Origin of the sequence: Paenibacillus sp. FSL R7-0297, assembly GCF_038009025.1 — a bacterium.
In the GTDB taxonomy this organism is placed as follows: Bacteria; Bacillota; Bacilli; order Paenibacillales; family Paenibacillaceae; genus Paenibacillus_AQ.
The window spans coordinates 4,781,148-4,838,818 of sequence record NZ_JBBPAQ010000001.1 but is presented as its reverse complement, the minus strand read 5'-3'; the positions used below and the strand labels follow the sequence as shown (position 1 = coordinate 4,838,818).

The 57,671-nt window shown below is 51.4% G+C and carries 40 protein-coding genes and 2 pseudogenes (2 of these 42 cut by a window edge); 33 read left to right on the top strand and 9 right to left on the bottom strand.

All coding sequences use genetic code 11. The features are described from left to right. Nucleotides 1–414, bottom strand: the 5' portion of a protein-coding gene (locus tag MKZ24_RS21095) for a hypothetical protein (RefSeq protein ID WP_042236498.1). It extends 348 nt beyond the left edge of the window; only the first 414 of its 762 coding nucleotides appear in the window; its start codon is at nt 412–414; the stop codon falls past the left edge of the window. A 535-nt stretch (nt 415–949) separates the two neighbouring features. Here MKZ24_RS21095 and MKZ24_RS21090 point away from each other — a divergent pair. Continuing rightward, nucleotides 950–2,608: a DUF6138 family protein gene (locus tag MKZ24_RS21090; protein ID WP_340786054.1), complete on the top strand. Its 1,659-nt coding sequence runs from the start codon at nt 950–952 to the stop codon at nt 2,606–2,608. 175 nt (nt 2,609–2,783) lie between these two features. Further along, the gene (locus MKZ24_RS21085) at nt 2,784–3,713 is read left to right on the top strand and encodes an NAD(P)/FAD-dependent oxidoreductase (protein ID WP_042236504.1); all 930 of its coding nucleotides are present in this window, start codon (nt 2,784–2,786) and stop codon (nt 3,711–3,713) included. Here the strand turns inward: MKZ24_RS21085 and MKZ24_RS21080 are convergent. Then, a complete protein-coding gene (locus MKZ24_RS21080; protein ID WP_042236506.1) occupies nt 3,697–4,476 on the bottom strand; it encodes an ankyrin repeat domain-containing protein in 780 nt (259 codons plus the stop codon). The two genes, MKZ24_RS21085 and MKZ24_RS21080, sit on opposite strands and share 17 nt — an antisense overlap. Nucleotides 4,477–4,633: 157 nt before the next feature. On the opposite strand from MKZ24_RS21080, the gene MKZ24_RS21075 reads away from it, so the two are divergent. Further along, on the top strand, nt 4,634–5,389 hold the full coding sequence (locus MKZ24_RS21075; RefSeq protein WP_042236508.1) for a TetR/AcrR family transcriptional regulator: 756 nt from the start codon (nt 4,634–4,636) through the stop codon (nt 5,387–5,389). Nucleotides 5,390–5,416: 27 nt separating this feature from the next. Beyond that, nucleotides 5,417–6,163 (top strand): type I methionyl aminopeptidase, encoded by a 747-nt coding sequence (gene map, locus MKZ24_RS21070; RefSeq protein WP_042236510.1) that lies wholly within the window; start codon nt 5,417–5,419, stop codon nt 6,161–6,163. A 45-nt stretch (nt 6,164–6,208) separates the two neighbouring features. Here the strand turns inward: map and MKZ24_RS21065 are convergent, their stop codons facing one another. Together MKZ24_RS21065 and MKZ24_RS21060 are read right to left on the bottom strand one after the other, a co-directional pair. Further along, entirely contained in the window at nt 6,209–7,495 is a 1,287-nt protein-coding gene (locus MKZ24_RS21065) for an MFS transporter (RefSeq protein WP_042236511.1), read from the bottom strand. Between the two features lie 31 nt (nt 7,496–7,526). Continuing rightward, entirely contained in the window at nt 7,527–9,749 is a 2,223-nt protein-coding gene (locus tag MKZ24_RS21060) for a B12-binding domain-containing radical SAM protein (protein WP_042236513.1), read from the bottom strand. Between the two features lie 611 nt (nt 9,750–10,360). Between MKZ24_RS21060 and MKZ24_RS21055 the strand changes: the two genes are divergently transcribed. Continuing rightward, the gene (locus MKZ24_RS21055) at nt 10,361–10,567 is read left to right on the top strand and encodes a hypothetical protein (RefSeq protein ID WP_156123153.1); all 207 of its coding nucleotides are present in this window, start codon (nt 10,361–10,363) and stop codon (nt 10,565–10,567) included. Nucleotides 10,568–10,637: 70 nt separating this feature from the next. Here MKZ24_RS21055 and MKZ24_RS21050 read toward each other — a convergent pair whose 3' ends face one another. Continuing rightward, nucleotides 10,638–11,549 carry a ketopantoate reductase family protein gene (locus MKZ24_RS21050; RefSeq protein ID WP_042236514.1) on the bottom strand — a complete coding sequence of 304 codons (912 nt, stop codon included), beginning with the start codon at nt 11,547–11,549 and terminating at the stop codon, nt 10,638–10,640. A gap of 147 nt (nt 11,550–11,696) precedes the next feature. Between MKZ24_RS21050 and MKZ24_RS21045 the strand changes: the two genes are divergently transcribed. After that, nucleotides 11,697–12,245 (top strand): TetR/AcrR family transcriptional regulator, encoded by a 549-nt coding sequence (locus MKZ24_RS21045; protein ID WP_042242550.1) that lies wholly within the window; start codon nt 11,697–11,699, stop codon nt 12,243–12,245. A 229-nt stretch (nt 12,246–12,474) separates the two neighbouring features. Here the strand turns inward: MKZ24_RS21045 and MKZ24_RS21040 are convergent, their stop codons facing one another. Further along, nucleotides 12,475–16,200, bottom strand: coding sequence for a glycoside hydrolase family 9 protein (locus MKZ24_RS21040; protein WP_340786037.1), 3,726 nt, complete (start codon nt 16,198–16,200; stop codon nt 12,475–12,477). 281 nt (nt 16,201–16,481) lie between these two features. On the opposite strand from MKZ24_RS21040, the gene MKZ24_RS21035 reads away from it, so the two are divergent. The 9 genes from MKZ24_RS21035 (at nt 16,482) to MKZ24_RS20995 (ending at nt 32,578) form a co-directional block, all read left to right on the top strand. Beyond that, the gene (locus tag MKZ24_RS21035; protein WP_340786035.1) at nt 16,482–18,134 is read left to right on the top strand and encodes a response regulator transcription factor; all 1,653 of its coding nucleotides are present in this window, start codon (nt 16,482–16,484) and stop codon (nt 18,132–18,134) included. Beyond that, entirely contained in the window at nt 18,022–19,854 is a 1,833-nt protein-coding gene (locus MKZ24_RS21030; RefSeq protein WP_340790198.1) for a sensor histidine kinase, read from the top strand. The genes MKZ24_RS21035 and MKZ24_RS21030 overlap by 113 nt, the downstream gene beginning before the upstream one ends. A 106-nt stretch (nt 19,855–19,960) precedes the next feature. After that, entirely contained in the window at nt 19,961–20,896 is a 936-nt protein-coding gene (locus MKZ24_RS21025) for an ABC transporter permease (protein ID WP_340786032.1), read from the top strand. 16 nt (nt 20,897–20,912) lie between these two features. Next, nucleotides 20,913–21,824: a carbohydrate ABC transporter permease gene (locus MKZ24_RS21020; RefSeq protein WP_042236530.1), complete on the top strand. Its 912-nt coding sequence runs from the start codon at nt 20,913–20,915 to the stop codon at nt 21,822–21,824. Nucleotides 21,825–21,901: 77 nt separating this feature from the next. Further along, the gene (locus MKZ24_RS21015; protein WP_340786027.1) at nt 21,902–23,473 is read left to right on the top strand and encodes an ABC transporter substrate-binding protein; all 1,572 of its coding nucleotides are present in this window, start codon (nt 21,902–21,904) and stop codon (nt 23,471–23,473) included. 84 nt (nt 23,474–23,557) lie between these two features. Further along, nucleotides 23,558–24,661 carry a glycoside hydrolase family 88 protein gene (locus MKZ24_RS21010; RefSeq protein WP_340786024.1) on the top strand — a complete coding sequence of 368 codons (1,104 nt, stop codon included), beginning with the start codon at nt 23,558–23,560 and terminating at the stop codon, nt 24,659–24,661. Between the two features lie 39 nt (nt 24,662–24,700). Continuing rightward, nucleotides 24,701–26,866 carry a GH92 family glycosyl hydrolase gene (locus MKZ24_RS21005; RefSeq protein ID WP_042236536.1) on the top strand — a complete coding sequence of 722 codons (2,166 nt, stop codon included), beginning with the start codon at nt 24,701–24,703 and terminating at the stop codon, nt 26,864–26,866. A 25-nt stretch (nt 26,867–26,891) separates the two neighbouring features. After that, nucleotides 26,892–29,150, top strand: coding sequence for a polysaccharide lyase 8 family protein (locus MKZ24_RS21000; protein WP_340786021.1), 2,259 nt, complete (start codon nt 26,892–26,894; stop codon nt 29,148–29,150). Between the two features lie 635 nt (nt 29,151–29,785). Continuing rightward, a complete protein-coding gene (locus MKZ24_RS20995) occupies nt 29,786–32,578 on the top strand; it encodes a polysaccharide lyase family 8 super-sandwich domain-containing protein (protein WP_340786019.1) in 2,793 nt (930 codons plus the stop codon). 212 nt (nt 32,579–32,790) lie between these two features. Here the strand turns inward: MKZ24_RS20995 and MKZ24_RS20990 are convergent, their stop codons facing one another. Beyond that, nucleotides 32,791–35,100 carry a helix-turn-helix domain-containing protein gene (locus tag MKZ24_RS20990; protein ID WP_340786016.1) on the bottom strand — a complete coding sequence of 770 codons (2,310 nt, stop codon included), beginning with the start codon at nt 35,098–35,100 and terminating at the stop codon, nt 32,791–32,793. A gap of 261 nt (nt 35,101–35,361) precedes the next feature. On the opposite strand from MKZ24_RS20990, the gene MKZ24_RS20985 reads away from it, so the two are divergent. The 7 genes from MKZ24_RS20985 (at nt 35,362) to MKZ24_RS20955 (ending at nt 47,452) form a co-directional block, all read left to right on the top strand. Further along, nucleotides 35,362–36,960: an extracellular solute-binding protein gene (locus tag MKZ24_RS20985; protein WP_340786013.1), complete on the top strand. Its 1,599-nt coding sequence runs from the start codon at nt 35,362–35,364 to the stop codon at nt 36,958–36,960. 86 nt (nt 36,961–37,046) lie between these two features. Next, nucleotides 37,047–38,018, top strand: coding sequence for an ABC transporter permease (locus tag MKZ24_RS20980; protein ID WP_081956538.1), 972 nt, complete (start codon nt 37,047–37,049; stop codon nt 38,016–38,018). After that, on the top strand, nt 38,012–38,866 hold the full coding sequence (locus MKZ24_RS20975) for a carbohydrate ABC transporter permease (protein WP_340786008.1): 855 nt from the start codon (nt 38,012–38,014) through the stop codon (nt 38,864–38,866). Before MKZ24_RS20980 ends, MKZ24_RS20975 begins: the two co-directional genes overlap by 7 nt. A 30-nt stretch (nt 38,867–38,896) precedes the next feature. After that, a complete protein-coding gene (locus MKZ24_RS20970; RefSeq protein ID WP_340786006.1) occupies nt 38,897–40,966 on the top strand; it encodes an MGH1-like glycoside hydrolase domain-containing protein in 2,070 nt (689 codons plus the stop codon). A gap of 23 nt (nt 40,967–40,989) precedes the next feature. Next, nucleotides 40,990–42,360 carry an FAD-dependent oxidoreductase gene (locus tag MKZ24_RS20965; RefSeq protein ID WP_042236546.1) on the top strand — a complete coding sequence of 457 codons (1,371 nt, stop codon included), beginning with the start codon at nt 40,990–40,992 and terminating at the stop codon, nt 42,358–42,360. A 27-nt stretch (nt 42,361–42,387) separates the two neighbouring features. Continuing rightward, nucleotides 42,388–46,113, top strand: coding sequence for a sugar-binding protein (locus MKZ24_RS20960; protein WP_340786003.1), 3,726 nt, complete (start codon nt 42,388–42,390; stop codon nt 46,111–46,113). 52 nt (nt 46,114–46,165) lie between these two features. Beyond that, nucleotides 46,166–47,452, top strand: a complete 1,287-nt coding sequence (locus MKZ24_RS20955) for a Gfo/Idh/MocA family oxidoreductase (protein ID WP_042236548.1) — start codon at nt 46,166–46,168, stop codon at nt 47,450–47,452. 75 nt (nt 47,453–47,527) lie between these two features. Here MKZ24_RS20955 and MKZ24_RS20950 read toward each other — a convergent pair whose 3' ends face one another. Then, nucleotides 47,528–48,067, bottom strand: a complete 540-nt coding sequence (locus MKZ24_RS20950) for a PadR family transcriptional regulator (protein ID WP_042236550.1) — start codon at nt 48,065–48,067, stop codon at nt 47,528–47,530. Continuing rightward, nucleotides 48,064–48,906, bottom strand: coding sequence for a sialate O-acetylesterase (locus MKZ24_RS20945; RefSeq protein ID WP_042236552.1), 843 nt, complete (start codon nt 48,904–48,906; stop codon nt 48,064–48,066). The genes MKZ24_RS20950 and MKZ24_RS20945 overlap by 4 nt, the downstream gene beginning before the upstream one ends. 833 nt (nt 48,907–49,739) lie before the next feature. Between MKZ24_RS20945 and MKZ24_RS20940 the strand changes: the two genes are divergently transcribed. The 11 genes and pseudogenes from MKZ24_RS20940 to MKZ24_RS20890 form a co-directional block, all read left to right on the top strand. Then, nucleotides 49,740–50,300 (top strand): glycerol-3-phosphate responsive antiterminator, encoded by a 561-nt coding sequence (locus tag MKZ24_RS20940; protein ID WP_340785998.1) that lies wholly within the window; start codon nt 49,740–49,742, stop codon nt 50,298–50,300. Between the two features lie 165 nt (nt 50,301–50,465). Further along, a complete protein-coding gene (locus tag MKZ24_RS20935) occupies nt 50,466–51,248 on the top strand; it encodes an HAD-IIA family hydrolase (protein WP_340785996.1) in 783 nt (260 codons plus the stop codon). 32 nt (nt 51,249–51,280) lie between these two features. Beyond that, entirely contained in the window at nt 51,281–52,024 is a 744-nt protein-coding gene (locus tag MKZ24_RS20930; protein WP_340785994.1) for a glycerophosphodiester phosphodiesterase, read from the top strand. Continuing rightward, on the top strand, nt 52,021–52,755 hold the full coding sequence (locus MKZ24_RS20925; RefSeq protein ID WP_340785993.1) for a glycerophosphodiester phosphodiesterase: 735 nt from the start codon (nt 52,021–52,023) through the stop codon (nt 52,753–52,755). Before MKZ24_RS20930 ends, MKZ24_RS20925 begins: the two co-directional genes overlap by 4 nt. A 46-nt stretch (nt 52,756–52,801) precedes the next feature. After that, nucleotides 52,802–53,893, top strand: coding sequence for an ABC transporter ATP-binding protein (locus tag MKZ24_RS20920; protein WP_340785991.1), 1,092 nt, complete (start codon nt 52,802–52,804; stop codon nt 53,891–53,893). After that, a complete protein-coding gene (locus MKZ24_RS20915) occupies nt 53,890–54,768 on the top strand; it encodes a carbohydrate ABC transporter permease (protein ID WP_340785989.1) in 879 nt (292 codons plus the stop codon). The genes MKZ24_RS20920 and MKZ24_RS20915 overlap by 4 nt, the downstream gene beginning before the upstream one ends. 12 nt (nt 54,769–54,780) lie before the next feature. Beyond that, a complete protein-coding gene (locus tag MKZ24_RS20910) occupies nt 54,781–55,608 on the top strand; it encodes a carbohydrate ABC transporter permease (RefSeq protein WP_042236561.1) in 828 nt (275 codons plus the stop codon). A gap of 66 nt (nt 55,609–55,674) precedes the next feature. After that, on the top strand, nt 55,675–56,985 hold the full coding sequence (locus MKZ24_RS20905) for an ABC transporter substrate-binding protein (RefSeq protein WP_042236563.1): 1,311 nt from the start codon (nt 55,675–55,677) through the stop codon (nt 56,983–56,985). Nucleotides 56,986–57,077: 92 nt separating this feature from the next. Then, nucleotides 57,078–57,224: pseudogene (locus MKZ24_RS20900) on the top strand (phosphonate ABC transporter substrate-binding protein); the annotation flags it as partial. A 1-nt stretch (nt 57,225) separates the two neighbouring features. Continuing rightward, nucleotides 57,226–57,351: pseudogene (locus tag MKZ24_RS20895) on the top strand (phosphonate ABC transporter, permease protein PhnE); the annotation flags it as partial. Between the two features lie 250 nt (nt 57,352–57,601). Next, on the top strand, nt 57,602–57,671 hold the beginning of the coding sequence (locus MKZ24_RS20890) for an IS110 family transposase (RefSeq protein WP_042234001.1). Its footprint extends 1,226 nt past the window's final position; only the first 70 of its 1,296 coding nucleotides appear in the window; its start codon is at nt 57,602–57,604; the stop codon falls past the right edge of the window.

Below are 57,671 nucleotides of genomic sequence, written 5' to 3'. Positions count from 1 at the left end.
ATACTCAGCTTCTACCCGTTTAATTGCACTGTCAAAATCATCATGGTTACTGATGTTGAAAATTTTCCAGGCACCTGATTCAAAAGTGGCATCGACCACCGCAACCTGAGTTCCCTCTAAATAAAGCGGGAATTTATAACCAGTCAATTCATGTGAAAGTGAATCTCCGTGGACATTCACTTGATAATAGGCAACTCCTTCTCCCAAAGTTGCTTCATGAAAGCTTGCTTTGTCGCTGCCGTGAAAGCTAGTCCTCTGGGCTTCAAGAGTATCAGCATAATACTCTGTATATTCCCTAGCGATCGCCCCTTTGATATCTGCCCCAGCTGTCTCCAGACTTGAATCTGCATACACAGCATTTCCCAATGTGAATAGAGCAAATAAAACAGTTAATATAATGGCGCGAATTTTCAAAAAAAAACCTCCTTAATGGATAGTGATTATTTTACAGTTAATTCACTTTTATATTGTTTACTGTATTGACCCAAGTATAGATAGAATTATTGTCCTGCCATACCGGATACGGCATGAATGCTAAGGCCAGAAGCGCCGTATACACTTGCTGTAAAAAGTGAAGCAGAGATAATCGAACAAAAAAATACTGAAAGCGATCTCAATTTTATTTTTTTCACTTTTCTCAAACCCTTCATAAGAATTGAGCTCTCGGCCGAAAGGGCTATAGATGATATTATCATAATTAACTTTATATGGAAGTATGGAAATTAAAGGTTTCACCTTGAAAATTACAGATATCCTTTTAATAAACAGGATCATTTCGGCCTAAGCCGCTAACGATTCCGGCATCAATTCATGATTGATCATCAGACAGATACCCCCAACCGATTTGAACGGTAAATCAAGATACGGTAATATTTAATGTACCTAATTTTTGAGTGGACATGAACAACTTCACTGCCGATATCGCAGTGTAAAGGAGCATGTAATAGACATGGATTATACGCTGGAAGCAATTCTTGAAGAAATGAAGATGGAAATAGACAAGTGGCTCATCTATATCAGTGATAAAGAAGCGGAGAAAATTGTAAAACGGACCACGCTGCAGGCAGGCATTCACGGGTATGCTCTCCTCGAATATACGGATGGCAGAGTGGATGTGACAGATAATTTGCTTGGTTTAAACGAACCGGGTAAAAGGAAGCAGACTACCCCTGAGCAGTTGACAGAGGTACAAGTGCGGGAGCAAATCATTCCTGAGCTTGCTTCGTATATGCAGAACAAATTAAATGCATTGCCGCCGGCAGTCCTGGATTACCGGTTCAGGTTTGACGGGAAATTCAAGGTGAACGAAGGTGTTGTCCATGTGCGCATTCTTGAATATGTAGATGAGGCGAAGAGGCAACAGCTTCTGGAACGCATCAGCCTCTATATCATAAATAAGCTCGAATCTGGCAAATATCCGACCAAGCCGCTAGAAACTTTTTTCCTGGCCCGGCATCTCCTGGATGAAGGACTGTATCCCGTCTTGGATTCCGGCAGAATCATCGCTGTGTATGACAAGATACAAGAGCTGAACAAGGGGAACAAGCAGCTGGCTGAGCATCGCAATACTATCACCGTAGCACTTAGGAACTGGGTAGAGGATCATTGGCTGCCGCGTTATTTCGAGAACACAGGAACCCAGTGGCAAACGGGATTTACGAAGAAGAAAGATGCTGTACTGGAAAATGCCGGGCAAGAAACGGTTGCGCTCGTGATTTATGCTGCAGTTTGCATCCTCAAATATGAGCCTTCCTACAGCAGAAGTGCGGGGCTTGCCTTCCTGCAATGTGCGCTCGAACTCGGCAGTGTCCAGGCTGCACGGCTAATTAATCATGGCAGCGGTGCCTTTGCTGAAGAGGTTACGAGATTACGCTATGATCAGGTGGAATGTAGCGCTAATGATGTATTTGCCGAGGTACGCATTCGTATTAATCAGGAGACAGAGGAGAGTTATGCGTTTGCGCTCCGGTTTCTGACGAATCTGCTGAAGTCGGGCTTTCCAAAAAGCTATCAGATCAAGCTAACCTCCTCAGTTAAGCACTGGCTGCCGCTCAAAGGACTCGCCAAAACGGGCACGCACCGTTTCTTTGCGAATGCGCTTGAATATCCGGAGTTATATCCATTGCTTGAAGAGTACGCCATAGCTGCGATGGAAACCTTCGAATGGTATACGGACACGGAAGGGGAGAAGTGCTGTATGCCGGGCAGCTATGCGGTCTTTGGACTGGGTCTCACAGATCAGGCCTATTTCCCGCTGGCCCTTCAATATATGGAGAAGGTAGATGTTGAACATCAGTCTGTCCAGAATAGATTCACAGCTGCGTTAATCGAACAATACGGCATTAACAGAGAGATGCTTCCCGTGCTGTTGCCGTGTATGCTGTACTGTACAGATTCATTAAAGCTGAAGATGACGCGAGAGTTGGAGAATGTAGGGCTGCTTAGACTGCTGCTCGATCAGGTACACGGCCTGCATTACTACCAGGTGGAACATCTTGTCTACCTGATCTGGGGCGGAAAGAGCAAGCTGCAGAAGCTTGCTGACAAAGCTGAGGGAGAGCAGAAGCAATACCTTGCCGGACTGATCCAAGCGGCCAATCGGAGCTGATGCCACCACTGAAAGCTACTATTAATTTAAAAATAATCATTGCAAAATAGTAATAAACCATCTATTGTGGATAAAGAAGCTCTTTGATATCTGTTTTATCGAATCAAACAAGAAGTCCCAGGCTTCTTGCGGTCTAATTATAGACATCTAGAATCTATGAAGGAGGTTATTCATTATGGAGAAACAATATGCTGATGTGGCAATTATCGGCGGCGGACCGGCTGGTCTGAATGCTGCTTTGGTGCTGGCAAGGGCAAAGAAAAAGGTAGTTGTAATTGATGAGGGGCGTCCACGCAATGCTGTAACTGGCGCGGTTCACGGGTTTATTACCCGCGATGGGATCCCTCCGGGGGAGTTCCGGAGAATTGCACAAGAAGAGATCCTGGCTTATCCTTCGGCATCATTCGTAGCGGATACAGTGATATCGATCGCAGGAACCAACGGTCAGTTTGAATTGAGCACGGTGGAAGGACAAATGATATCAAGCCAAAAAATATTATTTGCTGTCGGCATGAAGGATCAGCCGCTTTCTATTTCGGGTCTTAAGGATGTATACGGAAAAAGCGCCTTCGTCTGCCCGTATTGCGACGGCTGGGAATTAAGGGATCAGCCGCTTGTCGTCATCTCGAAGGGGACAGTCCTCATGCATTTCGCTCCGGTTATTTCCGGATGGACAAACCAGCTTACGGTTTGTACGAATGGTCCGGATGAATTGACGGAGGCTCAGCGCCAGGAGTTCCAGCACAATGATATTCCCTTGTACGACTCACCGATCCGGCACATCGACTCGAATGATGGCATCGTTCACCAGGTTGTGCTGGAAGACGGAACGGCGATTCCGTGCAGGGGAATCTTTTTCAAACCCGAGCTGGTGATGGGCTCTGATCTTCCGCGCTCTATCGGATGTGAATGTACGGAAACAGGAGTACTCGCCGTTAATGAATACGGAAAAACAAACATTCCGGGCATTTATAGCGCCGGGGATGCAGCATCCATGATGCATCAGGCTATAGCTTCGGCTTCGGCGGGCTCATTTGTGGCTGCAGTCATGAATAATGAGCTGAATACCGAGGCATGGATGAAAAACCTCAAAGAAGTCCGGTAGCAGATTTAGCACCCAGACCCTGCAGCCATTGTACCAACTCAGTAGCAGCATTGCGCTGAGCAGCGTCTAAGGGAGTGAGGCCGTCCCACACTGAAATCCAGTTAATATCAGCCTTACGGTCGAGCAGGTATTCGGCAGCATCTCGTTGTCCGCCGTGGCAAGCGCACCAGAAAGCGACGTTCACCTCGTCCGGAGGCGATGAGTGTCCCGCTCCCCAAGGGTATTGCTGTGAGAGCGGGTCTCCGGCAAAGTGAGCTTCCATAGCATCTACCAGACCCAACGCAGCTGCATGCCAAAGAGCAGCTTTGGCTCCACGCTCAATTAATCTATGTGCTGCCCGCCATTGCGCGAATGCCACTGCGTCGTCCAGCGGCGTTCCGCCGGCTATGACGGCACCGGAAGCCTCGATGTCAGCACCGGCATCGAGGAGGAGATCAAGTACTTCGACATCATCGCAGCTCGCAGCCCAATGAAGCGGGGTCTCGCTGTGCGGGCCAGTAAACGGGGCATTCACATCCGCACCGGCCTCTATCAGTGCTGCAACTGTAGCTGTATTGTTAGGGAAATGGCCGGGCCAATCAGTTGCAATATGCAGCATTGAACGCAATTCCCCGTTCCTTACCATTCTTGAGGCGGCTAACCCGGAATTCTCATCAAGCAGCAGTTTCAGCATCGGGATATCGCCGGTATGAATCGCTGTAATTACCGAAATACCCAGCGAATGGTCCTCTGGAATGTAAGCTATGTTCTTCTCATCACTCATGATTAGTATGCCTCCCGTTCATAGGTATATCGCAACGGACTCCTTCACTAATCATACTTCATATGTAGCCAACTTCAAAAAGATACTTGTTATTCCCGTGCCGATGTTTTATATTGACATATCAGCAGGTCAAAAACAAAAGAGGTGGATGGACGAGATGACTCCACGTACGAAGGAACAAAATGAGGATATCCGGCTGCGTCGGCTGGCACAGATCCGCAAAGCCGCAGCCGATGTGTTTTTGGATAAAGGGCCATTGCTGGAAATCCGCGATGTGGCCGCTCAGGCGGGACTCGGGTATGGTACGGTATATCACTATTACAGCAATAAAGGCGATTTGCTCAACGATCTGCTATGGGACGCGCTGGACCGGGCCGGGGGATGGATGGGTGCCCAGCGGGAGGCTCCGGGGAAAATCCCATTGGAGGTTCTACGCGATTCAACTTCAATGGAGGCAACGGCGGGTAGACATATGGGGTTGGCTGCTGTGACAGACACCATGAGCACGGGAGCCCCGGATTCCTTAAGCGGCAGCGGTGAAACGGCCGCAGCCGTAGAGTTTGAACCCGCCACCGCCAGCGTCCGGCTGCTACAGCTTTGGGCGGAGGACCACTCCGTATTCCTGCTTTATAAGCTGGCGGGGGAGGGCTTTACTTCGCTGCCTGAAGGGCGTTCATCCCTGCTCTTGAACGCTTTCTGCCAGGAGGTGCTCATGCCATTTGCTGCACTGCTGGAAACCGGGAGCGCGGTGGAGGGGGCTGCTGCTTCCGGCGGAAACGCAGCGGAATCACCGGGTAAGCTGCAGCGAGCGGAAATGCTACTGGCCGCCATGACTGGCTGCGCTTCACTTTCGCTTCGCCGTGGGAAGCTGCACGAGGAGGCCGGGGATATCATCCGGCTTCTGAAATTCTAGCATGGATAAGGAGCGAATAAATCAAAAATGATTATTCTAAAATCACCCCGAGAAATCGATGAGATGAAACAGGCGGGTCAAATCGTGGCGGATTGCTACCGCGAGGTGGCCAAACTGATCGAACCTGGGATTACCACCCAAGAAATCAATGACTTTGTAGCCAGGCACATCACCAGGCTGGGCGGCAAGCAGTTTACGAAAGGTTATAACGGGTTCCCCGCTGAAACCTGTATTTCGATTAACGATGTGGTGGCACACGGCATTCCTTCGAATCGGGCGGTTATGGATGGTGACTTGCTGAAGCTCGACATCGTCGCGGAATACGACGGATGGTTCGGCGATTCGTGTGTGAGCTATGCGGTGGGCAACGTCCGGCCGGAGGCGCAGCATTTAATGAAGGTGACGAAGGAATGTCTGGACCTGGGGATCGCCCAGGCGGTTCCCGGAGGCCGGCTCGGCGACATCACATCGGCGATTCAACAACACGCAGAAGCCAGCGGCTATTCCGTTGTGCGTGATCTGCTGGCTCACGGGATCGGGCGGAGCCTGCATGAAGAGCCGAGCTACGAGCATATCGGCATAGCCGGCAAAGGCATCCGGTTAAAGGAAGGCATGGTATTTACCATTGAACCCATGATCAACGAAGGTACGTACCGCATCACGATTGACGATGATGAGTGGACGGCAAGAACAGCAGACGGCAAGCTGTCGGCGCAATATGAGCATACGATCGCAATCACGGCGGACGGTCCGTTGATTCTAACTGCCCAATAAGTGTGGGGAAAATAACTGCTGAGTCCAGCCAGTAATTAATATTACTTATAGCGATTGACCGGTCTGAGGTGATGGGGACAACTGTGGAGCCTGGATGTCAAGGCTGCGCAGATGATGATTGGTGAGCCCGATGATCAGACAAACGGCAAACAAGGCAGCGGCAAGACCGAAGCATACCTCCACGCCGATTCTGTCGGCCAGAATACCTACTCCGCCATAGGTTAACGGGATGGAGATGTTAAAGGCCATGGAGCTGATGCTATTGACACGCCCCCGAAGCGGAGACGGAACCAGCAGCTGGAACAAGGTGCTCATCGGGATCACCGTGACTGTTACGCCAAAGCCCAGGATCAAGTTGCCGAAGCAAGCCGGCCAGAGAGCGGAAGATAAGGCGATCACACACATACCAAGGCCTTGAACTCCCAGGCCGCAGGAAAACCAGAGACCAATTCTCCGGGGAGACCTGCTGCCGACGAACAGACCGCCCAGAAGTAACCCCGCAGCTATAGCTGCATTGAAAATACCGAGCTCACTGGAACCGCCTTCTAGCAGCTCACCGACCAGCATGGGGGGGAGCACATTGCTTGGCCCTAAGGCAATATTGCTGAGCGTACCGAGAAGGATAAGCACGAGCATGGCCGTTTGTCCCCGCAGCCATTGCCAGCCCTCGCGGATTTCCGCGAAGATCGATAAGCCGGTGGAGGCGCGGGAATTCTTCCCGGCCTTGCCGCGTTGCTTAATTTGCTGAATCAGAGCAAGTGAGACGATAAAGGTTACCGCATCCACAATCACAGCCCCTGAATTCCCAATGGAGGCCACCAATATTCCACCCGCAACCGTTCCGAGAATACGGGTGATTTGCAGGGAAACGGACAACAGTGAATTGGCTGAGATGAGATAGGTTTTATCCGCGATGAGCTCAGGCAGAAAGGAGCTCTGCGAGGTAGCAAACAGGTTGCCCATAATCGATAAGCCGACTGTGATCAGATAGATATGCAGCAGCTGAAGCTGCCCGGTGAGCATGAGTACTGCAAGGATTCCGGTGAGCAGGGCCTGAGCGGCATCAGCGATCTGCATCAGAATCTTTTTGTTCAAGCGGTCTACCCAGGCGCCAATGAATAAACCGAATATCATTTCTGGCAGGAACTTGGCGACAATGACCAGCCCCACCTGGAGCGAGGAGCCGGTCATCGAGTACACGAGCCAGCTGATAGCCAGATTGTATAAGGAATCCCCGAAGACGGAGCTGGCACGGGCCAGCCATAGATAGCGGAAATCGGCATTATGTTTTAACAGGAGTCTGTAATTAGGTTTGCTGATTGCGGGGTTCAAGGAATAGCACACCTCCTTCATATAGCGATCTTCAAGCTTCTGCTGCCGGTAACCGTTTCAGCCGCAGAAGCCGGTTCGAGATACAGTGTTGCCATAGCTCAGTATGGAACTCATGCTGCGCCGATTGCTGCAGCAGCTCTGTCAAACTTAAGCCAGGCACGAAATTCCGCAAAAACTCGATCATGGGTACAGGAAACGGAAAAAGAGTGCCATCCCGCCGGACGAACAGCTGCTGCTCTTTGGGCTGCGGGTAATTGGAGCAATCCGGTGTCCATTGACTTAGAAGTTCAGTAATGTTTTGCGCGGTGACTGCCTTTCCATCGCATTCGGAGATGTCCAGGATCTTATCCAGGTTCTTTCTGTTAAAAAGCTTGTGGACCGGAAGGTAATAATGTCCCTCTAGAAGGTGTCCGTTTAATTCCAAAATTGAGTTCTCGTTAGCTGCCGTCTGGGTTGTCCCTCTGATGACCTGGAGGACCTTGTTCCCAAACCGGTCGTGATAGAACATCGAATGCGCAGTATCCACTCCCCCCACCCAGGGACGGTCAAACAGGTTGCTTCTGAGGGATGCTTTGGCCTCTGTCAGCTCCTTCGGTCCCCAACGGGAAGTGTTTGCAAGCAAGTGCGTTTGCTCACTGTAATATAGCCTCCAGGCGATATCTTCGCCCTCAAAAGGCCGGAGATCCTGAATGCCGAAGCGCTCCGGTTCTTTGGCTATAATGGCACCTTTGGTTAAGACGAACTGGCCAAGCCCGCCAAAAGTCCAGTGCCTGCTGTTATGCTGCAAAAAATCAACTGAACTCAGGGCATCGTCAACCGTTTCCGTAGGAAATCCGGTGAATCCCATAATTTGTACGCCGATGCGGGCTTCGCTGAACATTTGGATCGTTTCCTGAAGCCGGTCCACCTTGGTTCCTTTATTAATCAGATTCAATATCCGCTGGTTGCCGGATTCAAATCCGACCGAGATGGCGGTACATCCGCTTTGCTGAAGCAAAGCGCAGCGTTCAGGTGTCCAGTATTCCTCTAACCGGATCTCCGCTCCCCAGCGGATGTCAAGGCCTTCTTCCATAATCGCTGCCGCCAGCTTAAGCAGCAGGGCCGGAGATAACACGTCCACTGAGAAATAGATATATTTGTAGGTGACGGCGAGCGTCCTCAAATCTTCCATAATCTTATCCAGCGGGTATTGCCGCCAGGGACTGGTAGGCGAATCGGTATTTAAACCGTAATCACAAAAGGTGCACCGGTTCCAATAACATCCCCGCGAAGGAGAATAGTAAATGAACGGAAAGGGGGATAAGTATTTCTCCCAGGGCAGCTTGCTGTACTCCGGCACCGGAAAGGAGCAGATATCTTCGTATTTGATTTCCAGAACGGAGGCACCATGCACCGCCTGGTACCGGGGATGTAGTGCAATGTTCGGTGACGCAGGCAGCGGCTTATGGTGCTTCAATGCCTGGAGGATAGAGACCAGTGCACTTTCACCTTCGCCGATAATGCAGGCATCTGCAGAGTCAAATACAGCATAGAAATCGCTTTTGATCAAAATATATTTCCAGTAATCTGAGACGGCAGTCCCGCCAAATATAATCCGGATTTCCGGGCAGCTCTCCCGGATGTGCTGCGCCATGCTGAGCGCGAAAGGAAGCTGGGCGACATAGGTGATGCTGATCCCGACGAGAGAATAACCGCCAGTGATGATGCCGGGAATCAATTCGTTCCTGAAATAATCGGTGAAAGGTGCAGAGATCACTCCGGTAATTCGGGTATCGCGCATATCCATGGAGTTAAATACATTGAAAAATCCGCTAGTGGCTAAGCTGAACCCTCTGAATTGCCCCGGGAAGCCCTTTAGAGATAAGGCATCCATCCAGAGCATTACGGTCTCAACGGCGCTGGTATACAGCCTGTAGTCAAAGAATTCTGTTTCATCACGGAAAGTATGCAGCGCGGCTGGCAGCGCCCCGGCAAAATTCATGCCTTGTACTTTGAGCGCGTAATAAAGCTCCATCTGTTCAATGGGCGTAGGTTGTTCCAGTGCTTGAAGCTGCGCAGTCCGGTCATTTATATATTGCATTGTTCTTCCGATTTGCTCAGGCGTTACGGTATACAGCCAGGAGTCTATATTACTATCAATAATATCAATATCTTCAAAGCCGAATTGCCGCGCATAGCCCGCCAAGCAACATAGGCTGTGATAACCTGAAGTAGGATCGCTGACCGGAGGGTATATTAGCGCAGTTTTTACCATTCCAAAACCTCCATCATGAAGAGAATACCTCCTCATTGGAAGATTTAATGAGGAGGATGGGCTGCGGAGAGCTACTAGTGAATGTTATTGACGTTGTTCTGCCGTGTAACATCGTTATCAGATGCTTCGGTGACTTCCAAAATAGCTGCAAGCAGCTCTTTTTCTTCCTTTTTCATGTAAATTCACCTCCTTTAGCTAATTAAAGAGATTATATGCTATAAAATACCATCAGACCTATGAGTTAGCAGATTGACGATGAAATTAATTACAGATAAACTATTAAATTGGGTATTTCTGTGTAAAATCGCTCAAACCTAAATGAATACTCACTCTGCTGTTACGGGAAGAATGTATGCAAGAGAATGTCTGGAAGGAGTGAGCGCTTGATGAAAGTTGCAATCATCTTGAAAAGCATGGAATAGAACCCGTAATTTTTGAGAGCCGCAGTATGAATGGAGACCGGTTTGTGAATGCCGAAGTGCTATTCGTGGAAGACATAAGAATTAGCGCTGCCCATCACGGACCAATTCCAATTCACCGGTTATCCCCTAGGGGTATGTCGCTCCGGCAGGATCGGCAATACATTTTATGTCGGTAATTGCTTCGGGGCAATGATGCCGTTCATGGGCTTCGGGCATCATGCCTCCTGGATGATAGGAATTTATGCCGCCTGGGATTTATGCGGTTTGGGTAATTATGAGGAGCTTACCAAGCCGATCAGAGCGAGTTATGAGAACTCGATTGTTCTGCGCAGGACGATGGAGCATCTCTCGGATGAGACCCTGGATCTAATTATCCGTAATCTCGACAGCTGCTAGGGAATAAAATTGCTAACAAGCCCAAACCTTAATCCTTTAAAGATAGCAAGTTATCTGCTTCGTCCCTATATTAAGCTGAAGAGCTAACATTTTGGCTTAAGAGCTTCAATAAATCGTTCCTCAGCTGCACAATTTCCCTGTTTGCACTATCCGCGTAATCCGGAAGCAGCATATCCTTCACCATCTTACTCCGCAGCCATAGCATAAAGAAAAAATCTAATATCAGGTTTGGGCATAAAAGCACAAATTTAAATACAGATGGATGAATAGCAACACCAGCTTTTTGGATGGCCCTTAAATACGTTTTTAAGGTGACTGTTATTTGGTGTGCCGTTTGTCTGGTTCTGATTGTTTGTTCGTCAATGATCTTATGGTCAGAGTGTAAAACACTAAGCAGTGCAATGTCCGATACGGAATGTGTAATTAGATAAGCTCTCATATCCTTATTGATTGCGTAGGGAAGCTTTGCTGCTTTAAATAATTGTGCGAGGTTTTCTACACGTTCTGTCACTGCACCGTGTATTTCGCCAAACATAGTAGCTATCAGAATCTTTGGCGGGAACCGGGCATACAAAATCCCCTCTTTAATCTGTCCGCCAGCCCCGGGAAAAGCCGGTAAAAGTCTGTCTCCCACAATATCCAGCCACGAAGCAAATCCAATCGAATTATTAGTCATGGTAACAATATTTTTGCTTTGATTGTCTTTGAGTGCCAGCAACGCGGATTCGGCTTGATCGTAACGAACGGTTACCAAAATAAAATCATATACATCATCATTCTCAAGCATATCGATGACTTTTACCTGTACCGCTTTAACAGCACCTTTCTCATTATATTGCAGGCCTTTCTCTTTCAAGGCTATAAACCGGCTAGAACGCGCAAACAGAGTAACATCCACCCCTGCTTCCAAGAATTTGATTGCATACGCGCTCCCTATAACACCTGCACCAAAAATCAAAATTCTATTTTGTTTTACTGGCATAATAATCCCCCTATTTTTTTAACATTCCGGTATTGACTATCCAACAACGTGTTGTATGATGTGATCATAAATCTTTAGTCTTCCCTCATCAACCATCAGTATTTCAGGATGTGTCGGATGATAATCTTGTCTGCAAAGGAGTATGGAATGAAAAAACAGCCCGAAATCACGGAAAAAACGAGACAAAATTTCATAGATGTTTTTTGTGAGCTGTATAGCCAAAAGCCGATTGAAAAAATCTCGGTGCAAGAGATTGCGAAGAAGTCAGGATATAACCGCAGCACCTTTTATCAATACTTCACTGATATTTACGAATTGTTGGACTCTGTTGAGAATGATTTGTTGAATTACATCAAAGAAGAGTTGGCGAATAAAAAGCTGGCTGCCTATACTGTTCAGGATGCGCTTCATTGTCTGGAAAACCAGGAATATCTCTCGGTCCTCAAGGCCCTCCTTGGTGATTATGGCAGTATTCGTTTTATTGAACGCTTGAAAAGAGAAATGATCCTGGATAGATTGGAATTAAACGTTCCGCACAACGATTCCTTAAAGCCATACCTGATTGAGTTTCAGATCTCAACCTCACTTTCTCTGCTTCGACTATGGCTTCAGCGGGAAAAGGATTTACCGCCTGAAGAATTCCACAGGTTAGTGGACAACCTATATACAGCGGGGGTAACGGCCTATTCGAATTAATGGCTCTGCTCAGGCCACTTGGACAGCAAGCAGAGTGGCTCCAGGCACTATTGAATGTAAAAAGAAACCTCTCCTTTGAAATGGTTGTGTGGAAACTCCATTTGACTAAAAGAGAGGTTTCTTAATTTGTTTTTTAAGATTGTTGATACAATTCCCGCTTAAACAGAGGTCCGTTCGCGCAGCGTCCACTCAAGTACACACGATGATTCTACGCCAAAAAAAGGGATTATTAGCTACCCCAACTAACCTCAGGGCCACTCTGAACCTCTGTACTTATAGCATCGGTAAAAGTATCAGTAGTGTGGAAGTAGTAGGAATGCTGGCCGGGAGGCAGCTTGGTCGTGTATTGATAGACTCTGCCGTCAACATAGCTAGTGTCACCCGGATTAGCAGGCTGCATGGTCCGGACAACGCCGTCCACGACCAGCTCCATGGCAAATGGGGCCTGATTGTCCGCATCGGTATAAGTGACTGTGAAAGTAAACTCGGTTTGCGGCGTGCCTTCTGTATGATTTACGCCTCCTGAAGTTAACGTTGGCGCACTTCCGCTGACCTGATTGGTCGCCTTAATTTCATCGATCAGCATTTCTCCGGCAGTGACTGTATTTTGTTTCAACCAAATGGACATCTTCAGTGCCTTTTTATCAATAGCCGGACTAAGTGCATTCAGATCGAATTGCAGATCGCTCCATTCCGATGGAACCAGTGCCCAGCCTCCGGTCAGATTGTACGTTCTTTTGCCGTCATTGATTTCAATCCGGGTTCTGAGGTCAGGAGAGGCCGGATTCTTAAGCGTAAGATTCAAATACCGGTAGCCGCTCAGATCGACCACATCATTCCACGGCTGGAACTTAGCTGCTGAAGCCACACTTGCCGGAGTTTGGGCGAATTTGCCGGCTGAACGTCCGTCTGCTGTAAGCTTGGTAAACGTTCCCGTGCCGCCATTCTGATTATACCAGTTGACCCAGGTCGTGTTGGCCGCAGAGCCACCCCAGAAGCCGCCGCCTCCAAAATCATCATATAACAGCGGAGTGGAGGGGTCCGGCAACGCCGGAGCAACAGTGTAATGAGTCGAGCTGTAGGTGTATCCGCCGGAAGAGTCCTTCGCACGAACATCTACTCTCCGGCTTACGTAGGGCAAGGATTGGCTCTCATCGATAACCGCAGCGTACACCGCATCGTTTACAGTCGAATATACATTACCGGAAACCGTCATCGGCTGATAAGGCAATCCGGCTGCCGCATACTCTACCTGGCTCAGACCATCTCCAGCCTCAGCGAAAACAGTTACATTTCCGCGGACCCATTCTCCAATCACCGGAGAGAGTACCGGCAGGGCGGGCGGCTTCGCCGTGTTGTCCGCACCTGTTCCCGGAGCTGCACTCAGCCCCATTACCGTATATAGGAGTCCTGCCTGAATACTGATGCTGAACTCGTTATACCGCCACTGATTCGTATCATCCAGATAGAGCGACCGGTCCTCGTACCAGGGGCTTATACTGTTTCGATTCTTAGGATCCTTCATATTCGGTCCGCTGACCATGGCGCCGGGAAAGATAATTCCGGTATCACCCGCAGTATTGGAATCCTCATTGTAACGGGTATGCGGGAACATCACATGATGGGTGCCGATGCCGGAGACCCAGCTGATATTCCACGGATTTTCTCCGAACAGCCAATACATGCCCTTCACCACCGCCTCCAGTGCTGACGGGTCACCGAATAATTCATAGTACCGCAGCAGGTCCCCTAAATAAGAAGCATGAGGTTCGTTTACACCGAAGTTTTTGAACTGGTTCAGTACACCATACGGTGTATCATCTGATGTGGAGAGGAAGAAATCCGCTTGTCCTTTTAACAGACTGTGAATATGAGATTGTGTCGCAGCATCGGCAGCCGGATAGAACTCGGCCATGGACATTGGGCTCATATCCCAATAGTTCGTGGAGGAGATGTCACCCAGGGTTAAGGCGTTAATTGTAGCCGAGGCTGCGTTCCAATACTGGATATTGCCGGTCAGCAAGTACAGTTCCACATCGGCGAGCAGCTTGGAATTGGGGATGCCTCCTCTGGTGGAGTAAGAGCCTATTGGACCGTCGGGATGGGCAACCACATATTCATAAAAGATAACAGCCGCCGTCTCGCATTGGTCGGCAAAATCCGTGAGTTCTGCAATCTGAGCTGACGCGATATCGCCTTCGTTAATAGCCGTGCGGATCGCGCGAGCTGTAGCAGCAAGTGTACCCGCTGATTTGGCTGAGCCGCCGACACTTAAATCGGTCAGCTTCCGGTCATCCGCTGTGCCGGATATGTTATCGGTAGATTTCTCCGGATGAACGAAAGAAGCATTGTTCCTGAGATTATACATTTCCCCGCCTAGCTGATCCGCGAACTTGATGAGATATTCGCTGCCGAAGACAGCTTCATCTACCAGGTCCGGGATGCCATTGCTGTCGTTATCGTACTTCACGCTGTCTTTGTCCGCATAACGCGTATAAGCAAGTGCGATCTCCGCGCCGACCCATTGGTTACCGCCATATTTGCCGTAATCACCGGCATCGTACCAGCTGCCTGTCAGATCATAATGGGTCAGGCCGTCCGCAGACTGGGCATCATCCAGGTGACCCGCGGCATGGAAGAGTTTGGCAGAAGGAGCTACACTGCTGTAACCCTCAGGATAAGCATCACTTGTGGCTACTGAGGCACGCAGAAGACGGTAGAAGGCAGTCATTTCATCCTTGTATTGATCCCACAGGTTAGGCGTGATTTCAAAAGGATAGGAATACTGCTGATTACTTCGCACCCTGTAGTTGTTCCCGGCATCCGTGACGGAGGAGAAGCCGATAGAGTAAACATGCTTATTCCAGTAAAAGCCCTCGTAAGTCATGGTGCCTGAAGACACGACATTAGCTCCATCCAAGATCTCATAAGTAGCGTCTGTGACGGTTGTGGTTGAGATGAGTTTGGCGTTCTTGATATCGTCTGCACTGTAGCCGGCTTGGCTCACTACAATATCAATCACAGAAGAGGAATTGGTTACGCTCAAATTGTGAATTCCGGTCGTGACTTCATTCGAAGTCGTATCCGTGGTACGGAAATAGTAGGAATGGGCTCCCGCCGGAAGCTTGGTCATGAACCTGTAATCTTTTCCGTCCGTGTAGGTTACATCAGCTTGATCGGTTTCGCGCATAGTATAGGCCGTGTCATCAATGATCACCTGAACAGCATAAGGGGCCTCGTTATCCGGGTCGGTATAAGTGGCATCGAAGGTAAAATTAGTGTTCTGGTTATAGCTGCCATCTGTATCCGCACTCATCACAGCCGGGCTTAACTGAGGCGCGGTACCGCCGGAGGCCGTGGTAAACACGATATCATCGATCAGCAATTCCCCGTAAGTCCCGCCGGCTTGTCTAAGCCACACCTCCAGTTTGACTTTCTCCTTCTGAATCTTGGGCGACAGGGCATCCAGATCAAACTGCAGGCTGGTCCAGGTATCCGTTGCAGATACATAACCGCCGGTAAGATTGTAATTGGTGATGCCGTCGCTTATGACAACACGAATGAGTGACTGGGCATAACCTGCATTTTGCAAAGACAGATTCATATACCGGTAGCCTGAGAGGTCAAAGGTCTCGTTCATCGGCTGAAACTTGGCCCAGGAGGTGGAGGAGCTTGGGGTTTGTGTGAACTTTCCAATTGTGCGGGTGCCTTGGACCGTCTCGGTGAAAGTGCCGCTTCCCCCGTTCTGATTGTACCAGTTCGTCCAATTTTGCTTGAACAGCCCCCCGCCGGCAAAATCATCATACAGAAGAGGGTGGGCGGGTCCCGGTAAGGGGTTAACCGCTGCTGCGGCAGGCCGGGGAGAAAGAGCAACAGTACTTATGATCAACAACAGGCTGAGGCATACCGGCAATAACTTTTTGAGTCTACCGGGGAATAGGCTTGATCTGAACATCTGTTTAACCTCCTCATAGTCGGATAATGTGAACCCTAATCTCCTTTCCTCATTTATGTAAACGCTTGCAAAAAGAGCATAAAAGAGTTACTATCACTAGTCGATGATGAATTACGGGAAATATATGATCTATACTAGGGCTGTAACGGCTTCGAACCTATGAAACAGAGTTCCTTCAAAGCCTGACGGTCAACAATCCTGATATAGATCACACAAAAGATGAAATAGATCATCTACCGTAATTTGCAGCGAGTGTACTGTGATACAAAAGGGGGAGCATCATGTATAAAATTCTCGTGGTAGACGATGAGCCGAGAGTGAGTGCGGGAATCAAAAATTTCCTGCTCGCTTCGGATATGAACATTACTTATGTAGAAACAGCTATCAATGGATTTGAAGCGATTGATTATTTGCGCATGGACAGCTTTGATCTGGTGCTTACCGATATACAGATGGGCCGGATGAGCGGTATTGAATTAATGGAAAATATCTATATGGAGCAGTGGAATGTCCCGGTGATTGTCATTTCCGCCCATGAGAAGTTTGATTTCGCCAAGAAATCGCTCCGGCTGGGGGCAAAGGATTATCTGGTGAAGCCGGTAGAGCGAACAGAGCTGCTTCGTGTGGTCCGCAAAGCCTTAACCCAGAAAGAGCTTACGGGCAAGAGCCCGGTAGCGGAAAGCAGGCAGATACAGGAGCAATCCAGGCGTAATGAGTGGCTGATGGAGCTGGTTACAGAACGGAATCTGACCCGGGAGGATATCGAAGATGTGACCGGTGAGCTGGGAGAGCTTTTACAAGGACAATTCTTCGGTGTGATCTCCAGCCGCATTGATTTTAGCCAGGCCGGCTTCAGCCGTCAGAAGGTCACGCTCCATGACCGCAAACTATTGAAATATGCGGCTATCAATATTATGAATGAAACCTTATTGGAGTGGAATGGTTTGACCTTCAACGGTTTCGGCCATTCCATCATCAGCATTATCCAGTTGTCTGCCGAAGAAATGGGCGATCCCCAGGTTAGGGTTCATTCGCAGATCCATATGATCGGGCAGATGATCGCCATGAATATGAAGCAGTATCTGAATGTGAAGGCAACGATAGGCCTTAGCACTTTAGGCGGGGATGTGTTGATGCTCCCCAAGCTGATGGAAGAAGCAGACACTGCGGCGGAGTGGACCAAAGTCCATCCCGGACAAAGAGTCTTCTATTATCACGATATAGCCGTGCAGGATAACCTGAGTATGGTGGTCTGGATGAATAAGGTCAGTGAATTCATGGAGCAGATGAAATCAGCGGTAGAATCCTCCGGGGACTTGAATCCGCAAAGCATCCTTGGCCAGCTGCCGGTGTCTGAACTGTCGCAGGAAGTCACGAACAGCTATTGCGGGATGCTGATTTACCGGATTTACGGACTGCTGGTCGAATACGGACAGGGGAACGGGGCTTCCCTCTATGATTTCAACCCGGATAGGGTGTTCCAGGGACTTAGCGGACAGCAGAAGCTGGAACGGCTGCACCGGTATATTGAAGATTCGGTTGCTTTTTTGCAGCAGCTCTCTAAGGCCAGAGATCAGAACGTGATCTCGCGGATTACCAGCTACATCCAGAAAAATTACCGTAACCCGGCGCTGAAAATCCAGGATATTTCCGAGGAGGTTCATTTCAGTGCAGCCCATCTGGGTTATATTTTCAAACGTGATATGAAAACCAACCTTTGGGATTATGTGACGGCACTAAGAATGGAAGAGGCCCGCCGGCTGATGATTACCACGGACAAGAAACGGTATGAAATCGCTTTTGCGGTAGGGTATGAGTCGCCTGAGCACTTCAGCCGGATGTTCAAGAGAATGCTGGGGCTCACACCGGCAGAATTCCGTAAGCAAGCCAGAGGAGGGAACCGGACTGAAACCGAAACTGAAGCTGAAGCATAAAGTCACCCTGGCATTCCTCGTATTGATTGTTTTGCCTTTTATAGTCGTGGGCTGGATTTCAGCTTACGTGGCTGTAGACACCATCAAGGAAGAAGTAGGCAGTACTACACTACAGCTGGTTAAACAAAATCATGTGACGATCGACAAAACCATATCCGCGATCAATGACAGGACGATCACACTGCTGGATAATCATTTTTTCAGTAATCCGGCGGGGTACAGCTTCTGGACCGGAATAGACACGCTGAATGAAATCCAGCAGGCCGATAATATTCTGGAGAGCTGGTCTACCGGGGGCACAGAATATGCAATTTATATGAGAAATATTGAGTCTAGAGATACGCCTTTTGATCTTTCCCATAAGACGAAGGGATTTAAATATTTGGATAAAGACAAAGGCGGATTGCCTGACGCTATGGTAAGCAACATGGATGACAGCGGTGGCGGGGCACTGCGCATTACGCATACAGAGACCGGTGAGCAAACAATCTCGTTCATGCGCAGTATTCTCAATCCCCGGGACTATAATGAGGCAATCGGCCTGCTGGTGGTCAACAAGGTAGAGGTGCTTTTAACCCGGGACATGGTTGCAGTTGAGGTACCGTCTACTGCGGGTATCTTCTTATTCAATGACAAGGATGAGCTGCTAATGACAGCCGGTTCAGGCAGCATTTCACTATCTGAGATTGACAGGAATATCGGACCTGCGGCGCCTTACGGCTTCACCTTCGCTGAAGAAGGAGGGGAAGAGTGGCTCTATGCCTATTCGGACAGCCCGAAATTCCACACCAGATTATTGTACAAAATCCCCTTAGCGTCCATTACCGGTAAGCAAATCTGGCTGCAAAATATGCTCGTCATTATCTCCGTCGTTTTTTTAGCGTTTGTCCTCACGTTCGTTCTCTATTTAGTACGGCTTGTCGTCAAACCCGTAGTGAAGCTTGTCTCGGTAATGAAAATTTATGAACCCGGCAAAACGCTGTCATGGACGGAGGAGCCGCTCAGGCATGATGAATTCGGCATTCTATATGGATCATTTGTGAAAATGACCAAAAGGCTGGATTATTCGATTGAAGAAAATTACGTGATGCAGCTGAAACAGAAAGAGTATGAGCTGCTGATGCTCCAATCCCAGATCACCCCCCATTATCTGTACAATACCTTGGACTCGATTTACTGGTACGCGCTGGATAGCGGAAATACCGAGGTTGGTGAAATGGTCCGTGACTTGTCCATGCTGCTGCGTATCGGCCTCAGTAAAGGTCGGAAAATGATTACAGCCGGGGAAGAGCTGGAGCATGCCCAGGCCTATACACGGCTGCAAGAGAAACGCTACCCTGACACCTTCGAGGTTTGCTGGCAGATTGATGAAACATTGAGAGGCTATGAAACTCCCAAAGTCATTATTCAGCCACTGATAGAAAATGCCATTATTCATGGCGTGCGCGGAATGGATGGGGAAGGCGAGATACGGGTATCTGCCGTTCAAAGTGAAGATACCCTCCGCTTCATCGTAGAGGACAACGGGCATCTGCCTGTAGATCCGGATGAACTCTCCGCCATTATGCAGGAAGAGCATAGTCCGAAGGGCTACGGAATCAGAAATGTGCATCAGCGGGTCCAGCTCCATTACGGCGAGGCGTATGGCTTAACCTATGAACGAAGCGGAGAGGGGTGGACACGGGCAATCATTACCCTGCCTTTGCGCAGGCCCGAATGAGGTACTAACGGCTATGGGCGTTTAAAAGATCACATTTTTACAGGAATGCATCATCGTAGCCGTGTAGAGATGGTTCTATAATAAGTCCATGAAAGGAGTAATGGACATGACTAGGCCTACTAAATTCTCAAGATTTATCCATGCCATGTGGAAGTACAAGGCGCTGACACTAATGATGCTGCCGGCAGTTCTTGTCCTTCTGGCGCACAGCTATCTGCCGATGTTCGGTATATTCATTGCGTTCAAGAATGTGAATTACATTGACGGAATTTGGGGGAGTCCATGGGTAGGGTTCGATAATTTCAAATTCCTGTTCTCCTCGGGGGATATGTGGAGAATTGTAAGAAACACGCTCCTGTACAGCTTAACCTTTATGATGCTGAACTTGGTGCTGTCAGTATCGATTGCGGTGGCCATCAATGAGATCCGGAGGCGGTTTCTGGCAAAAGCTTACCAAAGCTTCATTATCCTGCCGCACTTCCTGTCGATGGTCGTAGTGAGTTATCTCGTATACGCTTTCCTGCAGCCGGATCATGGCTTCATTAATGCCACCGTCCTCAAAGCCTTCGGGCAGGATGCGGTGTTCTGGTATTCGGAGAAGGAATACTGGCCTTATATCCTGGTGTTTGTGAACGCCTGGAAGCATGCCGGCTTCGGTGCTGTAATCTACATTGCGGCGATCGCCGGAATTGACCCCGAATACTATGAGGCTGCTCTCATCGACGGGGCTTCCAAGTGGAAGCAGATTACGAACATTACGATTCCTTTTATCCGGCCGGTCATTATTATTATGACGATTCTGTCGATGGGAAGTATCTTCAGTTCAGACTTCGGGCTGTTCTTCCAGGTGCCCATGAACTCAGGGGCATTGTATCCGGTTACGGATACCGTGGATACGTATGTATACCGGGCCTTGATGCAATTAAATGATATCGGGATGTCCTCGGCCACGGCGCTTGTTCAATCGGTGGTTGGGTTTATCATGGTGATCGCAACCAATAGCGCGGTCAGACAAATTGACCGGGAACAGGCATTATTCTAAATAAAGGAGAACAATCATGGCCAACGACTCCGGCAGCCGCATCGGCGGAATTTCTGTAGCTTCCAGTTTAATTTTAAACATTGCTTTTGTAATCCTCTCATTAATCTGCTTTTTGCCTGTTCTGCTAGTCATTATTGTATCCTTCACAGACGGACAGTCCATTCTGACTCAGGGATACAGCTTTGTTCCGGATAAATGGTCGTTGATTGCCTACGAATCCATCTTTAAGGATTTTCAGACGATTGTGTCGGGCTACCGGGTGAGCTTCACCATAACCATTCTTGGCACAGCGCTCAGTGTGCTACTCATGGCACTGTATGCCTATCCCATTTCACGTGCGGATTATCCGTTCCGTAATGCATTTACGTTCTTTTTGTTCTTCACGATGTTGTTTAATGGCGGGATGGTCAGCAGATATCTAATTTACACACAGGTGCTGCATATCAAGGATTCCTATATGGCGCTGATCCTGCCCATGCTGATTGTGCCATTCAACGTAATCATTATGCGGACCTTTTTCCAGACGACCATTCATCCTGCAGTGATTGAATCGGCAAGAATTGACGGTGCGGGTGAGCTTAGAATCTTCCTGCGGATCGTTCTGCCGCTCTCGTTGCCTGTCCTGGCAACCATGGCCTTGTTCAGCACAATCGGTTATTGGAACGACTGGTTCAATGCGCTGCTGTATGTCAGCAGTGAGGACAAATATCCGCTCCAGTATTTGATGATGCGTGTCCTCAATGATGTGCAGTATCTGCGCAATAATGTGGAGCTGGCTGCCCAGAATCCAACGATGATGAAGAACCTGCCGAATGAATCCTTGCAGATGGCCATGGCTGTCATTGGGATGGGGCCGATTCTGATCGCGTATCCTTTCTTTCAGAAATATTTTGTCAAAGGCCTCACAGTAGGGGCTGTTAAGGGCTAAAGCAGCGGTGGAACCGGCAAGCAGCATATTCTGTCTGCCGTTCTATATATAAGCTTAATAATCTAGGGAGGGTTAATATGAAAAAGGTAAAAGGACGTAAACCGCTATTCACAGCGATTGTTCTGGTTCTTGCGTTATCCTTACAGGCATGCTCTGGCGGTAATAACGGGGGTACTTCCGAACCGGCAGCATCAAAAGGCACGGAGAGCACGAGTACTGCGGCGCCTGCTGACAGTCCGGAATCACTGAAGCCTTACGAGGTGTCAATTATCTACTTCGGTGCGCCGCAGCGGGATGATGCGCTGGTCGAAGCCAAGCTCAGTGAATATTTCAAAGAGAAATTCAATGCCACTGTTGATCTTCAGCCGATCGCCTCCAGCGAATACAAGCAGAAGACCGAGCTGATGTTAAATGCCGGTGAGCCGATGGATCTTGTATTCACAGCCTCATGGCTTAATTTCTTCGGCAACGTCTCTAAGGGCGCCTTCCTGGATCTGGATGATCTGCTGGCCAAATACGGGCAGGGCATCTCAGAGAACCTGAATCCGATCTACCTGGAGGCTCCGCGCTACAAAGGGAAGCTGTATGGGATTCCCACAAACAAAGAGATTACCCAGGGCAAGGCCTACACTTACCGGAAAGATATAGTCGACAAATATAGTATCCCTATTGAGGATATTAAGACGATGTCAGACTTTGAACCCTGGTTCAATCTGCTGAAGGAGAAAGAGCCGGAATTGATTCTGGATTTCATTAAGGAGTCGGGTGAAGGCATGATGTATGAGACCCGCTCGAACTTCCGCGTTATCGGGCCGACGCCTAACAAGATTCCTTTGTTCTTATATGACTATACGAATACAGATAACATCCAGATAAAGTCGGTTGTTGATCCGGAAATCTCATCGATTGCCAAAGCGGAGTATGAGCTGAACCGCAGCTACTATGAGAAGGGCTACATCAATAGCGATGCAGCTACAACAACGACTGACATCGGTGATTTAAGAAAACAGGGTAAAATCTGGATGCAGCAGGCCGTCTGGAAGCCGGGGGCTGATATTGAACTGAAAATTGCCACCGACAATAAATATGATTTCGTCTCTAAGGTTATTGAAGAGCCTATTGTAACCACGGACCTTGCCGCCGGATCGATGTTCTCCATCTCCCGCACCTCCAAAGATCCTGAGCGGGCCATGATGGTATTAAATGCGCTGCATACCGATCCTTACGCCGTGAATCTGTTCGTTAACGGAATTGAAGGCACCCACTATAAGAAGATTAGCGAGAACCGCATCGAGCCGATTGCCGATTCCGGATATGGCACCAGCGCCTTGTTCTGGGTGATCGGTAATCAGCTCATCAATTATCTCAAGCCGGGTCAGCCTGATGATTTGTATTCAAGCTGGAAGGAATTCAACAATGAGGCCAAACGTTCACCGCTGTTAGGGTTCGTATTCGATGAGTCGTCCGTCAAAAACGAGATTACTCAGCTCACCTCGGTCATTGGCGAGTACCGGGCCGCAAGCACGGGGGCAATTCCTGACCCTGCCAAAATGCTTGAGGAAAGAAATGAGAAATTAAAGAAGGCCGGCATTGAGAAGGTCCAAACAGAATTGCAGACCCAAATTGATGCCTGGAAAGCAGCTCAATAATTAACGGATTGAAGCATGGCAGGAGGTCTGTTGTTTCAGGGCGTCCTGCCATTTAAATGTACAAGAGAAAAGGAGACATACACGATGGAGACTTGGATCAATGAGGCCTGGGATTATTCCCTGGGCAAATTAAGCAACACGCGCTACAGAATCGGAGCAACCTTCCCCAATGCCTCTTACGGCGGAAAATATGATGCGCGTGACCCCGATTGCTGGACCAACGGGTTCTGGCCCGGTATCCTGTGGCTGGCTTATCGTGCTACCGGCGATGAGGAATACCGGAGGATCGCCGAGAACTGTGAAGAGCAGCTGGATGCGCCTCTTCAGGAATACGAACAGCTCCATCATGATAACGGATTCCTCTGGAGTCTGTCAGCGGTGGCCGACTACAAGCTCACCGGCAATATGCAGTCCAGAAGAAGAGGGCTGATCGCTGCCAGCCATTTAGCCAGCCGCTTTAATCTTAAAGGGCAATTCATCCGTGCCTGGCTGTATGAAGGCAGTGAAGGCCTGGCTATTATAGATTGCATGATGAATCTTGGTTTACTGTACTGGGCCAGCGAAGAGCTTAAGGACCCGCGGTACCGGCATATAGCCGCTGCACATTCTGAGATGGCGCTCCGCGAATTCATCCGTCAGGATGGCTCGGTGCACCATATCGTCCGCTTCGATCCCGGAACGGGAGAGCGGATAGAAGCGCTTGGCGGACAAGGGTATAGTCCGGATTCCGCCTGGTCCCGCGGATCGGCCTGGGCGATTTACGGATTCGCTATAGGGTACCGCTATACGCGCGACATCCGGTTTCTGGATGCGGCCAAAGCGGCTTCGGATTATTTCGCCGCACAATTGCCGGAGGATCTTGTGCCTCCGTGGGATTTCCGGGCGCCTGCCGAACAGCTATGGGCCAAAGATTCAACAGCTGCGGCCTGCGCAGCCAGCGGAATGCTGGAAATTGCCTATCTGCTGGAAGGTGAAGAAGCAGCGCGCTACCGGAAGCTCGGCGCGGCAATAACGGAATCGCTGTTCCGTCATTACACGCCGGAGGACCCGGCGGAAGAAGCGTTGATTACTAAGGGGACCGGCAGCTTCCCGTCCAATGCCGAAGTAGAGGTGCCTATCATCTACGGCGACTTTTTCTTTCTGGAAGCCTTGCTGAAGTTAAAGGGAGAGAGCGAAATCTTTTGGTAGAGGGAAGGCTTTACCAGCAATGAAGGAGGTACAACGTTGATGAGAAGAAGAGTGGATTACGTCGATCCGTTTATAGGCGTGGATGGGGAAAACAATTGCTTGTGCGGGCCTTATCTGCCTGGCAGCATCGTAAGGCTTGGCCCGGATACGCTGCCGCCGCAGCTATCCCACGGCTATGACAGTTCGAGGCCGATTATCCGATTCAGCCATACGCATGTCAGCGGAACAGGGGGCGGAGGCCGTTACGGCAATGTGGGCTTCACCCCTTATACCGGCATGCAGCGGTTCCATATTGATCCTTACCTTAAGGAGAATGAGCAGGCCGAAGCAGGATATTACAGCGTGCGATTAATGCCCGCTGCCATACAGGCTGAATTGACCAGCACAGCGCGCACAGGCATCCATCGTTACCGCTTCAGGGCAGGGGACGCTGCCAACCTGCTGATTGATGCAGGAGCAGTCATTCAGGTAGGCGGAGATGAGCCGGGGAAGACTACCGGCGTCTCCACGGGCGGTTACCTTGAAGTGATATCGGAGTACGAGATTGCAGGCCGTTCTGATCTACGCGGGGGCTGGGGGCATGAGTTCCCTTATTCCGTGTACTTCTATATCCGCTTCGATCAGCCGATGAAGAGCAGCCTGCTGGCAGACGCCGGCGGAGTACGGCGTAGCCCGTCTGTAGATGGCCCGAATTGTAAGGCTTCCCTTAGCTTCGGTGACTGCGGAGTTCTGGTGGCGAAGACGGGTATTTCTTATGTAAGTGTCGGCAAGGCCAGAGCCAGTGTGGACCGGGAGGCGTCTGCCGGATTCAATGAAATCCGGCAAGCGGCCAGTAGCATCTGGGAGGATAAACTAAGCAGAGTCACGGTGGAAGGGGGGAGCGAGGAGCATACACGGCTGTTCTATACCCTGATGACCCGGCTGTTCTGTATGCCGAGTGACTTGGGTGTAGACGATGAGAACTTCGCCTGGGAATCCGGGGTCCGGCACTTCACTGATCTGTATGCACTGTGGGACAGCGTCCGAAATGCCAACTCGTTGATTACACTGCTCGACCCGCAGCTTGAAGCGGATATCCTCAATTGTCTGCTGGATATCGCGGATCATACCGGCTGGCTGCCGGACGCCTGGATTATGGGACATAGCGCGATGATTCAAGGAGGAAGCTCCGCAGATGTGCTGTTCTGTGAAGCGGCGCTTAAGAAGCTTGAGGGAATCGACTATGCCAAAGCCCTGAAGCAAATGCGCAAGAATAATGAGGTTACGTCCCCGGACACCTGGCTCTATGGCCGTCACCTGAAGGATTATCATTCCCTGGGGTACTTGTCGACGGATGTGAAGAAGAACTGTGTATCCCGTCATATGGAGTATACCTATCAGGACTGGTGTATCGGCCGGTTAGCTGAGGTTCTCGGTCAGGATAAGACAGCCGAAGAGTATTATCAAAGCTCGGAGAAGCTATGGAATTTATGGAGGGAGGATCTCAAATGCTTCGCGCCCCGGCTTCCGGACGGGGAATGGGCAAGGTCCTTTGACCCCACATCCTGCCTGCCGGATTCATGGAATGATCCTTACTTCTACGAAGGAACCAGCCTGCAATGGTCGTTCAGCACGCATCATGACTTTCATGGACTGGTCGAACGGCATGGGGGGAGAGAAGCTTTTATCAGGCATTTAGACCGTTTTTTTGACGGCGGATTCTATAACTCCAAAGAAACGATGCTGCATATTCCTTATTTATATATTTATGCGGGAAGACCCGACCGGGCGGCTGACCGGGTCCGGGAATGTCTGGAGACATACTTCAGGGCTGAACGTGACGGATTGGGTGATAACGAAGATATGGGCTGTCAGAGTGCCTTTTTCATCTGTTCAGCTATGGGGTTGTACCCTTTGATGGGTCAGGACATCTATTTCCTCGTTCCACCGTTTTTCAATAAGGTAACCCTGCTGTTGGGAGCGAAGGAGACTCCCGTTCCTTTGACGATCGAGACTCAGGGTGAATGCAGCGGGTCCGGCAACCGGTATATAAGGTCTGCTTCAATCAACGGTATGGAATTGAACCGTGCCTGGGTCCGCCATGAAGAAATCGCCGGAGGAGGCACGCTTCTGCTGGAGCTTGGTTCTGAAGCCGGAGAGTGGGGAAGCATGATTCCACCTTCTCCGCTCACGGAACGGGAGCAAGGCAAACAAACATCATGGTAGGCGCTGGCTCAAGGAGAGAATACGCATGCAGATTCTGAAAAACAAATGGCTGCAATATATCTCGGGAGATACGCTGAGTCATGAATCGCTGCAAAGTGTCAGGCATGATCAGGAGACGATGCTCTATCACCAGGTGTTGATATGGGCTGATGTTCCTTATGCTGAGAACGCTTCGGATGTGTTTATGATCATCGGCAGATTAAGAGGGATGGCAATCGCTTTGAAGTCATCACGGTCTCCTTGTTATCTGGACTCTACATTAAGGCAGCAGGTGATCTATGGATTGGAATGGCTAAATGCACAGAGATACAACGAAAGCTTCCGTCCCTATGGAAACTGGTGGTATTGGGAGATTGGCGTGTCGATTGCGCTGCTGGAAACACTGCTGCTCATGGAGCAGCTGCTGGATACAGAACTTATAGAGCGGCTGCTCCTCACCATAGACAAATATGTGGGCGATCCGGCGTTTCATGCACAGTGGTTCGTGGCTAAGGCTCCGCCGTCCACCGGAGCGAATCTGGTCTGGAAGTCTACGGCAGTTGCTCTTGCTGCCGTTATTCAGGGCGACGGGCAGAAGCTGTCCGCCGCCCTTAGTGCGCTGCTTCCGGTATTCAAGAATGCTAGCGAAGGGGACGGCTTCTATGAGGACGGCTCCTTTATTCAGCATGATAAATACGCGTACACCGGCGGATATGGGGTCTCACTGCTGCAGGATGTGGTCCGCCTGATGGTGTGGCTACATGATACTCCTTGGGAATTTCCGGGTGAAGCCCGCGATTTGACAGCCAAGTGGATTGAAGCTTCATTTGTGCCCCTTATGTTCCGGGGATCTATGCTGGATATGGCCAGCGGCAGGGAAATCTCGCGGGCAGATTCGCAGAATCATGAGAGCGGACATTCGGTGATCACCTCCTGCTTACGCTTCTCGCGCATACTGGATGAAGTAGAGCAGGTACGGCTGCTCTCCAGAGTGAAAGGGTGGATTGTGGCTGACACGTATAAATCCTATACAGCCGGTGCACCGCCAGATACTGCCGCACAAGCCAGAGCTCTGCTGGACAATGAACTCGTGCAGCCTGCCCGGGAAGAAGCCTTCTGCAAGCTGTTTGCGCATATGGACCGGGTGGTGCTGCAGGGTCCGGGTTTTGCTTACTCCATTAGTATGTTCTCCAGCCGGATCTATAGCTATGAATCTATCAATGGGGAAAATCTAAAGGGCTGGTATACTTCGTATGGCATGTGCCAGCTGTATAATAGTGACTTGGGGCAATATGCCGATGCTTACTGGCCGACGGTTGATCCCTGCCGCCTGCCCGGAACTACAGTAACTAATATGCGGAAGGAAGACGGAGCCGGGCAAGGCCGTTTAAGCACCAAGTCTTTTGTCGGCGGGGCCGTACTTCATAACCAGTGCGGCGCCATCGTCATGGAATTGGAGGATGTAGTTAACGAGGCCGATGGACTGACAGCGCTCAAAAGCTGGTTTTTGTTCGGAAACCATATTATCGCCTTAGGAACGGATATTACGAGCCGTAATTCCGCTAAAGTGGAAACGATTATAGACAACCGGAAATTGAGCCCGTTGGGAGAACATGCGATTACAGCAGACGGAACAAGGATCTGCCGGAAGCCTGGATCTGGCGAGATAGAGACCCTTAACCCCAAATGGATTCATATGGCGGGCAGTGAGCGGGGAGCAGATGTGGGCTTCTTCTTTCCTGAGCAATGCTGTGTACATGCCATGCGTGAACAGCGGCAAGGGACCTGGAAGGAAATCAACGATGCCGGTTCACCTGAGAAGATGGAACGGTTCTATCAGATGTTGTGGTTCGATCATGGCGAAGCCCCGGCGGGAGATACCTATGCATATGTGCTTCTGCCTGGCTACAGTGAGCAAGAGACTGCTTGTTTTGCTGAGGAACCAAGGGTGAGAATCCTGGAATTGAATGCTCAGGTGCATGCGGTTGAAGATTCGGAACTGGGAATTACAGCAGCCCATTTCTGGAAGACCGGCTGGTATACAAGTGGGGGGATTGCTTGCAGCAGTCAGGCCTCCATTGTGCTGCAAAGGAATCCGGCAGGCTGGAGCCTGGCTATAGCCGATCCGACACAAAGGCAGCACAGTCTGATCGAAATCGGGATTGAATTCAATCACTCTGTTACCCGAGTGATGAACAAGTCAGACCGGATAACGGTAGAACACATTGAACCCGGGAAGGTGAGACTGTGGTTTGACCCGGATGGTGCCGGGGGAGCCTCGTTTCACGTTGAGCTTGGGCCCTAGCGAATCTATGAAATGAGGAACAACATTGGCAGAGTTGTCTGCGCAGATGGCTTGGAATAGTTGGATTTTCTCCATTTGCTCATGAATGGAGGAGTCCTAGCCAAGCTACAGTTGGAAGATCAGGGGAGTGTGCCGTCAGCAGAGTGAAGCGGACTCAAAAGCCCTTATTTCGCAGCCAAGCCCCTTTCTGGGGCTTAAGCGGACTGAGAATCCGCTAACTTGTTCATTTGGGCTTGAAACGGGCTGCGGCAGCCCCATTAACGGAATCTGAGTCCGCTTAGCCAGCAAAATTGGAATATTTGTGGAAATAGCGGATTTTCAGTCCGTTTGGTTTGACTAGCTGATGGTCCAAAATGAAAGGTAACCTTTCAAGATCGCTCGAAATTTCATACCTTTTCTCGAATTCACGTAGTTTCTTTAGCGGCCCTTCCATATCATACTATTAAATGTAAGCGCTTCATCGTAAGGCGGAATTAAAGGCGTGGTAAAGGAAGAATTATGTCGGGAAAAAGAAGAATTAGAGTCGGGGGAAGAAGAATGAGAGTCGGGAACGGAAGAATTATGGCTGGAAAAAAAAGCGTTTGGATTACGAAAACGAAGCAAACGAAGCAATGGATGAAAAAGGAGGATTATGGATGAGAAGATTGCTAATGAAAAGCTGCATGATTATGTTAATTCTGCTCCTGTCTGTCAGCGGCTTTGGAGGAATAACGGGTACGGATCGTGCCCGCGCAGCGGATGAATTCGACGGGATGAGGGAGCACCGCAGGGTTATGCTGACCGGAGGAGCCTCGCTGAATACTGCGGATACCGATATAGCCGCTGCAATTACCAGGCTGACTACCGAAGCGAACGGCTATTGGCAGACAATGAATACCTCGCCCAGCCGTACCTATCTGTGGAGCGATAACCCTGGTATTGGGAATTCGATTCACATCCGGGTGACCTATGAACGTCTGTACACCATGGCGCTCGCTTATGCCACCAACGGTTCGGCATTGTACGAGGATAGTCAGCTTGAGACCGACATCGTTGCTGCACTCGATTATATGTATGCAACCAGATACCATGAGGCGGTAACTACGACCGCCAGCGGAACCAGCAATTGGTGGGATTGGCAGATCGGCATACCGATGCAGCTGAACGATACAGCAGTGCTGATGTATGACTCCCTAAGTCAGGCTCAAATTACGAATTATATGAAAGCCGTAGAACGTTTCTCGCCAAGCGTCACCTTAACAGGAGCCAACCGTTCATGGAAAGCGATCGTCGTAGGCGTTCGGGGAATCCTCGTCAAAGATGGTGCCAAAATTGCCGCTGCGCGTGACGGGCTTTCCTCAATTTTTAATTACACGGTTAGCGGAGACGGCTTCTATCGTGATGGATCATTCATTCAGCATGGCAATATCCCCTATACCGGAGGGTATGGACTCAGTCTGCTGCTGGCTGTAAGCGATCTGATGGGGATGCTCCACGGTTCAACATGGCAGGTCATCGATCCCAACCAGTCTAATGTCTGGGATTGGGTATACAATACCTATCAGCCGCTGATGTACAAAGGCGCCATGATGGATATGGTTCGCGGCAGGGAAATCTCCAGAAACTACAGTCAGGATCATGACGCGGGACATACAGCAATGCAAGGTATACTGCTGTTGTCGGGGATCGCGCCGCCCGCGCAAGCGGCTGACTTCAAGCAGATGATTAAGGGCTGGATAATGTCGGATACCTTCAAGTCCTTCTATTCCAGTGCACCGATCCCATCCATCGTTCTGGCCAAGAGCATAAGCGCGGACCCGTTGATTGAGCCGGCGGAAGAGCTTAAGGTCTATAAGCAGTTCTCGGCGATGGACCGCGCAGTCCAGCACCGGCCGGGCTACAGCATCGGACTGGCGATGTATTCGAAGCGCATCAGCAGCTTTGAAGCGATCAACAGCGAGAACGCCAAAGCCTGGTACACCTCGGCCGGGATGACTAGCTTGTATAACAGCGATCTCGGACAATACAGCGATGATTTCTGGCCAACCGTCGATAATTACCGCCTGCCGGGAACAACCGTGTTGTCCCAGACCCCGTCAAGCAGCCATACTAGTGCAAATACGTGGACCGGCGGCACCGGCATTCAGAACCTATACGGCAGCTCAGGTATGGATTTGCAGTATGCGGATCATACGCTTGGCGCGCGGAAATCCTGGTTCATGTTTGACGACGAAATCGTCTCCCTGGGTGCAGGCATCAACAGCACGGGCAATATTGCCGTTGAAACCATCGTGGAGAACCGGAAGCTGAACACGGCGGGCAGCAATACGCTCACTGTGAATGGCGAAGTACAGCCTTCAGCTGTGGGATGGGCGGATACCCTAGACCAGGTAGACTGGGCTCACCTGTCCGGCAGCACAGCCGGTGCTGATACCGGATATTATTTTCCCCAGAATGTATCGCTTACCGCCAAGAGAGAGGCCAGAACAGGGAACTGGAAGCAGATCAATCCACGTCCGGTAACCCCGTCCACGCCGATAACCCGTAATTATATGACCTTATGGCTGAATCATGGCGTGAATCCGGGTGGCGGGGAATATCAATATGTCCTGCTGCCGGGCAAGACCGCTGCTCAAGTGGCTGCTTATGCCGCAGCGCCTGATATTGAAGTACTGACAAACACATCCTCTGTTCAAGCGGTAAAAGAAACGAAGCTGGGCATCATTGGGGCGAATTTCTGGGAAGATGGGGCTAGCTCCGTCGATCTGATCTCAGTGAACAAGAAAGCATCGGTCATGACCAGAGAAGCCGAAGAGGGCGCTTTGGAACTATCGGTCAGCGATCCGACACAGTTAAATAACGGTGTTATTGAGGTTGAACTGGACCGTTCGGCAAGCGGATATACTGCAGATCCCGGAATTACAGTGACGCAGCTCAGCCCGACCATCAAATTAACAGTCAATGTCAACGCAGCCAAAGGCAAGACGTTCAAGGCCTCTTTTGAACCGGGCAGCGGTACGCCGCCAACCCTTCCTGGAGAAGAGGTTATTGTGGACAATAGCTACACCACAGGTGTGCTAAAGACGGGAAGCTGGAAGACCTCTGCGGTACAGACCGACCGGTACGGAATCAACTATGTACATGATGACAACAGCGGCAAAGGCAGCAAAAGTATTGCGTATACACCCGAGTTGCCCGTCACCGCCACTTATAGCGTCTATATGATGTGGCCGGAGCATTTTAACCGCTCCACTGCGATCCCAATTGAAGTCATTCATGCCAGCGGGACGGCAACACTCACCATAGACCAGACCTCAAACGGCGGGGTATGGAACTTAATCGGAACGTACACCTTCAATGCCGGCACCTCCGGCAGTGTGACGATCCGCAATAACGGAACAAGCGGATATGTTGCTGCCGATGCGGTCAGATTTGTGCGTAACCCGTAACTGGTAGCATTGTAGACCGATTAACCCTGGATTATTTCACCCTTGACGGTCTTCACCCGAACGAGGCTGGCTTTCAGCGGATTGCTGAGCTGGCTGTTCCTTTTCTGGAGCGCATTTGAACCGTAAATAGATAACAGCATTGTCGGACAAGAACATATACGCACAGAAAGCCGCCGGATGGGCGGCTTTCTGTGTTTTCAAAGAGGTTTCAATCAGGAATTCAAATGCAGCTGCCGGTATTCCGTCGGCGTCATGCCATAGTATTTCTTGAAATTGCGCAGAAAGCTGGAGAAGTTGGTGTAGCCGACCTGCTCGGCAATATCATTCAGCTTCATGGGGGTTTCCAGCAGCAGCCGGTGGGCGGCCTTCATGCGTACTTCAATCAGATAGTCGACAAAATTGCTGAAGGTATATTCCTTGAACAGCTTGCTTAAATAATTGGGGCTGATGCTGTACCGATCCGCCAGATAATTAACGGAAATGTCACTCTGGGCGTAATGCTCCGTAATGTAAGAGAGAACGCTTTCAATCAACTCGCTGCTTTTTTTCTTACTGCTCCGTTTCTCCTGCAGAGACTGAATCAGTTCAGTCATCAGCGAGCTTAGAACCATCCGCATCTCGTACAATGTCTCGCATTGCTGAAGGCGGATGAACACCGCTTCATGCTCCGTCTGAAACTGTTCATTCAGGCTGGAGTCTGCTGCGGTCCGCAGCGCTTTCAGAATGACCTGCAGGCAGAGCTGGACCATCATCTCTTTGGACAGATTGCATCGCGCCGCCCGTTTGAACAGCTCCTCCAGCACGATTCCGGTTTTCTCCGCGTCCACCTGCTTGACCGTTTCCTGCACGGCATCAACGGATTCAAAGACCTCAAGCAGCCTGCCGCTGTCCCATGCGCCAACATCGTTTGAGGTGATGAGCGCATTATGACCCATGAGAATTTTACAGGATATCAGCCCTGCCGACTCCAGATAAGATTTGCGGATATCTTGAAAATGATCGTAATACTCACCCATGCTGACAGAAATTGTCCGTCTGAACTGCACCTCAACATAGGCCATGAAATACTCTCCGAATGACCTGGCTTCCGCTGTATTCTCCGCACGACCTGCATCCCTGAAGCTCAGAATCATTACCGCCTGATCATCGTTCATCTGAATCGCAGCCCCTTTGACCTTATCCTGCCGGGAGCGGATCATCTCTTCAGCTACATTACATAGCGCGTACAGGTACAGATTCATGTCTCCAACCTTCTCCAGCATAGCCTTATTATCGAATTCAATGGTGAGGACGATATAATGCTGCGGATACAGTTCAATGCCCACATGATTAAGCATGGGCTCAGCGGAGGTGAATTTCGTCCGGTTGCCGGTCAGAATATCGAACATAATCTGCAGCTTCAGCGCCGGAATGCTCTCGTGGAGCTTCTTTTCTGCATTGGAATAGCCGGTGAATACCTGCTCTATTCTGTTCTGCAGATCATTATAGGAGAGAGCCTGTGAGGATGTTGCGCTCTGGAAACCAGATGGCGTGCGCACTGTAATCTCTTCCAGCCTTGCAATGAAAAACTCCATGGGAGCAAACCAGCGGTGATTGACGAAGCGGCTTGCAGAAACCGCGATGACAACCATCAGCACGGCCATGGCGATCAGAATATAGCGCACTGTAAGCGAAAGCGTACTGAGCTGCTGCTGGGATACGATGTAAATCAGCTTCCAGCCGGTATACGCAGAGTTATCGTAGAATACGAGATTTTTCCCGGTGGCCGTTTTCTCTACCACGTACCCCCGCCCTTCGCGTGCAAGTACCCGGGATGCGTAGCTGTTGTCCAGAATGCTCTGATGAATCAGCTTGGGGTCCTTATGGGACAGCACGTTCCCGTTCCGGTCGACCAGAAATACATTGTAGCTGTCACTGAATTGCAGATCGCCGAACATCTTCGAGATACTCTTTTCATTAATTCGCGTGACCATTACACCGCTTCTGTCTTTGGGTCCGGCGGTAAAAGGGTAATTGCGGACAAGCAGAAAATCGCTGCTCTCTGCTGCCGGAGGAGAGGCATTCCATTTGCCGGTCTTGCCGCTGCCGGTGAAGGACTTGATCCAGCCCATGGAAGGCGCTGATTCCAGCGGGTAATAGTCGGACGCAGAGAGGAGCTTGCCGCTTTTCTCCGAATACAGATAGATCGCCTTCATATTAAAATTGGCTGCGAGATTGTTGCCCAGCTGATCCTGGAGCATAGAGAGGCCCAGCAAATGCTGTGCGGAATCCGGGCCGGCGTCCTCAAAAAAAGACCGGGTATCATTACTCCGCAGCAGATTGATGGTGGTCAAATCGATTTCCTGAAGTGTGCTGTCTACCCGTTTGCTGATCTGGCTCAGCACATTCTGATTGGAACCAATCACCTGCCTTTCTAACTGGCGGATAGAGCTGATATAGCTGATCGCCACAGTCATCAGGATAATCAGGATGAATAATGCGGTATAGATGAGCTGTACTTTGGCAGAAATTCTTCTCTTCACTTGCTATCGCTCCTTAACCGGCGGATGTTCACTTCATTATATGACATATTGCAGCGGTAAGCGGGTGTCACTTTCCATTATGATGTAGCGTTATCTACAAATATTCGCCCGATAGCGGGAGATGAGAGTTCATTGTAGGTTCTGCAACTATTCAGTCTGCCGGATAGCCCGCTATAGTTAGGTGGAGGCCAGGCGCCAGGCTTCACCGTCTTAGCAAGACATGATCTGCCCAACATCACAAGTCCATTGGAGGTCAAAAGAATGTACAGAAACAGAAAGCTCACCCCCGCGTTTCTCGCGGTGCTGCTGCTAGGAACGGCGGCTTTGTCCGCATGCGGCAACAGTAACGGAAACGCCAGCACGTCCGAAGGGCCATCCCCGGCCGCTGCCTCACAGGCGCCAAGCGCAGATCCATATGCTTCGCTGCCCAAGGAAATATCCGGTTCCATTTATGACAGGGGGCAGGTGGCAACGGGAGAAGGCTCTTATGAAGAGAACCGCTGGACAAAGTATATCAATGAGAATTCCGGAGTGAAGGTGAGTTGGGTGCCGATTCCGCGCAATCAGGAGGCGGATAAATTCAATGTGCTGATTGCTTCCGATCAGGCGCCGGATATGATGACTACCTTCAACCGCGACTTTATTGTCCGCTGGGCCGATGAAGGAGCCATTCAGCCGCTGGATGAGTATATCGACAAGTACAGCACCAGCTACAAAAAATATCTGCAGGAGCATCCCGAGCTGAAGCCGTACCTGACCCTGGATGACGGTAAAATCTATGCCATCGCCAGCATGCGGCCTGCCCGTGCCAATACCGCCATATTCATCCGGCAGGACTGGCTGGATAAACTCGGGCTGGCTATGCCGACTTCGGTGGATGAGCTGGTGGAGGTCGCCAAAGCCTTCCGGGACAAAGACCCAGACGGCAACGGTGCGGCCGATACCATTCCAATGGCGATGTCAACGGCCTACACGGCGATTACCGACGACTGGTATATGGCACGCAGTGCGGCCTGGTTCGTAGAGGACGGGAAGCTCACCCAGAGCTTCTTCACCGAACGGTATAAAGACGCGCTTGCTTTCCGCCAGCTTGCTTACCATGAGAGTCTCGTTGACAAGGAATTTGCGACAGATAAGGAATTTTCGCGGCAGAAGCAGCTGTGGACCACGGGTCGCTCCGGCATCTATTTCAGTAACCTGAACATGGACAATACCATTACCGAGCTGCGGAAAAATAATCCGGAGGCCACACTGGCCGCAGTTCCGCCTCTGTCCACGAAATATGGAACGAACGGCTATGAGGTCGAAGTCCCTAACCATCTGCTGACCGCTTTTAACAAAAACATGAAAAATCCGCAGGCCGCGATGGAATTTATCGACTGGATGCTGGATTCAGGCTGGGAGCCGCTGACCTATGGAACTGAAGGCGTACATTATCAGTTGAAGGACAGCATTCCGGTCACAACCGATTTTGACAAATGGAAGACAGAGGTCGGCTATGCTTCGGAATACCGGCTGGTTCAGCAGGAGCAGCAGACACCGGATTATTTGGTCACCCGGGCAGGGGACAGCAAAGATGATCAGGATATGGCTGCCCTCAAAAGTACGATTATAAAGAACAGTGAGACCTATACCTTCCGCAAGGATCTGCCATATATCCCGCCAGTTGCGGAATACGCCTCCATCGCCGGCCAGTTTGAAACCAAATGGAAAGAAATCAACACCCGTATGGCGATGAGCAATCAGACACCGGATGAAGCGGTCGAAGAGCTGCGCCAAGCCTGGAACAGTCTGGACGGAGACAGTGTAACCGCCAAGGTTCAGGCCTGGTACGATGCGAACAAAGACAAGCTGAAGTAAAACATACGGTTCTTGGATATAAGGGAGCTGCGGAATGTACCCTATTCCAGGCTCCCGAAATGTATAGAGGAGTGAGAAAGAGCTATATGCCAAAAACATTGCACCAGCCCTCCGGTCCGGCTGCCATACGCTCCAAAGGCCTGAACAAGCCGGGGCGGGGCCTGTTATTTTATCTCTACCGGGACCGTTATCTGTACTTGTTCCTAATTCCGGCCATGTCCTATTTCTTCCTGTTCAAATTTGTCACCCTGTACGGCGAGCTGATCGCTTTCAAGGATTTCCGTCTGCTGGACGGGGTTTGGGGCAGTCCCTGGGTGGGGCTTAAGCATTTCCATACTTTGTTTGAAAGCGCTGATTTCTGGAATGTGCTGCGCAATACCCTGCTGCTGAATTTGTACAATCTTGTTTTTGCCTTCCCGGCTCCGATCCTGCTTGCCCTGCTGCTGAATGAGCTGCGGGTGAACTGGTTCAAGCGGGCTGTACAGAACATGCTATATTTGCCTTTTTTCATCTCATGGGTAGTTCTGGCGGGGATCATTGTCTCTTTGCTGTCACCTTCCACCGGAGTAGTGAACGCGGCCCTGCGCCTGTTCGGGATCGATCCGGTTTACTTCATGACCAGCACCTTATGGTGGCCTGTGGTGTTCATTGTCTCCACCATCTGGCAGAGCGCGGGCTGGGGCACGATTATCTATATGGCCGCTATCTCATCTATTGACCCCGGCTTATACGAAGCGGCCAAAATCGACGGAGCCACCAAACTGCGCCAGATCTGGCATATTACGCTGCCGGGTATCCGCGGGACCATTGGTGTCCTGCTGGTTCTGCAGATGGGGAAGATGATGGATGTGGGCTTCGAGCATATCTTTAATCTGCAGAATGCCGCTGTCTTCAGTGTATCCGATGTCATCAGCACGTTCGTGTACCGCACAGGGCTGCAGAACGCGCAATACAGTCTGGCAACGGCTGTGGGATTATTCCAGGCGCTGATCGGGCTGATTCTGGTGCTGACTGTCAACAAAATTGTGAAAAAGCTGGGAGAAGGCGGATTATGGTAAACCGGCTCAAAAGTATGCCGTTGTATTTGTTTCTGGCCCTGTGTGCGTTCATAACGGTGTTTCCGCTCCTGAATATTCTGGCGATGTCGCTGAGCAGCAGCCGGGCGATCATATCGGGTGAAGTGGTATTGTGGCCGGTGGAAATTACCGTTCAGGCCTATAAACAGCTGTTTATCGATGGGCAGCTGCTCATCGCCCTCAAGAATACAGTGATCATCACAGCCGTAGGTACTGTACTCCAGATGATTGCAACCACGCTGGCCGCATATACGCTTTCGAAGCGGAGATTGAAAGGACGGCAGATCTTTACGTTTATGGTCATGTTCAGCATGCTGTTCGGCACCGGGCTGATCCCGCTGTTCCTGCTGGTTAAGCAGCTGCACCTGATCAATACCTTCTGGACGATCTGGCTGCCCGGGCTGGTAAGTGCTTACAATCTGTTTGTGATGAAATCATTTTTTGAAGGCCTGCCGGCCGAGCTGGAAGAATCAGCGACGATTGACGGCGCAACGGACCTGACGGTGTTCTTCAAGCTGACGCTGCCTTTATCCAAGCCTATCCTGGCTGCGATTTCGCTGTTCTATGCGGTTGCTCTGTGGAACACGTATTCCAATGCCTTGTATTTCATCAGCAAATCGCAGCTGCTGCCTGTAACAGTCAAGCTGTACCAGATGCTGCAGACGCCGATTGATTCCCTGCTTGCAGGCGGGGATTCCTCCCAATACATCCAGCCGGAGGGGCTGAAGGCCGCGGCGATCATCATCACTGTGCTGCCAATCCTCTGCGTTTATCCGTTTTTGCAAAAGCATTTTATCAAAGGGGTTCTGCTGGGCTCGGTGAAGGGCTGAAGTGCAGAATTTCATTTCCGGAGGGAACACATGAAGGTGACTACAAACTATACACTCGGTTCATTTGCGTTTGATTTACGGAAAAGTCTGGCCCCCCCGGAACATCTATGGGTGTGCAGCGGCTATAGTACAGCTGCGCCTTCCGCGCGAACGGTCTGCGGCGTTCAAGGCTGCTATTCACCGCCTTTTGCCGCCAAAGACTTGGGTTTAAAACTTCATATAACAGCGGACGGACATCCTGTCCGGGATAACGGAGACTTAGGCAAAGGGGACTGTGGCGTACTGTATGCAAAGGGTGTATGGCAGCCCGATCAGATCAAAAGGCAAGGGACCTATCATCATCTGATGGAAGGAGAGCTGTTATCACTTGCGGTGTCCAGTGAATTGACGCCTCTGGCGGATACCCATGGCTTCCTCCTGACTCAGCGGATCAAGAACCGCAGTCGTAGAACGGTAACGGTTGCGGTTCTACCGGAGCTGGTGCCGGGAAGCCCAGCCATGGTTCCGCTGGACGATTGGGACTATGGAGCACCGCTGACCTCTGCCGGTCCTGCGCTGCAGCTTGAGGAAGGAATCTGGGAGAATGAACAGGTCCGTATTACCTTGCTTCGGGAAGGCGATCAGGAGCTGAGCCTTGGAGAAGGGAAGGAGGCCGTGTTCCGGCTGGCTGCGGTTCTGACTCCTGCCGGACAAGAGTTCCGTTGGGAAGAAGGGCAGACCCTGAAAGAGCTGGGGGGGCGGACAACCGCTGTCTGGGAGCACCGGCTTGAGGAGGCCTGCCGTGAATTGCCGGTGCTGCAATCGGATATTCCGGGTCTGGAAGACTATTACCGCCGCTCATTGATCAGCGGGATGGTCTGTCTATGGGAGAATCCGGAATTCGCCATTCAGCCGTTTCCTGCCGTTTCCGGGCTGGAAGGTGCCGGAATCTGCTGTTATCCATGGGATGCGGGGGGATACGGTGCAAGAACGCTGGCGCTGATGCTGGGGAAGGACAAAGCGGCAGAGCTGGCTAGTCTGATGGCAGCCAGCGGCATTGAACGGCACTCCCGGTTTGCTCCCAGCGGACAAGGCGCCCATGTGCCCTATTCGTATAGCTTATGGTCCTTCCTGAACTTTGCCTGGTCGATCTTTGTACTGCACGGAGAAGGGGCAAAACTGTTCCCGACCATGCGGACACTGGCCTTATATGACGATAGCCGGTTGCCGGAGTGGAATGAGCTGCTGGATTACGGCCTTCAACCGAACCTGCTGGAAATGCGGGGGGCAGGCTATGAACATATTGTAGCCAGTCCGAATGCCGAGCGGGCCTGGAGCTATGACCGCTTGGCCGATCTGGCGCAGCATCTGGATCTGGCGGCGGATCAACCCGCACAGGAATGGCGGGACAAGGCGGAGCGTATCCGCCAGTCGATCCGCACCCATCTGTGGGATGAGGACAAAGCCTGGTTCAAGGCCATATATCCCGAAGGCCATGCGGAATCGATCTATTCGATTCAATATTATGACGCGCTGCGGTTCGGGGCCTGCACCGAGGAGATGAAGGAGGGAATGTTCGCACAGGTTAGGGATGGGGCATTTCTCGGCAAATACGGCGTAAGCAGTATCTCGGCCGAAGATGAGCTGCATTATGAGCAGAATGATCCGGATTGGTCGGGAGGCGGAGCCTATACCGGGGATGGGCCGATGCTGGCGCTGACATTGTGGGAATCCGGACGCGATGAGCTGGCGTGGGATACATTGAGGCGTCACTTCTGGATGGGGCAGCATCTGCCGTATTATCCGCAGGAGCATTACTGTGACCGCCCGGCTGTACCCGTGCATAAGCGGGCGAATGTGGTCGCAGGTTTGGCCGGTGCGGAAGCCATTCTGTTCGGCCTGGCCGGTCTTGATCCCCGCCTGGACGGCAGCTTATGGATTCATCCCCGCCCGCCCGCTGAAGGAAGGGTCTCTCTTTCCGGTTTCGCTTTCCGGGGGCATATCATTGATGTGCGGATGAGCCCGGAATGGTGCGAAATCATCTGTGATGAAGAGGTAATCTACAGCGGTGTGCCCAGCCTCCGTGAGGTTGTTCAGTCCACCGGGAGCCGGAGGAATTGAAGAGAGAGAAAGGAGCGGACGCTATGAAGGGAAACTGGAATTTCGAGCTTGTGGTGGTGGGAGCCGGAGTCGGCGGGATCAGCGCAGCCCTGGCCGCTGCGAGGTTGTTCCGGCGGGTGCTGCTGATTGAGGCGGGGCCTGAAGTCGGAGGCACCGGCGTCTTCTCCAGCGTCTCGCTGATCTGCAATTTCCGCGACAGAATGGGACGCCCGGTTACAAGCGGCATTCACAGAGAGCTGTTCCCGGCGGCGTATACCCATTACAACGAACAGCGGGTGCCGACCTATGATGAGCAGTCTCTGAAGTCCACCTACCAGCAGCTCCTGGAAGCCGAGCCAACGCTAACTGTGTGGACCGGGTGCTCGGTGAAAGAGGTTGATGTGGAGAAGGGTCGGATTCAGCGACTTCACCTTCAGGGCAATCAGGCTGGAACGGTTGCCGCAGAGGTATTTCTGGATGCAACGGCGGACGGTAATCTGTCCGCAATGGCAGGGATGCAGTACGAAATCGGCCGTGAAGGTGACGGCAAGCTGCAATCAGCCACCGCCACCTTTCGAGTGAGCGGCTTCGATCCCATGAAGCTGAAGAATCCGGATATCCAGACCTGGCCGGCGATCCATTCCCTGCGGCTTGAGCTGCTGCCGTATTATCAGGAGCTTAAGGACAAGGGGGAGACCGCTAATCCAAGGCAGAGCATCACCTGCTTTCCTTATCCGGACGGCAAGTCGCTGCTCTTCAACTCCACCTCTGTGCTGGGAGTGGACCCTACCTGTCGGGATTCAGTAAGCCTGGGCATGGAGGAGGGTACCCGGCAAGCCAATGAACTGTTCGGGGCCATCTGCGGGCATCCGGCATTCCGGCAGGCCAAGCTGGATTATATCGCGCCGCGACTCGGTGTCAGGGAAGGCCGGCGGATCACTGGTGAGTATGTCCTGACAGCCGAAGATTGCCTGAACAACCGGCATTTCGGGGATATGATTGCAGCATGCGCCTACTCACTGGACATTCACAGCCCGGATGGAGGAGCGACCCGGCTGGAGCGCATTCCCGGGGACGGATATTACCATATTCCCTATCGTTCCCTGATCCCCGTGGGCTGCTCCAATCTCCTGCTTGCCTCCCGCTGCATCAGCGGAACCCATGAGGCGCACAGCTCTTACCGGATCATGGCGTCGGTCAGCGCCATCGGTGAAGCGGCGGGGGTTGCTGCCTCGCTGGCCGTGATTCAGGGGAAGGCGGATGTAAGGGAGGTGATGCCTGCACATATCCGTTATGTGCTGCAGCTGCGGGGGCAATTCACAGATGGTGAAGTGGAGCGGATTCCGCTTCCGGCCAGTCCGCATCAGGAACAGCCTGTATCATTGGAACCGAACTTCAAGTCAAGTCATGACTGACCATTCAGAAGGGAGGAACGGGCAACGATGAGGAGAAGAGGCAAGCAAGCAGTGTGGGCGTTGATCATCCTGCTGGTATTCTCCATGGCGGCAGAGGGGTTCCCCTCTGCTGTCTACGGAGAACAATTGAGAGCGATTGCATCAACTGGGGGAATCATACCGCCGGATGCTTCGGGTACTCCCGCCAGCGTAACGGAGTCCGTCTATGAAGAACCGGGGTCCCCGGTCATTACAGACTGGGAAGACTTCCGTGGCAGCTTCGGTAAGCATACGCACGCTTTGGCTCTGGAAGCGGAGGACATCGTCATTGACGGTGCAGTGGACGAGTGGAGCCGCTACGCAGAGATCCGGCTGCCGGAGGCTGCCGGACAGGTACTGGTCGAAGGCTGGGGAGGGCCTGCGGATGTGTCTGCCAGCGTGTATCTCGCCTATGACCAGAGCTACTTCTACTGGGCGGCGAAGGTGAAGGATAATGTGCATGTTCCTGTCTCCGACAGCACCATGTGGAGAGGGGACAGTATCCAGTTCGCCTTCAGTCCCGGCGGCAGCTACGGGCCGGAATACGCCATCAATTATATGGACGGGCAAGCACATGTCTGGCAGTTCAGCGAAGGCGGAGCCCCAGCAGGAGAGGAAGTGATCACGGCTGCAGCCAGCCGGACCGGACAGGAGACCTCCTTTGAGGTACGGATGCCGTGGTCTGCCATCTCCACGGGTATACCGGAGAATGGGGAGCTTCCGTTCACACTGCTGTTCAACGACAATGACGGCGCGGGCCGCCGGGGCTGGCTGGAATGGACACCGGGCATCGGCAAAGCCAAAAGTCCGGCTGACCATGCAGTGGTTCATCTGGTCCCTTCCGCCGACCCTTGGAGCTTCTGGGTGGAAGGTCCCCGGGAGATCAATGTGAATACGACTGTCTCTTATTCGGTGTATGCTGTGAACACGACCAGTGAACCGCATAACCTCCATCTGTCATCCAGCCTGCCGGGCGTTGAAGTGGATTTCACGCTGCCTGCCGGCTCGGCCGCCGGATGGAGCCTGCCGTTCACCACGGCGGACCCCGGAGAGCAGCTGCTTGAATTCACGCTTGCGCAGCAAGGGAGTATTGCCGGCAAGAGGCAGGAGCTGAAGGTGACTGCGGTGCTCGATCCCGCAGAGATTGAGGCCATGCTGGACAGTGTGAATGCACAACTGCCCGGTCTGGAGCAGCTGCTGCTGCAATGTGAGGCACAAGGACTGTCCACAGATTATGAGCGCATTGATTATACCGTAATCAAGGACTTCATTGGTTACGGCAAGGAGGATATCGTGCAGGGGCGGCTCGGCAGAGCGCAGTATGTGGCGGCTGAGCTGGAGACGCTGCTTACGGGCAGCAAGCAGCAGCTGGAGGGGTATCTGGACGGCAGCCTGACCCCGCAGTCCGCTCCCCGCTATGTCTCCGGACGCCCGGAGATTTCCGGATATTCCTTCTTCGGTGACACCATCGTGAGGAGTACGGGCGTCACCGAAGAACGGCCAATCTTCTTCACGGGCTACGGTCACTTCAACCAGGTGAAGCGGGACATTCCGAAGCTTCAGGATCTCGGAGCTAACGTAATCCAGATTGAGCTGGGGCCAAGGGATGTCATTCTGGACAAACAAGATTTCGTAAACCGTTACACCGTCAACCGCTCCGGTGCGGTGTCCGCTACAGCAGCAATTACAGAAGGGATAAGCCATTCCGGCAATCATTCCCTGAAGATTGCCAATGCATCGCCGCGGCAGTCGAATGTATTCATCAATGTCGCCCAGACCATAGCAGTAGAGCCGGAGACTACCTATGAATTCAAGGTATGGGTGAAGGGTGACAATGCCAGGAACGTCTGGTTCCCGGGCGGAACGGGCTGGAAGCAGCGTCAGCCGTTGCCTGGCGGAACCTATGACTGGACAGAAGTAACATTCGAATATACCACAGCGAAGGGGGAGGTATCCTACCCGCTGGTTATTTTATCCGAGAATACAGGTACGGTCTGGGTGGATGACTTAAGCGTCGTCAAGGCTGGGAGCATGGTGAATCTGATTCAGAATCCCGGCTTTGAGGATCTGGGCGGTTATTCCCCAGACAAGGAGTACGTTGTCTCCACCCGCAATATCCAATCGGAGCTGTTACCGGCGCTGCAGCGGGCTGAGGATTATGATGTTGCGGTCAATCTCCTGATATCCCCGCATTATTTTCCGGACTGGGTGCTCGCAAAGTGGCCGGAGCTGAAGGTGGAGAATAACGGCTCTATCAAATTCTCCCTGTTTGAGCCGATGGCCCAATCCATTATAGAGGATTATCTGCGAGCCTTGATTCCCGCCATCAAGGATTATGATTCGCTGCAGAGTCTTACGCTCACCAACGAATCGGTCTATACGGCCAATAAGGATGCCTATGCGATGCCTGCCTGGCACGAGTATCTTGAAGGCATCTATAACGGCGATATCGGGCAGCTGAACGGCGTCTATCAAACGGCCTATAGCTCTTTTACCGGAGTACCTATGCCTGAGAATATTACAGCTTCTCCGGCGTCTTATGACTATGTGCTGTTCAACCAGGATTACTTCGCCAGCTGGCATGAATGGATGGCCGGAATTATCCATGAGCTTGCTCCAGAGTTGCCTGTGCAGGCGAAAATCATGGGTGATCCCCGGGGTAGCCTGTCCTGGGGCGTGGATATCGAGCGCTTCTCGGAGTTCAGCCAGATCAACGGCAATGACAACTGGAATTATATCAACGAAGGCCCGAAGGGCTTCATGGAAGAACTCAGCTTCTATGATTTGCAGGCCTCCTTCAAAGAAGCCCCGGTCTTTAATTCGGAGCATCATTTGATCGCAGACGGGGACAAAATGTATACGCCGGAACAGGCAAAGCATGTCCGCTCCGCTCTATGGCAGAGCGCGATTCACGGACGGGGCGGCTCCACGATCTGGGTCTGGGAGCGGACATACAATGAGACGGCCAGCACCGAGGGCAGCATTCTGCACCGGCCGGATGTTATCGCACAGGCGGGGCGGACCAATCTGGACCTGAACCGGCTGGCGGGTCAGGTTACCGCCTTCCAGAACGAGCAGCCGCAGGCGGCGATTCTGTATTCTACCGCTTCTGGTGTCTTCTCGGGCGAATACTCGGCAGTCTCGCTCCGCGCTTATGAAGCATTGTCTTACAGCGGATACAAGGCCGGATATGTATCTGAAAAGCAGGTGGACAATGGCGGGCTGGACACTTATAAGCTCCTGATTGTGCCAAATGCTTCAAGAGTCAATCCGGAGACGCTGACCGGCATCAGGCAGTTTATGGAGCAGGGCGGACGGGTGCTGCTGATCGGTTCACACGCTTTGGAGCTAACACCGCACGGCGCACCGCTCTCTGCCGCAGACAGAAGTTATGTATTCACCCACGCGGACAAGATATCGGCAACGGACTGGACCGCAGGCCAAATCAGAGATTACTTGTTACCGGTCCTGCAGACTGTAAATCCGGGGCAGCTGCTGCTGCTTGATCCGGCAGACAATGCTCCCGTATACAATGTGGAGTGGAGGACCGTTGAATACGGGGGACAAACACTGGTGAATGTGGTTAACTATGGCCCGGAACCCGTCGAGGTGAAGGCGGTCCGCAGTGGAGTAACGGCAAACAGCTTCATGGATCTGGTTACAGATCAAAGCTCTGCGGGCCAGACTATAGAGCTTCAGCCGCTGACCCCCTATTTGTTCAGTCTGGGAATGTGATATTCAAAAACTGAAACTCGATATAAAAGCTAACTTTAGGAGGCACACGTAATTGGACAAGAAGCGTTATGTACAGGTAGGCATTGGCGGCAGGGCGCAATTTTTCTATGAAGCTATCGCGAAGGAGTACAGGGATTCTGCGGAGCTTACCGCTTTTTGCGATGTGAATCAGACACGTATGGATTACGCCAACAAGCTGTTGTCGGAGACACATGGGTATCCGCAGGTGAACACCTACCTGGCTGAACAGTTTGACACCATGATCAAGACAGAGAAACCGGATATTGTCATTGTCACCAGTGTCGACCGGACCCATCACAGATATATTATCCGTGCGCTTGAGCTTGGCTGTGATGTGATCACAGAGAAGCCCATGACCGTTGATGTGGAGAAATGCAAGGAGATTTACGAAGCGGTGGAGCGTACCGGACGCAAGGTCAGGGTCACCTTCAATTACCGCTATGCTCCGCATCATACGAAAGCCCGCGAGCTGATTGCCTCCGGGGTAATCGGGGAAGTGCATTCCATTCATTTCGAATGGCTGCTGAATACTGAGCATGGGGCGGATTATTTCCGCCGTTGGCACCGGGACAAACGCAACAGCGGGGGACTGCTCGTTCACAAATCCACTCATCACTTCGATCTGGTCAACTTCTGGATCGGTGCGGAGCCGGAAACGGTGTTTGCCTTCGGTGACCTGCGATTCTATGGCCGGGAGAATGCCGAGAACCGCGGCGTAACTTCATTCTATCAGCGTGCCACCGGAAATCCGGCAGCCAAGGATGATCCCTTTGCCCTGCAGCTGGATGAGAATCCCGTTCTGAAGGAGATGTACCTGGATGCGGAAGCAGAGGACGGCTATCAGCGGGATCAAAGCGTGTTCGGCGACGGAATCAGCATTGAGGACACCATGGGGGTAATGGTCCGGTACAGCAATAAGGCGATTCTTACGTATTCATTGAACGCCTACATGCCTTGGGAGGGTTACCGGATAGCTTTTAACGGCTCCAAGGGCCGAATCGAAATGAGTATCGTGGAAAAATCCTATGTCAATGCCGGGGGTGACCGCGCCTTGGAGGGAGCTGTGGAGGGCAAACATATTGTGGTGCATCCCATGTTTGGAGCGCCTTATGAAGTCCATGTGGATGAAGGAACGGGAGGACACGGCGGCGGCGATCCTGTGCTGCTGAATGATCTGTTCGGAACCCCGGACGAGGATATTTACCACCGCGCGGCCAACCACCGGGACGGAGCCCGCTCCATCATGACCGGAATCGCCGCCAATCAGGCCATGCGAACCGGACTACCGGTGCTCATCAAGGATTTGATTACCATCTAATTTGTTGAAGAAGTCTGCATGCTTACAAGAGGCATCCCCATCAGTGAATGATGTATGGGGGATGCCTCTTCGTCTTTATACAGTAGGACCCTCTATTTCTGCTTTTAATTGTTTAAACCACTCTAAGTTAACAAAGTGATGGGAACGGGAATTTTCGTTCATGCGGCGGTAGTAATCGATTGTACCGGGAAGTTCTTGTGTGCCGGACAGGTATTCCTCAAGGCGGGAGATTCGGGCTGCAGTCAGGTCGATTTGCAATTGGATCAGTTCCAGCAATTTGCTTTTGTCGTATTCATCAGCGAAGAGCAGCGCACCATAAAATTGCAGGTTGACATATTCTGATTTACTGCCGTACGTGACCATTAATTTTTCGAATTCAGTGATTCCTGATCCGGTGATTTTAAAGTTCCGAGTTTCGCGCCCGCTGGTTGAAGGTTTCTGCTGAATCTGTTCAATCCAGCCTTTTTCTTCAAGCTGCTGCAGATTGTAATAAAACGAGCCCTTTGTGAAGTTTACAATGTATTTGTAATGGCGCTTTTCCATTAAGGCCAGTAGTTCGTATCCGTGAGCACCGGGGTTTTGGATGAGCAAGCCAAGGATGAGTAAGGGAATCAAGGCTGCATCACCGTCACCATCTTCGCCTCGAATTCCGCGTACGTGATTTTACCCGAAGCCAAGTCCAGGCTATGAAGATACATCTGCTCTGTTTTTGAATAGTCGCGCTCGACTTTCAGTGACTGTTCCTCCCCCGGGATGGGTACCAGGACATGACACTTTTTCGAAAAAGCCTCGAAATAGCGGTAGCCGAATATGCGCTGCGAAACCGCATCTAGATGAATGCCATCGGGATTCGCGGTCAAATCTTCCGCTGTGACAAAATAACGATTTGGCTGTTCGTTAGCGAAGTTCTGCAATCGTTCATTAATCTGCCGGTACTCTGTCGCTTGCTGTCCAAAACCGGTCTTCCCGAGGAAATCACCAAGTCCGCCAATGATCAAAGGTACCTCATCAAGATTTAATTCGTTTCTGAGGGTCTCAATGATGAGGGACAACTTTTCGTAATAAGTTTCATGTAGCGAATGATAGCTGTCGCTCTCACCCTGGTGCCACAGGATTCCGCAGATTTGACTGGATCGCAGGGCGAAGCGGGCTTCGGACAACGCATGCTGAAATAGGATGCCTTCCGGATGCCAGTCATTCAATGAACTGCCACCTTCCGCACAAGGAATCAAACCAATTTCTTCATCGGGACTTACTTTCGACCAGGCCTCGGCAAATGACGCCGCCAGGCTAACCCCGGAAACGGGACGGTCATAATTAATCGGCTCTGTCATCATCTGCCACTGTCCATTGCGCAGCATTTTTATTTTTTCATTATAGATAGGATCGACTTCATGCAAAAAACCACGGCCCGCCATATTCGACTGACCCAGCATTAAAAATGACTTTATCATTTAGGCTTCACTCCTTCACATCACAATATTAGTCTAATTGGACTAAATATATTGTATAGTCTGATTAGACTATAGTCAAATCATCGGTCTGGGTAAGACCTCATCGGCTTTAGTGTTGCTCACGCTCGCTCGTTTTGATGCCAAATTCCTGCTCAATCCACTCCTATCTATTACCCGATTGGGCGATTGGAATGACTTCGATCCCTTCTTAAATGCGTTCTATATAGACTGAAAAACAAGTATTAGACTGGCTGGCGCCTCATTAAAATGACGGGTAGGCTAATACCAGGAATATGATTCCATTGAGTACCGTCGAGATGATTAGTTGCGCCAGAATGGAACTTAGGAGCGAATTTTGGTCGTAAGTGTTTGCCTTTATATCAGCAAGTCTAACTTTCCACAAAAGTTGGGTATTTTATGGACGGTACTATAGAACATGACAGTGAATTAAGTTGCTATAGTTAAGGTCATTTTTAATTATTAAACAACGTAAAAAGATCGGAATTACCATAAATAATAGTAAAACATGATTCTAATAAATAATCATAGATTGAATCTGATGGATGGTGAGACGCTGATCGTTAAATGATTATCAATTCCTCGTTTTTTGCCCGGGGTACTCTTATTCAAAATTACATGTCCTTGGCTGGCTCCAATATATCACTGCATACCCTGTCAGTTATCTGCGGCAATGGAATTCCTTGCCTGAATGTTAACTGTAACTTTTACAGCGCTCTGATATTAAGCGAATAAAAGCTCTGTAACATAGGGGGTAGGACCAGCAGGAAGACAAGCTGGCAGCTGCAAGCTATAAGTGAAGGGAGGATGCTTACTTGAAGCGTAACCCCATTATTGCTTCGATCACCGAGGAGTCACAGCTGGACCAGGCGGTTGCCTGCGGTGTGAAGCGTGTGAATCTGATGACCGGGAACATCAACAACCTGGGGCAGATTGTGAAGCCGCTGCAGCAGGCAGGCAAGCAGGTATTCGTCCATGTAGAGATGGTCGGCGGGATTGGCAGAGATGCGGCGGCGATTCAGTATTTGGCTGAAGCCTTCCGGATCGACGGAATCATTACCACCAAGAGCAATGCCATCGCCACAGCCAGAGCGCACGGGCTCGCCAGTATCCAGAGGGTTTTCGCCATTGATACGGCGGCAGTAGAGACTGCCCTGCGGATGATCAAGAACTGTAACCCCGACGAGGTCGAGCTGATGCCCGGACTGATGCCGAGAATTATCAGGGACATGAAGCAACGCATTAAGCAGCCGCTGATCGTAGGCGGACTGATCCGGGAAAAGCAGGAAATCAGCAGTGCGCTGGACAGCGGCGCCGATTATGTCTCCATTGGGGATGCGGCCCTGTGGCAGTGGACGCGTGGAACAAGTGAATAACGTACCCCCGGGTGGAGACGATGAGAAAACCCAGCGGTCAGTCATTAGCATTCGATGGAGCCTTGCCAGGCTGTAGACGGAGGCTTAATTTCTGGAGCTGGTTTTTTTGCGCGGAAATTCCGGCGCGGAGAACCAGTGAACCTGAATGAAAAGGAGCAAGCGCGGATGGACATCGCTTCATATGAAGCCTACTGCTTTGATTTGGATGGGACCGTGCTGATTGGCGATCAGCTGCTTGCAGGTGTGGTGGAGACGGTTGCGGAGCTGCGGCGAAGAGACCGGAGAGTTCTTTTTCTGACCAACAGCTCGGTCCATACTCCCCGGGATTGTCAGCGCAGACTGGAGCACATGGGGCTGGCCTGCGGAGAAGATGAAATCTTGACGGCACTCTATGTCAGCGGCAGCTACTTCGCCCGGGAGGAACCGGAGGCGAGGGTGTATCTGGTTGGAGAAGCGGTGATGCGAAGGCAAATGGAGGAGTCCGGAGTGGCCGTCACCAGGGACCCGGAGGAAGCAACCCATGTACTGGTAGGCATGGACCGCAATTTCAATTATGAGAAGCTGGTGCTCGGAATGAGAGCAGCAAGAGGGGGCGCCAGGCTGGTGGCGGTCAATCCCGATCCGGTCTGCCCGGTACCCGGAGGCTATATCCCGGACACCTGGGCGATTGTCAAAGCGCTGGAAACTGCGGCCGGGACAGAGGCTGAGCTGGTTATTGGCAAGCCTTCTCCCTATTATGCGCAGGAGGCGCTTCGGATGCTGGCTCACCCTCCGGAGCATTGCCTGATGGTGGGCGACCGGCTGGAGACAGACATTCTGATGGGGAATCGTTGCGGTATGCAGACGGCCCTAGTCCTTACCGGCGTGAGTACAAGAGCGGATATTGCGCGGCAGCAGATTCTTCCGGGTTATGTTCTGGACTCCCTGGCCGATCTGTTCAACAAGTAAGTCTAACCCCAATAACAGGAGGATGAGAAACGATGCAGGATTGTAAAATACTCGCCCACCGCGGTGCAAGCGCCTATGCACCGGAGAATACGATGGAAGCCTTCAGGCTCGCGGTGCAGCAGCATGCCGACGGTCTGGAAATCGACATTCACCTGACCCAAGACGGAGAGATCGTGGTGATTCATGATGATACGATTGACCGCACCTCTAACGGCAAAGGAGATATTATGTCCTACACGCTGGCTGAGCTTAAGACCTTCCGCTTCAATACAGGCTTCGAGGAGCAATACCCGGATGCTCAAATTCCTTCTCTACGAGAAGTGCTGGAACTGGTGAAGGAGCATGATCTATATCTGAACATCGAAGTGAAAGATATCCTCTCTAAGTCGGAGCTCTACTCCGGGCTCGGTAATGAGGCGGCGAAGCTGGTAGAGGAATATGGCCTCGGTGCAAATGTCATCTTCTCATCCTTCAATCATACCTCTATGGTGCGGCTCAAGGAGTCTTGTCCGGAGATGCGGACAGCGCTGCTCTACATCGCGGGGCTGTACGAGGGTGGGAAATATGCGCAAATGACCGGAGCCGATGCCCTGCATCCGTTGTACATCGGGGTTAACCGCGAACTGGTAGAAGAAGCGCACGCAGCGGGGGTTCAGGTCAATGCTTGGACAGTGAATGATCCGGTCCATATCCGCATGGTGATGGAGGCCGGTGTAGACGCGATCATCACTGACCGTCCCGATGTCTGCTATCCGCTTAGAGAGGTACGGGCATGAAGCAGACACAGATACTGGCTCACCGGGGAGCAAGCGCCTATGCGCCGGAGAATACGATGGCTGCTTTCGGGCTGGCCCTTGACATGGGGGCACACGGCATTGAACTGGATGTACAGCTGACCCGGGACGGGAAGCTGGTGGTGATCCACGATCTCTCCATTGACCGGACTTCGAACGGGACAGGTCTGGTCGGAGAGCTGACGCTGGAGGAGCTGCGGCAGTATGATTTCTCGTATACTTTTGCCGGGAAATACGGAACGGACGGAAGCCGCCTGCCCGAGCTTGGAGAGGTGATGGAGTTCGCTATGAAGCACGGGTTGTACATCAACATCGAGACGAAGGATTATTCTCGGCCTTACGGTGAAGTGAATCTGCGGACAGCGGAGCTGGTACGCCGCTATGGCTATACAGAGAATACATTGATCTCTTCGATCAATCATACAGCGGTAGCCCGGCTGAAGCGTGACTACCCGGAGCTCAAGACGGCGATTGCGTTCATGGAGAGCTTCTACCGGCTGGAGGCATATGCGGCGAATTGCCGGGCGAATGTGCTGCATCCGTATTACCCCGGCGTAGATGAAGCCTTCATGGAGCTGGCGAACCGCAGCCGGTTCGAGGTCAATCCCTGGACGGTGGACGATGAGGCGGAGATGATCCGCTTGCGGAATCTGGGGGTTACGCGGATTATGACCAATAAACCGGACCTTGCGCTAGAGTGCCTGAAGAACTGATAGACGAATGGAAGCGGCCCTAAGAATCCGGCTGGAGGAGGAGAATATGAGCGGCATCGTTCTGGAGAAGGTAACCAAGAAATACGGCGACAAGCTGATTATTGAGGATTTGAATCTGAGCATTGAGAGCGGCAGCTTCACGGTGCTGGTCGGCCCTTCCGGGTGCGGCAAGTCTACGACGCTAAGGATGATTGCCGGACTGGAGCATTCCACGGAAGGCACGATTCACATCGGCGGGGTAAGCATGAACCAGGTAGAGCCGGGCAGACGGAATCTGGCCATGGTGTTTCAGAATTATGCCTTGTACCCGACCATGACGGTCGAGAAGAACATTGAATACGGGCTGAAGAATAATAAAGTACCGAAGGAGGAACGCAAGCGACTGATTACTGAAATTGCGGAGACTGTCGGACTGACCAGGCATTTGCATAAAAAGCCGGAGTTTCTCTCTGGCGGTGAACGCCAGCGGGTCGCTTTGGCGCGGGCTATGGTGAAGAAGCCTGCCGTGTTCCTGATGGACGAACCGCTGTCCAATCTGGATGCCAAGCTGAGGCAGCAGATGCGCGCAGAGCTGATCGAGCTGCATAAGAAGCTGGGCGCGACCTTTGTCTACGTAACCCATGATCAGGTGGAGGCGATGAGCATGGGTACCCGGATTGTGCTGATGGATGGCGGGAAGGTCATGCAGGAGGATAACCCGCACAACCTGTATTCCAATCCGGCCAACCTGTTCTCCAGCCGTTTCATCGGCACCCCGCCGATGAATATTCTCGCACTGGACCGCTGTGGGGAAGAGATCCGTAAGCTGGCTCCGCAGCAGGCCCGGTATCTCGGCTTCCGTCCGGAGAAGGCGAAGTTTACCCTGGAGCCGGGAATGGAGCCGGACAATACCGTTAGCCTGACGGGTACGCTCAGCGGCCGGGAGCTGCTCGGGTCGGAGATTATCTACAAAGTGCAGCTGGATAACGGGCTGATCATTTCGGTGAAATGCTTCGACCGTCCGGAACGCGAGCTGGAAGCCGTGAGACTCTACGTGAAGAAGGAGCATCTGGCATTCTTCGACGCGCAGGAGCAGCGGGTCCGGGAAGCTGCACAGTCCGGAATCAGCGCTGCCGTAAGCACTGGTGATTCGGCATGAAGCGGCTGCGCCCCTCCGTGAAGCTGCTTCCCTATCTGCTGGTTGCTCCGGCAGTGATCATCCTGACCGTATTTTATCTCTATCCGATTCTCTACAACATCTATTTAAGCTTCTTCACCTGGAATATGCGCGGACCGATGAAGTTCGCCGGACTTAGCAACTATGCAGAGCTGTTCAGCGGCCGGGATTTCCTCCATACCCTGCTCAATACGCTGCTGTACATGGTGATGGACGTTGGGCTGGTGATGGTGCTGGCGATGGGGCTGGCGCTCTTTTTACAGAAAAGTACGCCGCTGAACCGCTTCATCCAGACGCTGAGCTTCACACCCAATATCATCTCGCTGGTATCCGTATCGCTAATCTGGATGTGGCTGATGAACACGGATACGGGGCTGTTCAATTATCTGCTGTCTGTGCTGGGAGCAGCGCCAGTGGGCTGGCTGACCGATAAGGATGTGGCCCTGTTCTCGCTGGTGCTGGTCTCGGTCTGGAAATCTGTCGGGTTCAATGCACTGATCATTTGCTCTGCCCTTGGCTCCATTCCGGGTTATCTCTATGAGGCTGCGGCTCTGGATAATGCGTCCAAGCGCTCCGTTTTCTTTCAAATTACACTGAAGATGATTTCACCGACCTTGTTCTTCCTGATCCTGATGAATATCATCGGCTCCTTCCAGGTGTTCGAGACGATCAATATCATGACACAAGGCGGTCCGTCCAATGCCACGAACACGCTGATCTTCAGCATTTATAAGCAGAGCTTCGAATATTACCGGGTCGGCTACGCCTCCGCAATGGCGGTCGTGCTGATGGGTATCGTGGGGCTGATTACGATTTTCTACTTCAAAGCACTGAATAAACGGGTTCATTACCGCTAAGGGGGTGAGGAAATGAAGGTTTGGGTCCGGCTGCCGGGCAGAGGACTACGGATCATTGTATCCGTTCTGCTGATCGTGATCTTCCTGATGCCATTCTATTGGATGATCCTCACCGCGTTCAAGACGCTGGGCGAGGTGCTCCGGATGCCGCCGAAATTCTGGGTGGATTCGCTGCAATGGCAGAATTTCCGGGATGCTTTTACGAGGATTAACTTTCTGCATTATACCCGCAATTCCCTGATCATTACACTCGGGACGATGCTCGGCCAGCTGGTCGTGGTTGTGCCGGCAGCCTATGCATTCGCAAGATATCAATTCAAGGGTAAAAATGCGCTGTTCGGCATCGTGCTCGCCACCATGATGATTCCGGGCCAGCTGATCTTCCTGCCGATCTTCGTGATGTTTGCGAAGTCCGGACTGCTGAACACGTATGTATCGCTCATCGTGCCCTTCATTGCCAGCGGTACGGCCATCTTCATGCTGCGGCAGACCTTCATGCAGGTGCCGGATTCCCAGCTGGAGGCAGCCCGTCTGGATAATGCCAGTGAGTTCAAAATCATCTATACGATCATGATGCCTGCCGCTGTGCCCACCTTGTCCACACTCGCGCTGCTGACGTTCATCGGGACGTGGAACAGTTACTTTTTCCCGCTCGTATGGACCACAACCGATGCCGTCCGGACCTTGCCGCTTGGAATTCAGAAGCTCCAGGATGTGGAGGGACTCAGCCCGCAGATCGTGATGGCCGGGAATATGATGCTGATTGTGCCGATTCTGCTGGTCTTCCTGATTGCACGCAAGCAGATTATCAAAGCGTTCACCTACATGGGAGTGAAGTAGCGGGAATACCCTGCGGCCTTGCATGTTGAATACCAAATACAGCAGTTCATGGAGGAGAAACGAATAATGAAGGTATGGGGAAAAAGAGTAACTCCGCTGCTCGCCACTGTTGCACTGACTGCCGTTCTTGCAGGCTGTGCCACCACCGAAGCCGAATCCAGTGTAGCGGCCTATGAGAAAGGGGATTCCGTCCTCGAGCTGAATTTCTGGACTTCTGCCGTGGAGGATGTGAACCAGAATCTGGTGGACCAGTTCAACGAGACCAAGGGAGCCGAGCTGAATATTCATGTGAATGCCGAATATCAGGGCGATTATTGGGAAATGCAGCAGAAGATCAACGCTGCAGCCATAGCGGGTACGCTGCCGAATGTTTTTATTGATGAAGTGGCGATGACTAAGGGATTTGCCGACAGTGACATTATTACCAACCTCGAACCGTTCATGGAAACGGACAAGTTCGATACCTCGGATTTCAAAATCGGCGACCTCGGCAACCTGTATCTGGGCGAGGATCTGTATGCCTTTCCGCATATGCGGAGTGTTCCCGTGATGTATGTAAACAAGACGCTTGCCGCTAAAGAAGGGCTGGATCCGAACGGCCCGGCGACCTTTGCCGAACTGGAGGCCTATCTGCAGACCGCATATGATGCTACCGGCCAGCCGCCGATGTACCTGTTCAACTATGACTTCTGGGTGATGGAGGCGCTGCTGCATTCATACTCGGATACCCATGTGGTCAATGAGGATGAGACGAAATCCAACATCAACAGCGAAGGCGCAGTGAAGCTGATCACCTTCATTGAGGATCTGGAATCCAAGGGTCTCATCAAAGTACTCGGAGTCACAGACAAGGATGCCTACTATGCCTCCATTGCCAATCCGGGCACAGCGCTGATTTTCTCCAGTGTCGGCGGCTACAAAACGTTCGCCGGTATGGCCGCGGAGAGTGGAATAGATCTCGGCGTATCCATGATCCCTACCGGAGAAGACGGCAAACGGGGCGTGCCGGTCGGCGGATCGAATACGTATCTGGCGAATACGGGAACGGATAATGAGAAGGCGGCCGCTTTTGAATTCATGAAATGGCTGTCGGATACAGAGCAGGCGGCGTATGCTTCTGCCAATACGGGATATCTCCCGACCCGTCTAACCTCCCTGGACACGGAGCTGATGAAAGAGACCATTGCCGCCTTCCCTGGCTACAAAGTCGCTTCCGATGAGCTGGAATTCAGCAAAATGCGTCCTATGACCGGTACGTATCACGAAATCGAAGATCTGATGGGCACACGCATCAACGATATCTGGCTGGAGAACCTTCCGATACAGGAAAGCCTGGACACCCTTGCTAAAGAGGTGGATGCAATTCTGAACCGCTGATAATGAATGAAGTATAAAGCAAGCAGAGCTGTGAACCTCCGGTGACGGGAGAATCGCTGTTCTGCTTTTTGAGTTCACTGCGGCTGGTTTCTGCACAATTTATTCTGACCGCAACGCGCGCCGGACTCTCCAATGATTCTGAGAATCCGAAGGACTGGAATGACAACAAGCCTACTGAACCTACGGATACACAGGCAACTTATTACCGTTCACTCTTAATCGCCGGACCTACTGCAAAGAGGATATACGACATTTGAGAAAGTTCGTTTCGGAATCCTTCCGTAGCTGATGTCCATCTTCCTCTCGGTTACGATTTATCGCTTCGATATGAATATGCGAGAGGCGTCCATTCTCAGACTGGTTGGCACAACTGATCTCTTTTATAGGCCAAAAGTATATTTTACAACAGTTTACATAAATCTATCTTTTTTCTAATTCTTTTGCTATAGCATAGTAGACGGCAAGCAGGTGGACATTTATGGTAATTGCTCGCCGGACTATGACTTAAGGAGCCATTCCTGTAATGAATTAATTTGAGGTTTGAATGAAAAAAGCGCCAACTGTATACTGGGAAACGTTCCGCCAAAGAACAATTCCAGCACAGGAGGCACTCAACATGAAGTATAAACAATCGAAGAAGCAGAATCAACGGATTACACGAATTTCCGACAAGACCCTTGTCGTAG

What these genes read in the sequence shown, in the direction of transcription:
- MKZ24_RS21090 (WP_340786054.1), top strand. Translation starts at nt 950, where the DNA reads ATGGATTATACGCTGGAAGCAATTCTTGAAGAAATGAAGATGGAAATA.
- MKZ24_RS21085 (WP_042236504.1), top strand. Translation starts at nt 2,784, where the DNA reads ATGGAGAAACAATATGCTGATGTGGCAATTATCGGCGGCGGACCGGCT.
- MKZ24_RS21080 (WP_042236506.1), bottom strand. Translation starts at nt 4,476, where the DNA reads ATGAGTGATGAGAAGAACATAGCTTACATTCCAGAGGACCATTCGCTG.
- MKZ24_RS21075 (WP_042236508.1), top strand. Translation starts at nt 4,634, where the DNA reads ATGACTCCACGTACGAAGGAACAAAATGAGGATATCCGGCTGCGTCGG.
- map (WP_042236510.1), top strand. Translation starts at nt 5,417, where the DNA reads ATGATTATTCTAAAATCACCCCGAGAAATCGATGAGATGAAACAGGCG.
- MKZ24_RS21060 (WP_042236513.1), bottom strand. Translation starts at nt 9,749, where the DNA reads ATGGTAAAAACTGCGCTAATATACCCTCCGGTCAGCGATCCTACTTCA.
- MKZ24_RS21055 (WP_156123153.1), top strand. Translation starts at nt 10,361, where the DNA reads ATGATGCCGTTCATGGGCTTCGGGCATCATGCCTCCTGGATGATAGGA.
- MKZ24_RS21050 (WP_042236514.1), bottom strand. Translation starts at nt 11,549, where the DNA reads ATGCCAGTAAAACAAAATAGAATTTTGATTTTTGGTGCAGGTGTTATA.
- MKZ24_RS21045 (WP_042242550.1), top strand. Translation starts at nt 11,697, where the DNA reads ATGAAAAAACAGCCCGAAATCACGGAAAAAACGAGACAAAATTTCATA.
- MKZ24_RS21040 (WP_340786037.1), bottom strand. Translation starts at nt 16,200, where the DNA reads ATGTTCAGATCAAGCCTATTCCCCGGTAGACTCAAAAAGTTATTGCCG.
- MKZ24_RS21035 (WP_340786035.1), top strand. Translation starts at nt 16,482, where the DNA reads ATGTATAAAATTCTCGTGGTAGACGATGAGCCGAGAGTGAGTGCGGGA.
- MKZ24_RS21025 (WP_340786032.1), top strand. Translation starts at nt 19,961, where the DNA reads ATGACTAGGCCTACTAAATTCTCAAGATTTATCCATGCCATGTGGAAG.
- MKZ24_RS21020 (WP_042236530.1), top strand. Translation starts at nt 20,913, where the DNA reads ATGGCCAACGACTCCGGCAGCCGCATCGGCGGAATTTCTGTAGCTTCC.
- MKZ24_RS21015 (WP_340786027.1), top strand. Translation starts at nt 21,902, where the DNA reads ATGAAAAAGGTAAAAGGACGTAAACCGCTATTCACAGCGATTGTTCTG.
- MKZ24_RS21010 (WP_340786024.1), top strand. Translation starts at nt 23,558, where the DNA reads ATGGAGACTTGGATCAATGAGGCCTGGGATTATTCCCTGGGCAAATTA.
- MKZ24_RS21005 (WP_042236536.1), top strand. Translation starts at nt 24,701, where the DNA reads ATGAGAAGAAGAGTGGATTACGTCGATCCGTTTATAGGCGTGGATGGG.
- MKZ24_RS21000 (WP_340786021.1), top strand. Translation starts at nt 26,892, where the DNA reads ATGCAGATTCTGAAAAACAAATGGCTGCAATATATCTCGGGAGATACG.
- MKZ24_RS20995 (WP_340786019.1), top strand. Translation starts at nt 29,786, where the DNA reads ATGAGAAGATTGCTAATGAAAAGCTGCATGATTATGTTAATTCTGCTC.
- MKZ24_RS20985 (WP_340786013.1), top strand. Translation starts at nt 35,362, where the DNA reads ATGTACAGAAACAGAAAGCTCACCCCCGCGTTTCTCGCGGTGCTGCTG.
- MKZ24_RS20980 (WP_081956538.1), top strand. Translation starts at nt 37,047, where the DNA reads ATGCCAAAAACATTGCACCAGCCCTCCGGTCCGGCTGCCATACGCTCC.
- MKZ24_RS20975 (WP_340786008.1), top strand. Translation starts at nt 38,012, where the DNA reads ATGGTAAACCGGCTCAAAAGTATGCCGTTGTATTTGTTTCTGGCCCTG.
- MKZ24_RS20970 (WP_340786006.1), top strand. Translation starts at nt 38,897, where the DNA reads ATGAAGGTGACTACAAACTATACACTCGGTTCATTTGCGTTTGATTTA.
- MKZ24_RS20965 (WP_042236546.1), top strand. Translation starts at nt 40,990, where the DNA reads ATGAAGGGAAACTGGAATTTCGAGCTTGTGGTGGTGGGAGCCGGAGTC.
- MKZ24_RS20960 (WP_340786003.1), top strand. Translation starts at nt 42,388, where the DNA reads ATGAGGAGAAGAGGCAAGCAAGCAGTGTGGGCGTTGATCATCCTGCTG.
- MKZ24_RS20945 (WP_042236552.1), bottom strand. Translation starts at nt 48,906, where the DNA reads ATGATAAAGTCATTTTTAATGCTGGGTCAGTCGAATATGGCGGGCCGT.
- MKZ24_RS20935 (WP_340785996.1), top strand. Translation starts at nt 50,466, where the DNA reads ATGGACATCGCTTCATATGAAGCCTACTGCTTTGATTTGGATGGGACC.
- MKZ24_RS20930 (WP_340785994.1), top strand. Translation starts at nt 51,281, where the DNA reads ATGCAGGATTGTAAAATACTCGCCCACCGCGGTGCAAGCGCCTATGCA.
- MKZ24_RS20925 (WP_340785993.1), top strand. Translation starts at nt 52,021, where the DNA reads ATGAAGCAGACACAGATACTGGCTCACCGGGGAGCAAGCGCCTATGCG.
- MKZ24_RS20920 (WP_340785991.1), top strand. Translation starts at nt 52,802, where the DNA reads ATGAGCGGCATCGTTCTGGAGAAGGTAACCAAGAAATACGGCGACAAG.
- MKZ24_RS20915 (WP_340785989.1), top strand. Translation starts at nt 53,890, where the DNA reads ATGAAGCGGCTGCGCCCCTCCGTGAAGCTGCTTCCCTATCTGCTGGTT.
- MKZ24_RS20910 (WP_042236561.1), top strand. Translation starts at nt 54,781, where the DNA reads ATGAAGGTTTGGGTCCGGCTGCCGGGCAGAGGACTACGGATCATTGTA.
- MKZ24_RS20905 (WP_042236563.1), top strand. Translation starts at nt 55,675, where the DNA reads ATGAAGGTATGGGGAAAAAGAGTAACTCCGCTGCTCGCCACTGTTGCA.